Here is a 54,341-nt window from a genome sequence, read left to right as displayed (position 1 = left end):
GGCGCCTTCCTGGTGTTCTTCCTCGTCGTCGTGGCCGCCGCGGCGCAGCTGGTGCAGGAGGCGGCCAGCCGCTGGCTGCGGCGGCGGCCGGTGGCGCGGCACATCGACCGCTCGTTCTCCTACCGGGCCTGGCTGATGGGCGCGCTGGCCGCCGGTCTGGCCGGCGCACTGCTGTACTGGAGCACGCCCTTCAAGCCACCGCAGGCGCTGGCGCTGGGCTTCATCGCCGGTGGCGCCGGCACGCTGGGCGACCTGGTGATGCGGGCGCTGAAGAAGGACGCCGGCGTGCGCACCTGGGGCAACCGCGACTCGCTCACCGGCGCCGTGGGCCTGCTCGACCGGCTGGCGCCGCTGTGCTTCGCCGCGCCGGTGTTCTTCCATGCCGTGCGCTGGTACTTCCGTGTCTGAGCCCCGAAACCCGCCCCTGCGCATCCTCGGCATCGACCCGGGCCTGCAGCGCACGGGGTTCGGCGTCATCGAGGCCGACGGGCCGCGCCTGCGTTACGTGGCCAGCGGCACCATCGGCACGCTGGAGGCCCCACGTGGCGACCTGCCGGGCCGTCTGAAGCTGATCTTCGCCGGCGTTCGCGAGGTGGTGCAGGCCTACGCGCCGCACTGCGCGTCGGTGGAGATCGTGTTCGTCAACGTCAACCCGCAGAGCACGCTGCTGCTGGGCCAGGCGCGTGGCGCGGCGCTGGCCGCGCTGGTGGCCGGCGACCTGCCGGTGGCGGAGTACACCGCACTGCAGATGAAGAAGGCGGTGGTCGGCCAGGGCCTGGCGCAGAAGGCACAGGTGCAGGCCATGGTGCAGCGCCTGTTGGGGCTGACTGCGCCGCCAGGCAAGGATGCGGCCGATGCGCTGGGGCTGGCCATCACGCACGCCCATGCCGGCACCTCGCTGGCCGCGCTGGGTGCTGCCGCGACGCTCAGCCGCCGGCAGCACGCGCAGTACCGGAAGGGACGCGCGTACTGATCAGAAGGGTGCTTCGCCGGCTGGCGCGGCGGCCTCGGCGGCCGACACGGCACCGGCCTCCGCGGCTGCGGCCGGCTGGCGGTCGTTGAGGCCGCCCAGCGCGTCCACCAGGTCCGGCAGCAGCCGCCGCAGTTCGCCGGTGAACAGCGCCACGTCGGCGTCGAAGCCCTCGTCGCCGCCGGCGTCGGTCTCCAGGCCGTCCACGAACTGCAGCCGCTTGAGCGTGAGCCCCTCGGTGAGCACGAGCGACACACGACCGCCCCAGGTCAGCGCCAGCTGTGTCGGGCGCTTGCCTTCGCGGATGTGGGCCACCACTTCGTCGGTGTCGAGGTTGTGGCGCGCGAAGCGCACGGTGGCCTTCTCGCCCTCGGGTTGCTTGAGTTCGCAGTCGCGGTCGACCGTGAAGCCGCGCGGTGCCTCGCGCTCGGCCAGCCAGCCGGCCATCGCGGTGGCCGGGGCCAGCGCCGTGTCCAGCGGCTCCAGGCGCAGCCCGCCGCCCAGGGCCTCGAGCAGCGGCGTCACCACCGCGTCGGCCCGCTTGGTGCTGGCGGTGCCGATCCACACATAGCCGGCCTGCGGGTCCACCCACACCGTGGTGTCGGCGCGCTTGGGGAAGGCGCGCGGCAGCAGGGTGTGCACCAGCTCGTCCTTCAGCTCGCGCTTGGCCTTGCCCTTGGGCCGGCGGCCGGTCTGCTGCTCCAGCACGTCCAGCTTCGCCTCCAGCTCCTGGCGGATCACGCCGCCGGGCACGGCGCGCGTCTCGCGGCGCTGGCGCAGCACCATCTGGCCGCCCACGGCTTCGGCCAACGGGCCATGTTCCTCACCGCGCGGCGGCACCCAGCCGGCGCTGTCCACCGTCGTCGGCCCGCCTTCGACGAAGGGCGCGGCCTGCAGCCTGGCCTCGATCTCGGCCAGGCCGGGCACGGTCCAGTGGGCGATGCGGTAGACGAGCGCGTTCTTGAAGAGCATGCGGGCACAGGGTCGGGGGCGGTCGGGGCCGCGAGTGTAGGGCCCGTGGCGGGGCCGCCCCGGCTCAGCCCGCGCGTCGGGGCGGGCGCATGCTGGCGCAGGGGTCGGGGCGCTCGGCCGCCGGCACGTGCACGATGCGGTCGTAGGCCGTGGTGGTGTCGCCGGCTTCCAGCACGCCGATGGACTGGCAGCGGGCCCGCGTGGCGGGCGAGAGCCAGCGCGGTACGCCCACGTCGGTGCGCACGTGGCCGTTGCCGGCCAGCAGCAGCACGCCGCGGCCGATGTGCGCCCCCACGGCGCGCGCCATCTGCTGGTCGCGGGCGACCTGGATCAGCGCCATCCGGGCGGCCAGGTCGGCGCCCACGTGCCCGCAGTGGCTGGCCTCGATGCTGCGCGTGTGTGCGGCCAGCACGTCCGGCGGCACGTCGGCCTCGAAGCCGTGCGCGGCCAGGCCGTCGCGCATCAGCGCACGGCCCTCGGCACGGCCCACGTTGGCCGCCACCAGCGGCAGGCCCAGTTGCAGCGCACGCTCGATGAAAGGGCGGTAGAAGCGCCAGTCCCAGCCGCCGCGCGATGTACCGGCCGGGCGTGCGCCCAGCACGGCGTCGACGAAGGCCTGGCTGTCCGGGGTGGCACGGGCCGCCTGCAGCCCGTCGATGGCGGGTTGATCGCCGCGATCGAACATCTCCAGCGCGATGGCCGGGCGCGCGCCGCGCGCCAGCCAGGCGTCGACCGCGGCCAGGCGCAGGGCATGCCCGTCAGCGTTGTCGTGCACCTCGCCCAGCAGCACACCGGGCTGCCCGCCGATCAGCGATGCCGCCTCGTACCGGTGCGCGGAGGACGCACAGCCCCCCAGGCCGGCGGCGGCAGCCGCCAGCAGCCATCGGCGGCGGTCGGTGGGCATGAGGGTCAGTGCAGGTGCGGTGTGTCAGGCAGAGTATGGACCGTCTCGGCACCACCCAGCGCCGGCCCGCTCTGCGCCAGCACCCCCCAGCGGCCGTGCAGCCGCGCCGCCACCTGGCGCAGGGCCGGTGGCAGGGCCGGATGGCGCTGCAGGAAGAACAGGTTGGAGACGATCTTGCGCGCCGTCAGGCGCTGCAGCGTGCCGGGGTCGACCCGGGCCGCGGGTTCGGGTGCGGCGTGGCCGGTCATCAGCGCCAGGGTGCCCGCCAGCAGGCCGATGGCGCAGGGCAGTTCGTTGTCGTCGCGTGCGTCGTCACGGAAGGTCATGGCGGGGTCCTCTTGGGATCTGGGTCGTGGCGACCGGCCTTGTCGGGCCCGTCGTGATCGCCACGGGCAGGTGGCGCAGGGCGTCGCGCAGCACCTGCGCCTCGATGGCGCGGCGCAGGGCGGCGGTCCGCAGTCGGACGAACTGACGCCGCATCGACTCGATGGCGCGCGCATGGTCGGCCGCCTGCTGCGCCGCGCGGGCTTGGACATTGGCCAGGTGACGGCCCAGCACCGCGTTCTCGTGGGACAGCGCCGCCAGCTGGTCCAGCGCCGCCCGCAGGGCCGGGTCCTGCCATGCCCCCGACGGGACTGCTTGATCGCGCATGCGCATGGCGGACGGCCTACTTGGTGAGGATGAGCTTGCCCAGGGCCGTGACGCGCAGGCGATAGACGGCGTCACCATGCACGATCTCCAGCACCTGGCCCGGGCCCAGCAAGTCGCCGCTGCGAAGGCGCCGGGGCCGGGACTCGGCGCCCCCGACGGCGTCTTTGCCGGCTTGCAGCGTCCGGGTCGACGCGCTCGGCGCGGCATCCGAGGTCGTTGTCGGGTTGCCGGACGGCAAGGGATGAGTCGAACGCATGGTCCCACTGTATTGCGACTCGTTCGCATTTGCAATGGCGTTGCATGTCGACGGGTCTTTCGAGGCCGGTGCCGCCGGCCGTGCTGTTGATAGCATCCCCGCATGAGCACCTTGATCCACAGCCAATGGGTGCCGCTGGGTTCGAACGGCGGCGACGGCTTCGACGGTTTCCTGGTCCGGCCCCCGGCCGGCCGTGGCCCCGGCCTGCTGCTGTGGCAGGAGATCTTCGGCGTCAACGCCCACATCCGCCGCGTGGCCGAGCAGTACGCGCTGGCCGGCTTCACGGTGCTGGCGCCGGACGTCTTCTGGCGCGGCGAGCGCCGCGTGGAGCTGGGCTACGGCGAAGACGGCATGGCGCGCGGCCGTGCGCTGATGGGCGCGATCGCGCCCGACGCGCTGCGGGCCGACGTCGAGGCGGCAGCCTCGGCGCTGCGCGCGCTGCCGGAAGTGACGGGCGACCGGCTGGGCGCCGTGGGCTACTGCTTCGGCGGCCGGCTGGCCTACTTCTCGGCCGCCTGGGCGAACGTGGACGCGGCGGTGTGCTACTACGGCGGCGGCATCCACGACCAGCTGGCGCTGGCGCCGGCCATCCGCGGCGACCTGCTGTTCCACTACGCCGAGCACGACAACCACATCCCGCTGGCGGCGGTGGACCGTGTGCGCGGCGCCGCCTGCACGCCGGACCGGCCGGGCAACGCCTGCCACGTCTACCCCGGCACCCAGCACGGGTTCAACTGCTGGGAGCGCGGCAGCTACCACGCCGGGGCCTCGGCACTGGCGCTGGGCCGCAGCCTGCAGTTCCTGGCCGAGCGCCTGTTCTGAGCGCCCGCGTGGCCGCGGTCAGCCCGCGCCCAGCGCCACAGCCACGCGGTAGGTGACGAAGGCGGCCACGTAGGCCAGCCCGAACAGGTAGCCAGCCATCAGCGTCGGCACGCGCCAGCCGCCGGTCTCGCGCTTCACCGCCGCCAGCGTGGCCAGGCACTGGGGCGCGAACACGAACCACGCCAGCAGGGCCAGCCCGGTGGCCAGGCTCCACTGGCTGGCGATCAGCGGGGTCAGCACGCTGGCGGCCGCGTCGCCGGTGGCCGACAGCGCGTACACCGTGCCGAGCGCGCTGACGAGGACCTCCCGTGCCGCCAGCCCCGGCACCAGGGCGATGCTGATCTGCCAGTTGAAACCCAGGGGCGCGAACAGCAGCGACAGCGCATGGCCCAGGCGGCCGGCCACGCTGTAGGTGATGGGCGCGTCGGTGGCGCCCGGCGGCGGCGCCGGGAAGCTCGACAGCGCCCACAGAACCACCGTGAGCACCAGGATGATGCCGCCCACCCGGCGCAGGAAGATCGTGGCCCGCTGCCACAGCCCGATGGCCACGCTGCGCAGCGACGGCCAGTGGTAGGCCGGCAGTTCCATCATCAGCGGCCGCACCTGCCGGCCGGCGGTGGTGAAGCGCTTGAGCAGCCAGGCCACCCCCATCGCACCGACAACACCCGCCGCGTAGAGCCCGAACAGCACCAGTCCCTGCAGCGACACGCCCGGCCCCACCGACACCGCCGGCACGAAGGCGGCGATCAGCAGCGCGTACACCGGCAGCCGGGCCGAGCAGGTCATCATCGGCGCGATCAGGATCGTCACCAGGCGGTCGCGCGGATCGGCGATGGTGCGCGTGGCCATGATGCCGGGGATGGCGCAGGCGAAGCTGGACAGCAGCGGGATGAAGGACCGCCCGCTCAGGCCCACGCCGCCCATCAGCCGGTCGAGCAGGAAGGCCGCGCGTGGCAGGTAGCCCGACTCCTCCAGCACCAGGATGAAGGCGAACAGGATCAGGATCTGCGGCAGGAACACCAGCACGCCGCCCAGGCCCGCCACCAGGCCATCGACGAGGAAGCTGCGCAGCAGGCCCTCGGGCACCGCGCCGGCCACGGCCGTGCCCAGCGCCTCGGCGGCCGACTCGATCCAGCCCATCGGTGCCTCGGCCAGGCTGAACACGGCCTGGAACATCAGGAACAGCAGCAGCGTCAGCAGCAGCGGCCCGGCCACCGGGTGCAGCACCGCGCGGTCGATGCGCTCGCTGGCGTCGGGCGGCAGCAGATCGTCCAGCCCCAGGCGCTGCAGGATGGCGCGCACACGGTCGTGGTCCGCCTCGATCGATCCAGTGTGGCCATGCACACCGTCCATGCCCACAGGCCCGGCCGCGCCGCCCGCCGACGGCCAGTTCGCACGGTCGGCCAGACGCTCGCGCAGCGCCGCGTCACCGCCGGCCTGCACCGCCACCGTGGTCACCACCGGCACGCCCAGTTCGCGCGACAGCGCCTGCGCGTCGATCGACAGCCCGCGCCGGGCGGCGAGGTCGGTCATGTTCAGCACCACCAGGCAGGGCAGGCCCAGGCGCTGCACCGCCAGCACCAGCCGCAGGCCGCGGCGCAGGTTGGTGGCGTCGAGCACGCACACCGCCAGATCGGGCCGCTTCTCGCCGGCGGCGGTGCCCAGCAGCACGTCGTGCGTCACGCGTTCGTCGGGCGAACGCGGGTGCAGGCTGTAGGCGCCGGGCAGGTCGAGCACGCGCAGCTCGCGGCCACCGGGCAGCGGCAGCCGGCCCTCCTTGCGCTCCACCGTGACACCGGCGTAGTTGGCCACCTTCTGCCGGCTGCCGGTCAGGCGATTGAACAGCGCCGTCTTGCCGCAGTTGGGGTTGCCCACCAGCGCGACCAGCGGGCCGCCGCGGTGGACGTGGACGACGGCCTCGGCCACGCTCAGGCGACCTGGACCTGGATGCAGGCGGCCTCGGCGCGCCGCAGCGCGAAGGTCGACAGCCCCACGCGCACCACCAGCGGGTCGCCCCCCGGCTGCGCGCGCGACAGCAGGCGCACCGGCTCACCCGGCAGGAAACCGATCTCGGCCAGCCAGCGCGGCCAGTCGGGCGCCGCCGTGGCCGGCAGCACGGCATGCACGCGGGCCGCGGCACCGTCGGGCAGCTGGTCCAGCGTCGTCATCGGCACGGGGCAGGCCGACGGGCCGTCGGCACCCGCCAGATCGGCCTTCAGTGGGGGCAACGCAGCGTGCAAGGACGTCATGGCGATCGATGTGAATCAGGGCTGAGGGGTGCGGCAGGGGCGGCACAGGCCATACAGCGCCAGCCGGTGCTCGACCAGCGTGAAACCGCGGGCGTCGGCCACGGCCTGCTGGCGGGCCTCGATGACCTCGTCCACGAACTCGTCGACGCGGCCGCAGCGCACGCAGACCAGGTGGTCGTGGTGCGACCCGTCGTCGAACTCGAACACCGCCTTGCCGCCGTCGAAGCTGGTGCGGCGCACGATGCCGGCCTGCTCCAGCTGCGCCAGCACACGGTAGACGGTGGCCAGTCCGACATCGTCGCCGGCGGCCAGCAGGTCACGGTAGACCTCGTCGGCAGCCCAGTGGCGCCGTGCGCCTTGGCGCATCAGTTGCAGCACCTTGCGCCGCGGCGGCGTGGCGCGCAGGCCGAGCTGGCGCAGGTTGTCCGCGTCGGCCGGATCCGGCGCGTCGTGCGTCACGTCGTGCATCAGCGGCGCAGCGCCACCACGACGGGACCAGGCGTCGCAGGGCCCGCGACCCTGCACCCGCCGCGGGCGGCCAGCGCCTCGTCGAAGACCTCGCGCGCGCAGTCGTGGCAGGCGCCGCAGGACGACGCGACCCGCGTGTCGTCCTGCAACTGCTCGAAGCAGGCCGTGCCCGAACGCACCTCACGGTGGATGTGGCGATCCGAGATCCGGTGGCACAGGCAGACGATCATGGGGCGGTACAGGGGCGGGTGAACTCCTGGCGCAGATCGTACTTTAAATAAGAATCCGTCTCAATCAGATTCTTTGATGCAGATCAACCCGTCGATCCACGGCCCCAACCGGCCGTGATACCGGCCACGATGACGGACCCGGCCCCGGGCGCCCGGCGCCCGCCCTCAGCTGCCCTCGCCCATCTGCGACTGCAGCCAGTTGGGCTCGCCCACCTGGGCCACGAGGCCGATCTCGGTCTCGAGGTGGTCGATGTGTTCCTCGGTGTCGTCCAGCAGGTCGCTGAACAGGTCGCGCGAGACGTAGTCGCGCACGCTCTCGCAGTGCGCGATGGCCTCTTTCAGGTAGGCCTGGGCCGCCGTCTCGACCTTCAGGTCGCAGTGCAGGACCTCGACCGCCGACTCGCCGATCAGCAGCTTGCCCAGGTCCTGCAGGTTGGGCAGGCCACCCTGCATCAGGATGCGGTCCATCAGCCGGTCGGCGTGCTTCATCTCCTCGATGGATTCTTCGTACTCGTGCCTGGCCAGCTTGCCGAAGCCCCAGTTCTTCAGCATGCGGTAGTGCAGGAAGTACTGGTTGATGGCCGTGAGCTCGTTCTTCAGCTGGCCGTTGAGGAATTCGAGGACCTTGGGGTCGCCCTTCATGCTGGCTCCTTTGCAAGGGTGCGTGATGCTGACCCGGTGCATTGTGCGCACGCAGGCCCGCTCGCCCCACAAGGCCGCGCTGCACCGGCCTGAAGCGCAATCGTTCTCGTTGCCACTGCCCGGACGCCGCACAATCCGGCCATGACCCGCCCCCTGCCCGCCGACGACCTGCTACGCCAGGAACTGCACGACGAGGTCCATGCCCGACCCACGGCGCGCATCCACCTGCCGGCGCTGGTGGTCTACGTGGCGGTGCTCAACGAGGGCGTGAGCCGTGACGACGAGCGCCGTCACCTGCAGCGCCTGCCCGGGCACGACGGGCTCACCGCCGCCGACCTGGCCGGCAACTTCCTGCGCCTGCGCCTGGGCGAATCGGTGCTGAAGTGGGAGCGCCACAGCGAGTTCACGCGCTACACGCTGGTGCAGCCGCTGCCAGCGCAGGCCCGGCCCCCGGCCACCGACCCGGAACTGCTGTCCTCGCTGGTGCTGGACGTCACCTGGCTGGCCGACATCCCCGGGCGCACGGTGGCCGCGATCAAGCTGGTGATGCTGCACCACGACCTGGCCGACCCGCAGGCCGCGCTGGACGCGGCGCGCCACTGGTTCGGCGACCGCACCGTGGTGGCCTCGCTGACCGGCCGCGGGCACTCGCTGGCGGTGACCGACTTCCGCCTGCGCGACACCGGCTTCGAGCGCATGCTGCTGCTGGCGCCCGAAGGCACCAGCGAGACCCGCGCCGGCCGCGTGGCGGCGCGCCTGCTGGAGTTCGAGACCTACCGCCTGATGGCCTTGCGCGGCCTGCCGGTGGCCAAGGGCCTCGGCGCGCTGCTGGCGCAGGCCGAGGCCGACCTCGCCGGCATCACCGCACGCATGGAGACCGGCGCCAGCGACACCGACGACCAGGCACTGCTGGACACGCTGGTGGACCTGGCCGCGCGCGTGGAACGCGCCACCGCCGAGACTCAGTACCGCTTCGCCGCTACCCAGGCCTACGCCGGCATCGTGGACCAGCGCATCGCCGAACTGCGCGAGGTGCCCATCCCGGGCACGCAGACCATCGGCGAGTTCATGCGCCGGCGGCTGTCGCCGGCGATCGCCACCGTGGTGGCGACGGAACGCCGCCTGCAGTCCCTGGCCCAGCGCATCGAACGCGCCGGCTCGCTGCTGCGCACGCGCGTGGACATCGCCACCGAGACGCAGAACCGCGAACTGCTGGCCAAGCTCACGCGCGGCCAGGAACTGCAGCTCAAGCTGCAGAGCACGGTGGAAGGCCTGTCGATCGCGGCGATCTCGTACTACGTGGTCAGCCTGATCCTCTACGCCGCCAAGGCCGCGAAGGCGGCGGGCGTGCCGCTGCATCCGGAACTGGCCGCCGGGGCATCGATCCCGCTGGTGCTGTGGGCGGTGGCCGCGCTCACGCGCCGCATCCACCGCAAGCTGGTGAACTGAGCCGGCTGCCGGCGCCGCTACAGCATCACCGCCAGCCGCTCCAGCACCAGCACGGCGAAGAAGCCCAGGCCGGCCACCACCGTCCACTTGACGATGACGATGCCGCGCCGGCGCCAGACCACCTGGCCCGTGCCCACGTACATCGCGAAGCACAGCAGCCCGGCCACGAGCAGGCCGCCGAAGACGACGCGGAACATCAGCATCATGGTGCGGCCTCGGCGGTCACCAGGCCGGGGCCAGCTCGGCCATGCCCCGTGGCGCCTGGCGTTCGTCCTCGAAGGTGACGATGTCGTAGGCCGTCTCGTCGGCCAGCAGCGCGCGCAGCAACTGGTTGTTCAGCGCGTGGCCGCTCTTGTAGGCCACGTAGCTGGCCAGCAGCGGCTTGCCTGCGATGTGGAGGTCGCCGATCGCGTCCAGGATCTTGTGCTTGGCGAACTCGTCGCCATAGCGCAGGCCGTCGGCGTTGAGCACGCGGTAGTCGTCGATGACGATCACGTTGTCCAGGCTGCCGCCGCGGCCCAGGCCGCGGGCGCGCATCATCTCCACGTCCTTCGTGAAGCCGAAGGTGCGGGCGCGCGCGATCTCCTGCTTGTAGGTGCCCGAGCCCATGTCGAAGCTCACGCGCTGGCCGGTGGCGTTGACGGCCGGGTGGTCGAACTCGATCTCGAAGCTCAGCGTGTAGCCGTGGTGCGGGTCCAGCCGCGCCCATTTCAGGCTCTTTCCCTCGCCCTCGCGCACCTCCACCGCCTTCTTCACGCGGATGAAGCGCTTGGGCGCGTCCTGCAGCGCAATGCCCGCACTCTGCAGCAGGAAGACGAAGCTGGCGGCCGAACCGTCGAGGATGGGCACCTCCTCGCCGGTGATGTCCACGTACAGGTTGTCCAGCCCCAGGCCGGCGCAGGCCGACATCAGATGCTCGATGGTCTGCACCTTGGGCGCACCCGGGTCGCCACCGGCGCTGATGGTGCTGGCCATGCGCGTGTCGCTCACCGCCCAGGCATTCACCGGGATGTCCACTGGGCTGGGCAGGTCGGTGCGGCGGAAGATCACGCCGGTGTCCGGCGGCGCCGGGCGCAGCGTGAGCTCCACCTTGTGCCCGCTGTGCACCCCCACGCCCACGGCGCGGGTCAGGGATTTCAGAGTGCGTTGGCGCAACATGTCGTCGATTGTCCCGCAAAGGCTGCAGTCCGTCGCATGCCGCTGGCATGGCCTTCGCTATCGCGACGATACTGCCCGCCCCATTGCCCCCGCTTGTCCCGCCCGTGAAGATGCACCGCCTGACCCCCTTGCTCCTGACCGCCGTGACCACTGCCCTGCTCACCACGCCCCTCCACGCCCAGCGCCCCGAGACGCGCGACCGCGCCCAGATCCCGGCCGAATACCGCTGGGACTTCAGCCCCATCTACAAGAGCTGGGACGCCTGGGAGGCGGGCCTGAAGGACATGGAGGCCAAGATGGACGCCTTCGCCGCCCGCAAGGGCACGCTGGCCTCCGGTCCACAGGCAGTGCTGGCCGCGTACCAGGCCTTCGACGAGATCGGCAAGCTGCAGTACCTGACCTACCGCTACCCGCAGCTGCAGCGCGACGTCGACACGCGCGACCAGGCCGTGGCCGGCCGCTTCCAGCGCGTGGGCGCGATGTTCGCGAAGTTCGACGCGTCCACCGCGTGGTTCACGCCCGAACTGCTGACCATCCCCGAGGCCACGATGCGCGGCTGGCTGGACAGCACGCCGGCACTGGCGCCCTACCGCTTCACGATCCTGGACACCTACCGCAAGCAGCAGCACGTGCTCGACGAGCAGGGCGAACGCCTGCTCGCCCTGGCCGGCCGCCTGAACCAGGCGCCGCGCAACGTGTACTCTGAGCTGTCCACGTCCGACATCCAGTGGCCCAAGATCACCACCAGCGATGGCAAGGAGGTGACGCTGTCCCCGGGCAACTACCGCCGCCTGCTGGAGGACAGCCCGGTGCAGGCCGACCGCGCCAAGGCCGCGGCCGCCCACGTGGGCGCGTATGGCGCCAACGCCAACACCTACGCGGCCATCTACAACGGCGTGCTGCAGCGCGACTGGTTCCTGACCCAGGCGCGCAAGTTCCCGACCACGCTGGACGCCGCGCTGGACGACGACGCGGTGCCGCGCAACGTGGTCGAGACCCTGATCGAGACCACGCGCGCCGGCACCGGCCCGCTGCAGCGCTACATGCAGCTGCGCAAGAAGCTGCTCAAGCTCGACAGCCATCACCTCTACGACGGTTCGGTGCCCATCTTCCGCACCGACACCACGTACCCCTACGCCACCGCCACGGCCAACGCGCTGGCCTCGGTGGCGCCGCTGGGCAGCGACTACGTGGAGCGCTACAAGCGCTTCGTCGGCGGCGGCCGCATCGACGTCTACGAGAACGACGGCAAGCGCAGCGGCGCCTACAGCGCCAACGTCTACGGCGTCGGCCCCTACCTGCTGCTGAACTACAACGACACGCTGGACTCGATGTTCACTTTCGCCCACGAGGCGGGGCACGCGATGCACAGCGTGCTGTCCAACGAGCACCAGCCCTTCGTGACCAGCAGCTACACCATCTTCGTCGCCGAGGTGGCCTCGACGATGAACGAGCGGCTTCTGATGGAGCACCTGCTGAAGCAGACCACCGACCCGAAGGAACGCTTCCTGCTGCTGCAGCACGCGGTGGACCAGATCGTCGGCACCTTCTACACGCAGGTGATGTTCGCCGACTACGAACTGCAGGCGCACCGGCGCGTGGAGCAGGGCCAGCCGGTCACCACCGAGGTGCTCAACCAGATCTACGCCGGCCTGCTGAAGTCCTACTACGGCGAGTCGATCACGGTCGACGACTTCTACAAGTGGACCTGGGCGCGCATCCCGCACTTCTTCAACACGCCCTACTACGTCTATCAGTACGCCACCTGCTTCGCGTCGTCGGCCGAGCTCTACAAGCAGATGACCACCGGCGACGGCAAGGCCCGCGAGGCTGCGCGGCAGCGCTACCTGACGCTGCTGTCCTCCGGCGGCAACGACCACCCGATGGCGCAGCTGAAGAAGGCCGGCGTGGACCTGACCCAGCGCGCCACCGTGCAGGCGGTCGTGGACCAGCTCGACGAATTGGTCACGCGGATGGAGGCCGAGGCGGCGAAGATCCGGTGAAGGCCGCAGCGCCGCGTGGCCGCCGTTGCGCTATGCTGCGCAGCGTGAACGCCACCCGCGCCCTGCGACGATCCTCCCGACGACACCGTCGAGAGGTTTCGTAGCGCCCGGCCGGCTGCCGGATCCCCTGGCAGCGGTTCACTCCCCCGAAGGCCACGAGACGCTCCTCGTGGCCTTTTGTGTTTCTGCCGGCGCGTCCGGCGTGGCCCTCGGCCCGTGGTGCCCTCGTGGCCTTCGTGATCCACCCTCACGAAGGACCCCACGATGACGCTCGCCCCGCCCGTTGCCGCGTGCCACGAGACCCCTGACACCACTGCGCTGATGCACGTGGCCGACCGCCCCGACGCCGTGTTCACCCGCGGCCGCGGCAGCTGGCTGTTCGACAGCGCCGGCCGCAGCTGGCTGGACCTGGTGCAGGGCTGGGCCGTCAACACCCTGGGTCACGCGCCGCAGGAGATCGCCGACGCGCTGGCCGTGCAGTCGCGCCGACTGCTGCAGCCCGGCCCCGGCCTGCACAACGACCGGGCCGCCGCACTGGCGCAGCGCCTGGCCGATCTCAGCGGGCTGGCGCGCGCCTTCTTCACCAGCAGCGGCGCCGAGGCCAACGAAGGTGCGATCAAGCTCGCCCGCAAGTTCGGCCAGGTGCACCGGGGCGGCGCGCACGAGATCATCACCTTCGAAGGCGCCTTCCACGGCCGCACGCTGGCCACGATGAGCGCCAGTGGCAAGCCCGGTTTCGAGCGGCTGTTCGAACCCAAGGTGCCGGGGTTCCCGAAGGCGCGGCTGAACGACCTGGCCAGCGTCCAGGCGCTGATCGGCCCGCGGACCGTGGCCGTGATGCTGGAACCCATCCAGGGCGAGGCCGGCGTGATCGAGGCCACGCCCGGCTTCCTGCAGGCACTGCGCGCGCTGTGCGACGCCCAAGGCCTGCTGCTGATCCTCGACGAGGTGCAGACCGGCATCGGCCGCACCGGCACGCTGTTCGCCTTCGAACATGCCGGCGTGCGGCCCGACATCCTGACCCTGGGCAAGGGCCTGGGCGGCGGCGTGCCCATCGGTGCGCTGCTGGCGCGCGAGGCCGTGTGCTGTTTCGCGCCCGGCGACCAGGGTGGCACCTACAGCGGCAACCCGCTGATGTGCGCGGTGGCGCTGGCGGTGCTGGACGCGGTGACGGCGCCTGGTTTCCTGGCCGGCGTGACCGCCCGCGGTGCTCAGCTGCGGACGGGGCTGGACACGTTGGCCCACCGACTCGGTGCGCCGCCGCCCGAGGGACGGGGCCTCATGCTGGCCTTGAGCCTGCCTTCGCCCGACGGTGCCACACGGGCGGCCACCGCGGGTCTGGCACGGGCCAGTGCATCGAGGCCCGGGCTGCTGGTCAACGCCGTGCGCCCGCATCGGCTCCGCTTCGTACCGGCCCTGAACGTCAGCGCCGACGAACTGAACCTGGCGCTGTCCCTGCTGGACAGGGTGGTCTAGAGAACGTGCGGGGCACGCCTGTCTTGGCAGGCGTGCACCGCACCTGGCTCGCTCGTCGCGGGCATGCGCCCGCGGGAGGCGTCAGTCCGCCTGCTTGCGCAGGAACGCCGGGATCTCGATCTCGTCCATGCCGTGGTTGGCCAGCGCGTCCACCTTGGCCGCCGCGGTGCGGCCGCTGCGCCAGACGCTGGGCGTGTTCAGCGCGTCGTAGCCTTGGGCCTGCGGAATGGCCGGCGCCGCGGTGGGTGCGGCACCTTGCATCACCGGCGCACCGCCCACCGGCGTGTTGAGCACCGGCAGGTTGTCGGTGCCGGTGCGCAGCACCGGGGTCTGCACCACGGAGAGCGGCGCGGTCTGGCGCTTGCCCTGGGCCGACAGGCCGGTGGCAATGACCGTCACGCGCAGCTGGTCGCCCAGGCCCTCGTCCATCGCCGCACCGTAGATGATGTGCGCATCGTCGCTGGCGTAGCGGCGGATGCAGTTCATCGCGGCCTGGCTTTCCTTGAGCTTGAAGGTGCCCTTGCTGGCCGCGATCAGCACCAGCACGCCGCGCGCACCGCTGAGGTCGATGCCCTCCAGCAGCGGGCAGGCCACGGCAGCCTCGGCGGCCTTGGTGGCGCGATCCGGGCCGGTAGCCGTGGCCGTGCCCATCATCGCCTTGCCCGGCTCGCTCATCACGGTCTTGACGTCCTCGAAGTCGACGTTGACCAGCGCGTCCATGTGGATGATGTCGCTGATGCCACCCACGGCGTTCTTCAGCACGTCGTTGGCGTGCGCGAAGGCCTGCTCCTGGGTGACGTCGTCGCCCAGCACCTCGAGCAGCTTCTCGTTGAGCACCACGATCAGGCTGTCGACGTTGGCCTCCAGTTCGCTGGCGCCGGCATCGGCCTGCTTCATGCGGCGGTTGCCCTCGAACTCGAAGGGCTTGGTGACCACGCCCACGGTCAGGATGCCCATCTCCTTGGCCACACGGGCCACGATGGGTGCCGCACCGGTGCCGGTGCCGCCGCCCATGCCAGCGGTGATGAAGACCATGTGCGCACCGTCCAGCGCCTCGCGGATCTGCGCCTCGGCCTCCTGCGCCGCGGCCTTGCCCTTATCCGGCTTGCCGCCAGCGCCCAGCCCGTTGGCGCCCAGCTGCACCAGCTGGCTGGCGCGGCTGCGGTTGAGCGCCTGCGCGTCGGTGTTCGCGCAGACGAACTCCACGCCCTGCACCCCTTGCGCGATCATGTGTTCGACGGCGTTACCGCCGCCGCCGCCGACGCCGATCACCTTGATCTTGGTGCCTTCGTCGAATGCTTCGATCATTTCGATGGCCATGTGGACCTCCTTGCCTTCAGTGCAGTTGCTGCAGTTGCCCGTTGAATGAAATGCCGCCGTGGCGGCGTGAATCTGGAGCCTTTGTCATGTGTGCCCGACCCCTTAGAAATTGCCCAGGAACCAGTCCTTCGCGCGGCCGACCAGGGTCTTGACCGACCCCGCCTGCGCCGCCGCCTTGTGCCCGCGCGTGCGCGCCAGGCGCGCCTCCTCCAGCAGCCCCATCACGGTGGCCGCGCGCGGGCTGGCCACCATGTCGAACAGCGGCCCGCTGTAGGTGGGCACGCCCTTGCGCACGGGCTTGAGGAAGATGTCCTCGCCCAGTTCCACCATGCCCGGCATCACCGCCGAGCCGCCGGTGAGCACGATGCCGCTGGACAGCAGCTCCTCGTAGCCACTGTCGCGGATGACCTGGTGCACCAGCGAGAAGATCTCCTCCACCCGCGGTTCGATCACGCCGGCCAGCGCCTGGCGCGACAGGAAGCGCGGCGCGCGGTCGCCCAGGCCCGGCACTTCCAGCTGTTCACCCGGGTCGGCCAGCATCTGCTTGGCCACGCCGTGCTCGACCTTGATCTCCTCGGCGTCCTTGGTCGGTGTGCGCAGCGCCATCGCGATGTCGCTGGTGATCAGGTCGCCGGCGATCGGGATCACCGCGGTGTGGCGCACGCTGCCGTCGGTGTAGATCTGCACGTCGGTGGTGCCGGCGCCAACGTCGACCACGGCCACGCCGAGGTCCTTCTCGTCGTCGGTCAGCGTGGCCGCGGCGCTGGCGCTGGGGTTGAGCACCAGGCCCTGCACCTCCAGGCCGCAGCGGCGCACGCACTTGAGGATGTTCTCCGCCGCGCTCATGGCCCCGGTGACGATGTGCACCTTGACCTCGAGCCGGCTGCCGCTCATGCCGATCGGCTCCTTGACCTCGTGCCCGTCGATCACGAACTCCTGCGGCTCCACCAGCAGCACGCGCTGGTCGTTGGGGATGTTGATGGCCTTGGCCGTCTCCACCACGCGGCTCACGTCCACCGGCGTGACCTCGCGGTTGTCGCGCACGATGACCATCCCGGTGCTGTTCTGGCCGCGGATGTGGCTGCCGGTGATGCCGGTCCAGACGCTGCCGATCTTGCAGGCGGCCATCATCTCGGCCTCCTTCAGCGCCTGCTGGATGCTCTGCACCGTGGCGTCGATGTTGACCACCACGCCGCGCTTGAGCCCGTGCGTGGGCGCGACGCCCAGGCCAGCCACGCGCAACTCGCCGCCGGGCACGACCTCGGCCACCACCACCATCACCTTGGCGGTGCCGATGTCCAGGCCGACGATCAGATCCTTGTATTCCTTCGCCATCTTCAACGGGCCTCAGTGGTGGCTGGCGTCACGGTGGCCACGCCGTCCAGGCGCAGCGCATAACCATCGGTGTGTCGCAGGTCGGCGCTCAGCAGCGGCCGGCGGTAGCGGCCGGTGACCTGGCTGAGCGTGCGCACGAACTGTTCACTGCGCGCGACCACCTCGTCCTCGCTGCCGCGGCCGAATTCGATGACCTGGCCTTCCTCGGTCTCGCCACGCCAGGAACCGCGTGCACTCAGCGACAGGCGGCGCAACTGCAGGTCCTGCGCCGCCAGCAGCGGCTGCAGGCGCCGAAGCAGCGACCACATGGCCGCGGCGTTCTCGCGCGCCTTGTCCGACGGGCCGGCCAGCACCGGCAGGCGGTCGTCCTCGACGTCGCCGACGTTGGCCTCGAAGATCTCGCCGAAGCTGTTGACCAGCAGCGGGTTGCGCTCGTCCTCCGGCTGCCACAGCGCCACCGGGCGGTGCTCCTCCAGTTGCACGGCCAGCCGGTCGGGCCAGACGCGGCGCACCACCGCGCGGCGCACCCAGGGCACGCTCTCGAAGGCCGCGCGGGTGCGTGCCAGGTCCAGGCTGAAGAACTGGCCACGCAGCTTGGGCATGGCGTTGGCGCGGATGGTGGGCACGCTGTTGCGTGCCAGGTCGCCGTCGATCTGCACGGCGCGGATCGCGAAGAAGGGCGCCCGCGTCAGCCACAGCACGCCGGCGGCCAGCAGCGTCAGCGCGGCGATCACGAAGACGCCGGCGGCCACGCCGTTCATCAGGCGCACGTCCAGCGGCAGCGGCAGCGCCGCGGCGGCCGTGGGTGTGGGGCGGCGGGTGACCCTCATGCAGCGTCCCGGTCCAGGGTGGCGGCCTGCAGCAGCTGCAGGCACAGCTGCGGATAGTCGATGCCGACCGCCTTCGCGGACATCGGCACCAGCGAATGCCCCGTCATGCCGGGACTGGTGTTCATCTCCAGCAGGAAGGGCTTGCGGTCCGAGGCCCGCAGCATCAGGTCGGCCCGGCCCCAGCCGCGGCAGCCGAGCACGCGGTAGGCGGCCAGCGTCAGGCGCTGCACCTCGGCCTCTTCCTCCGGCGCCAGACCGCTGGGGATGTGGTAGCCGGTGTCGTCGCTGAAGTACTTGTGCTCGTAGTCGTAGTTGCCGTCGGGTGCGGCGATGCGGATCACCGGCAGCGCCCGCGCGGCGTCGCCGCTCCCCAGCACCGGGCAGGTCAGCTCGGTGCCTTCGATGAACTCCTCGCACAGCACGTCGTGGTCGTAGCGGGCGGCCAGCTGCACCGCGTCCTGCATCTCGGAGTAGCCCTGCACCTTGCTGATGCCGATGGACGAACCTTCGCGCGGCGGCTTGACGATCAGCGGCAGGCCGAGCTCGTCCGGCACGGCGATCACGCGCTCGCGCTGCAACTCGCCGGCGCCCAGTCGCACCCAGCGCGGCGTCGGCAGGCCCTCGGCCAGCCACACGCGCTTGGTCATCACCTTGTCCATGCAGATGGCGCTGGCCATCACGCCCGAGCCGGTGTATGGGATGCCCAGCAGTTCCAGCGTGCCCTGCACCGTGCCGTCCTCGCCGTGGCGGCCGTGCAGCGCGATGAAGGCCCGTGCGAAGCCGTCGGCCTTCAGCTCGTGCAGGCTGCGCTCGGCCGGGTCGAAGGCATGGGCGTCCACGCCCAGCGACCGCAGCGCCTGCAGCACGCCGGTGCCCGACATCAGCGACACCTCGCGCTCCGCGCTGGTGCCGCCCAGGAGTACCGCGACCTTGCCGAGGTTCATGCGCCCTCCTTCACCCGGTCCACCACCTGCTGCGGCACGGCGCCGATGCTGCCGGCCCCCATCACGATGACCACGTCACCGTCGCGCGCGAAGTCTGTGATGGCCTGCGGCAGCGCCTTCACGTCGTCCACGAACACCGGCTCGGTGTGGCCGGCCACGCGCATCGCGCGCGCCAGTGCCCGGCCGTCGGCGGCCACGATGGGCGGCTCGCCGGCGGCGTAGACCTCGGTCAGCAGCAGCGCGTCGGCACCGCCCATGACCTTGACGAAGTCCTCGAAGCAGTCGCGCGTGCGCGTGTAGCGGTGCGGCTGGAAGGCCAGCACCAGGCGCCGGCCCGGGAAGGCGCCACGCGCGGCGGCGATCACCGCGGCCATCTCCACCGGGTGGTGGCCGTAGTCGTCCACCAACGTGAAGCGGCCGCCGTCGCTCGTCGGCAGTTCACCGTAGCGCTGGAAGCGGCGGCCCACGCCGGCGAAGCCGCGCAACGCGTCGACGATGGGCGCATCCGGCAGCTCCAGCTCGGTGGCCACGGCGATGGCCGCCAGCGCGTTGCGCACGTTGTGCTCGCCGGGCAGGTTCAGCGTGATGGCCAGGTCGGGCATGGCCACGCCGTTGCGGCGCTGGCAGGTGAAGCGCATCTGGCCGCCGGGCAGGGCCTGCACGTCCACCGCGCGCACCTGCACGTCGGGGCCGAAACCGTAGGTGACCAGCGGGCGCGAGACCATCGGCAGGATGGCGCGCACGCCCGGGTCGTCGCCGCAGAGGATGGCGGCACCGTAGAACGGCATGCGGTGCAGGAAGTCGACGAAGGCGCTGCGCAGCTTCGTCAGGTCGTGCCCGTAGGTGTCCATGTGGTCGGCGTCGATGTTGGTGATCACCGACAGGACGGGAGTCAGGTTCAGGAACGAGGCGTCGCTCTCGTCGGCCTCCACGACGATGTAGTCGCCGGCACCCAGGCGGCTGTTGGCCCCGGCGCTCTCGAGCTTGCCGCCGATGACGAAGGTGGGGTCCAGCCCCGCCTCGGCCAGCACGCTGGTGACCAGCGAGGTGGTCGTCGTCTTGCCGTGCGTGCCGGCGATGGCGATGCCCTGCTTCAGGCGCATCAGCTCGGCCAGCATCACGGCGCGTGGCACCACGGGCACGCGGCGCGCGCGTGCGGCGATGACCTCGGGGTTGTCGCCCTTCACTGCGGTGGAGGTGACCACCGCCTCGGCCGTACCGATGTGGCTGGCGTCGTGCCCCAGCGCCACGCGGATGCCCAGGCCGGCCAGACGGCGTGTGACTGCGCTGTCGCCCTGGTCGCTGCCGGAGACGGTGTAGCCCAGGTTGTGCAAGATCTCGGCGATGCCGCTCATGCCGGCGCCACCGATGCCCACGAAGTGGATGTGCTTGACGGCGTGTTTCATGCCACCAGCCTTTCGATCTCGTCGGCCACGCGGGCGGCCGCCTGTGGGCGGGCCATGGCGCGGGCCCGTTCGGCCATCGCCAGCAGCGCCGGGCGATCGAGGCCCTGCAGCAGCTCGGCCAGGCGCTGAGGCGTCAACTCGGTCTGCGGCGTGTGGATCGCCGCGCCCGCATCGGCCATGTGAGCGGCGTTGTCGCGCTGGTGCGCGGTGGTGCTGACGATCAGCGGCACCAGGATCGCCGGCACACCGGCGGCGCAGAGTTCGCTGACGGTGCCGGCGCCGGCGCGGCAGATCATCAGGTCGCAATCGGCCAGCGCCGCGGCCATGTCGTCGATGAAGGGGCGCACGGTCGCCTTCACGCCGGCCGCGTCGTAGGCCGCGGCCACGGCCGCATGGTGGGCGTTGCCGGTCTGGTGCGTGACCTGCGGGCGTTGCGACGGATCGATCAACGCCAGCGCCGCCGGCACGGTCTGGTTGAGCACCTGCGCGCCCAGGCTGCCACCGACGACCAGCAGGCGCAGCGGGCCGGTGCGGCCGGCAAAGCGGGTTTCCGGTGCCGGCAGCGCCTCGATCTCCGCGCGCACCGGGTTGCCGGTGACCACCGCCTGCTTCGTCTTCCTGGCATCGGCGCCGTCGAAGCCGAAGGCAACGCGGTCGGCCACCGGCAACAGGGCGCGGTTGCTCATCAGCAGCGCGGCGTCGGCGTTCACCAGCACCAGCGGCCGACCGAGCAAGGCCGCCATCATGCCGCCGGGGAAGCACACGTAGCCGCCCATGCCCAGCACGGCGCTGGCGCCACGGCGACGCAGGATCTGCAGGCAGTCCCAGAAGGCCTTGAGCAGGCGCAGCCCGCCGGTCATCGTGTGCAGCAGGCCCTTGCCGCGCAGGCCGGTGAAGCCGATGCGGTCCAGCGGAATCCCGCTCGGCGGCACCAGGGTGTTCTCCATGCCCGTGGTCGTGCCCAGCCAGCTGACGCTCCAGCCGCGCCGTTGCATCTCGCGCGCGACGGCCAGCCCGGGGATCACGTGGCCCCCGGTGCCTGCGGCCATGACGACGAGGTGGCTCACGACCTCCCCCCTCGCATCAGCGCCCGGTTCTCCATGTCCACCCGGACCACGAGGGCCAGGGCCACGAGGTTCATCAGCAGCGCCGAACCGCCGAAGCTCACCAGCGGCAGCGTCAGCCCCTTGGTGGGCAGCACGCCCAGGTTCACGCCCATGTTGATGAAGGCCTGGCCGCCGAACCAGATGCCGATGCCCTGCACCATCAGGCCAGCGAAAACACGGTCGAGCGCGATGGCCTGGCGGCCGATGAGGAAGATGCGGCGGGTCAGCCAGAAGAAGACGCCGATGACGGCCAGCACGCCCACGAGGCCGAGTTCCTCGCCGATCACGGCGAGCAGGAAATCGGTGTGGGCCTCGGGCAGGTAGTGCAGTTTTTCCACGCTGGCTCCCAGGCCCTGGCCGAACCATTCGCCGCGGCCGAAGGCGATCAGCGAGTGCGTCAGCTGGTAGGCCTTGCCCTGGGCGTACTGGGGGTCCCAGGGGTCCAGGTACGCGAAGATGCGCTCGCGGCGCAGGTCGTCGAAGGCGATGATGGTGGCGAACGTGGCCACCAGCACCGCGGCGATCAGCAGCGCCATGCGCGCGTTGACGCCGCCGAGGAAGAGGATGCCCATCGCGATGGTGGCGATGACGATGAAGGCGCCCATGTCCGGCTGGCGCAGCAGCAGCGCACCGGTGAAGGCCACGGCCACGGCCATCGGCCAGACGGCGCGGAAGAAGTTCTCCCGCGTGTCCATGCGCCGCACCATGTAGTTGGCCGCGTACATCGCGATCGCGAGCTTGGCCAGCTCCGACGGCTGGAAGTTCATGAAGCCCAGCGGGATCCAGCGGCGCGAGAAGTTGACCACCTTGCCGACGAAGGGCAGCAGCACGATCACCAGCAGCACCAGGGCCAGCACGAACACCAGCGGCGCGTGCTTCTCCCAGAACGCGATGGGCACCTGCACCGCGGCAAAGGCCACCACCAGCCCGATGGCCATGGCCATGGCATGGCGCAGCACGAAGTGCGTGGGCGCGTAGGCAGCGAACTTGCGGCTGTCGGGCAGCGCGATGGAGGCTGAATAGACCATCACGAGGCTGAAGGCCAGCAGCGCCAGCACCACCACCACCAGTGTGCGGTCGAAGGCCTGCAGCGACGGCGCGGCGCTGGCGCGCAGGCCGTCGCGCACCGGCAGGCGTGCGGACGCGGCGGCCTCGCGCCGGGCCGCCCAGGCGTCACGCCAGCGCTGCCAGAGCGGCGGACGCAGCGCGGTGGCGTTGGAGGCGGTGGACGCCGTGGCAGCGTTCGTGCGCGCCATCAGATCGCCTCCCCCCGGTCCACCGCCAGCGCACGCACGGCCTCGACGAAGACCTCGGCGCGGTGCGCGTAGTTGCGGAACATGTCCAGGCTGGCGCAGGCCGGCGACAGCAGCACCGCGTCACCCGGCTGCGCCTGGTCGTAGGCCCACTGCACCGCCTCGGGCAGCGTCGCCAGCGTGGCCATGCGCACGCCGCAGCCTTGCAGGGCGTTTTCGATGGCGGCGGCGTCGCGGCCGATCAGCGCCACCGCGCGGGCATGGCGCGCCACCGGCGCGGCCAGTGGCGCGAAGTCCTGGCCCTTGCCGTCACCCCCCAGGATCACCACCAGGCGGCCCGGCATGACGTCGGCCCCCAGGCCGACCAGCGCGGCCACCGTGGCGCCGACGTTGGTGCCCTTGCTGTCGTCGTAGGCCTCGATGCCGCCGACGCTGCCCACCGGCTCCACCCGGTGCGGCTCGCCGCGGTACTCGCGCAGGCCGTGCAGCATCGGCGCCAGCGGGCAGCCGATGGCGGTGGCCAGCGCCAGCGCGGCCAGCGCATTGGCGGCGTTGTGGCGGCCGCGCACGCGCAGCGCGTCGGCCGGCATCAGGCGCTGCAGGTGGATCTCGAGGTCTTCGCCCTTCCTGGGCTTGACCGTCTCGTCGGCCGGCAGCGCGCGCACCAGCCAGGCCATGCCGTTCTCGACCACGAGACCGAAGTCGCCCGGATGCCGCGGCGCCTCCAGCCCGAAGCGCAGCACACTGCGGCCGGGCTCGGCCGGTGTCTTGCGGCCCTTCGGGATGACCAGCGCCGGCACCATCGCCGCCACCGTCTCGTCGTCGCGGTTGATCACCATCACCGCCTGGCTGCCGAAGATGCGGGCCTTCGCCGCCGTGTAGGCCGCCATGGAGCCATGCCAGTCCAGGTGGTCCTGCGTCACGTTGAGCACGGTGGCCGCGGCCGGCTCGAAGCCCTGCACGCCGTCGAGCTGGAACGACGAGAGTTCCAGCACCCAGACCTCGGGCCATTCTTCGCGCGGCTGATCCAGCTGCGCGGCCAGCGTGTCGAGCATCGTCGGGCCGACGTTGCCGGCGGCTACCACGCGCTTGCCGGCGCGCTCGACCAGCAGCGCGGTCATGGACGTGACCGTGGTCTTGCCGTTGGTGCCGGTGATGGCGAGCAGCTGCGGGGAGTATTCGAGGTCGGCGAGCGCGCGCACGAACAGGCCCAGCTCGCCCATCAGCGCCGTGCCGCGCTCGGTGGCCGCCGCCAGCAGCGGCGCGATGCGCGGGTCGTGCGGCGCCAGGCCGGGGCTCTTGAGCACCAGGCCGACGTCGGCGAGCAGCGCCGGGTCGAGGTCGCCGCGCAGGCGGGTCGCGATGCCGTCGATCGCGCCATCGTGCGGCGCCGCATCGCGCGAATCCCAGACCTGCACGCGTGCGCCATGGCGCGCACACCAGCGCACCATGGCCAGGCCGGAGTCACCCAGGCCGAGCACGAGGACGGGGAGGTCTTGAAGCCAGGTCATCGTCGTCGCGACCTCACCGCAGCTTCAGGCTCGCCAGCCCGACCAGGCACAGCAGCATGGTGACGATCCAGAAGCGCACCACCACCTGGGTCTCCGCCCAGCCCTTCTTCTCGAAGTGGTGGTGCAGCGGCGCCATCAGCAGGATGCGCTGGCCGACGCCGGTGCGCTTCTTGGTCCACTTGAACCAGGCCACCTGCGCCATCACCGACAGCGCCTCGAGCACGAAGACGCCGCCCATGATGCCGAGCACGATCTCCTGCCGCGTGATGACGGCGATGGTGCCCAGCGCGCCGCCCAGCGCCAGCGCGCCGACGTCGCCCATGAACACCTGCGCCGGGTGCGCGTTGAACCACAGGAAGGCCAGGCCGGCGCCGGCCATCGCGGCGCAGAAGATCAGCAATTCGCCGGCTCCGGGGATGTAGGGGAACAGCAGGTAGCGGCTGAAGTTGGCGTTGCCGACGATGTAGGCGAACACGCCCAGCGCCGAACCCACCAGCACCACCGGCATGATGGCCAGGCCGTCCAGGCCGTCGGTGAGGTTGACGGCATTGCTGGCGCCGACGATGACGAAGTAGGTCAGCCCGATGAAGCCGAACACCCCCAGCGGGTAGCTGATGGTCTTGAAGAACGGCACCATCAGGTCGGCATTCGGCGGCAGGTCGGTGGAGAAGCCGCTGCTGACCCAGCGCAGGAACAGCTCCAGCACGCGCAGGTTGGAGGTCTCCGACACGCTGAAGGCGAGGTACAGCGCGGCAATCAGGCCGATCACGCTCTGCCAGAAGTACTTCTCGGCCGAGCGCATGCCCTCGGGGTTCTTCTGCACCACCTTGCGCCAGTCGTCGACCCAGCCGATGGCGCCGAAGCCGAAGGTCACCAGCATCACGATCCAGACGAAGCGGTTGCCCCAGTCGAACCACAGCAGCGTGGACACGCCGATGCCGATGAGGATCAGCACGCCGCCCATCGTCGGCGTGCCGCGCTTGGCCAGGTGCGCCTGCACGCCGTACTCGCGGATCGGCTGGCCGATCTTCAGTTCGGTGAGCTTGCGGATCACCCAGGGGCCGAAGGCCAGGCCGATGAGCAGCGCCGTCATCGCCGCCAGCACGGCACGGAAGGTGAGGTACTGGAAGACGCGCAGGAAGCTCAGGTCCTCCGGGTACAGCGCGAGCAGCCACTGCGACAGGCTCAGGAGCACGACGCACCCTCCTCGGCCGCGGCCAGGGCCTGCACCACCCGCTCCATGCGCATGAAACGCGAGCCCTTGACGAGGACCGACGCCGCATCGGGCGCCATGTCCGCGTCATCCACCAGCGCGGCCAGCAGCGCCGACGTGTCGTCGAAGTGCCGCGCACCCGTGCCGAAGGCCTGCGCCGCACCCGCGCTCTGCGGCCCGGCGCACCAAAGCGCCGGCAGGCCGCGTTCGCGCGCGTAGGTGCCCACCTCGGCGTGGAAGGCCGGCCCCTGGTCACCGACCTCGCCCATGTCGCCCAGCACCAGCCACTGCGGGCCGGGCAGGCCGGCCAGCACGTCGATGGCGGCGCGCACGGAATCGGGGTTCGCGTTGTAGCTGTCGTCCACCAGCGTGGCCGCGTGGCCGTGCCAGGTGATGGCGCGCGCGGCCGAGCGGCCCGCCACCGGGCGGAAGGTCGCCAGGCCGGCCTGCACCGCGGCCAGCGGCGCGCCGGCGGCCAGCGCGGCGGCCGCGGCCGCCGCCGCATTGCGCAGGTTGTGGGCGCCGGCGATGTGCAGCGCGAAGGCGGTGTCGCCCACGGGCGCATGCAGCGTGGCCCGCCAGTGGTCGCCGTCCCAGGTGCCCTCGACCTGCACCTCGCCACCATCACCGAAGCGCAGCACGCGCCGTTCGCCGGCCAACTGCCGCCACAGGCCGCTGTAGGCGTCATCGGCCGGGAAGACCGCGCAACCGGTGGGCGGCAGCGCGCTGATCACGGCGCCGTTCTCGCGCGCCACGGCCTCCACCGACTGCATGAACTCCTGGTGCTCGCGCTGCGCGTTGTTCACCAGGGCCACCGTGGGTGCGGCCAAGGCTGCCAGTTCGGCGATTTCACCCGGGTGGTTCATGCCCAGTTCCACCACCGCGGCACGGGTCTGCGCGCTCAGCCGTAGCAGCGTCAGCGGCGCACCGATGTGGTTGTTCAGGTTGCCGGCCGTGGCCAGGGCCGCGTCGCCCACCCAGGCGCGCAGGATGGCGGCGATCATCTGCGTGACGGTGGTCTTGCCGTTGCTGCCGGTGACCGCGACCAGCGGCAGCATCAGGCCGGCGCGCCAGCCCTGGGCCAGGCTCTGCAGCGCGCGCAGGCTGTCGGCCACCTCCAGGCCCGGCAGGCCGCAGGCCGCCACGCCGCGCTCGGCCAACACGGCGGCGGCGCCGGCATCGCGCGCCTGCGGCAGGAAGTCGTGGGCGTCGAAGCGCTCCCCCTTGAGCGCGACGAACAGGTCGCCGGGCTGCAGCGTGCGCGTGTCGGTGTGCACGCGCGCGATGCGGGTGCCGGCATCGCCATGCAGGCGTGCGGCCGGCAGCAGCGCATGCAGCGTGGCCAGCGTCCTCATCGCGCGGCCTCCTGCACCGCCGCCAGGGCGGCCTGCGCCTCGGCGGCGTCGGAGAACGGGTGGCGAACGCCGCGCACCTCCTGGTAGTCCTCGTGGCCCTTGCCGGCGATCAGCACGACGTCGGCGTCGGCTGCATCCCGCACCGCCGTGGCGATGGCGACACGCCGGTCGACCACGATGCGCGCCGCGTTCGGCGCCTGCAGCCCGGCCACGATCTGGTCGACGATGGCCTCCGGCGCCTCGTCGCGCGGGTTGTCGCTGGTGACCACGACGGTGTCCGCACCGCGCTCGGCGATCGCGCCCATCAGCGGCCGCTTGCTGGCGTCGCGGTTGCCACCGCAGCCGAACACGCACCACAGGCGGCCGCCGCGCGCGGCGGCCAGCGGGCGCAACGAGGCCAGCACCTTCTCCAGTGCATCGGGGGTGTGGGCGTAGTCGACGACGACCTCCACACCCGCACCCGGGCCCACGCGCTGCATGCGCCCGGGCACCGGCGTCAGGCCGGGCACCACGGCCGCGGCATCCGCCAGCGGCACGCCCAGCGCGCGCAGGCCGCCCAGCACCACCAGCAGGTTGTGCACGTTGTAGTCGCCGATGAGCGTGCTGCGCACCGGCACCGTGGTGTCGTCCTCGCACAGGCCGAACGCCAGGCCGCCGTCGACGTAGCGCACGTCGGCCGCGCGCAGCCGCGCCGGGGCATCGACCGCCACGGTCCACAGGTCGAGCGCACCGCCTTCGAGTTCGCCGGCCAGCAGCGCCCCCTGCGGATCGTCGATGTTGAGCGCTGCGGCGCGCAGCCCCGGCCAGGCGAACAGCTGGCGCTTGGCGGCCCAGTAGGCGTCCATGCTGCCGTGGTAGTCCAGGTGGTCGCGCGTGAAGTTGGTGAACAGCGCAACATCGATCGGCGCGGCGTCGAGCCGGTGCTCGTCCAGGCCGATCGACGACGCCTCGAGCGCACATGCGGCGAAGCCGGTGTCGGCGAAGCGCTTGAATGCAGCGTGCAGCGTCACCGGGTCGGGCGTGGTCAGACCGGTGGCGTCGACCGCACCGGGCTCGCCGACCCCCAGCGTGCCGATCACGCCGCAGCGCCGGCCCAGCGCCGACAGCGCCTGCGCCGTCCACCACGCGGTGGAGGTCTTGCCGTTGGTGCCGGTGGTGGCCACGATGTCCAGGCGCGCGCCGGGTTCGCCGAAGTAGGCGTGTGCGATGGCACCGGTGGCCGCCTTCAGGCGCGGCAGCGCGGCCACACGGGCATCGTCGAAGCCGAAGGCTTCGATGCCTTCGGCCTCGACCAGGCAGGTGGTGGCGCCGGCGTCGAGCGCCGCGCGCACGAAGCGCCGGCCGTCGGTGGCATAGCCGGGCCAGGCAATGAAGGCGTCACCCGGCTGCACGCGGCGGCTGTCGGTGCGCAGCGTGCCGGTGACCCAGGACGACAGCCAGCGTGCGGCCGCGTCGGGGGAGCGGAGCATCGTCAGCGGCATCACGTGCTTTCCAGGGCTGCCGGCCCGGGTTCGGCCACGATGCCTGGTTGGAAGTCGATGTCCGGCGCCACGCCCAGCGTGCGCAGGCTCTGCTGCACCACGCTGCTGAACACCGGAGCGGCGACCTCACCGCCGTAGAAGACGCCTCCCTTGCGCGGCTCGTCGATCATCACCGCCACCACCAGCTTCGGCGCGCTCACCGGCGCCAGGCCGACGAACCACGAGCGGTACTTTTCAGTGCTGTAGCCACGGCCTTCCTGCTTGCGCGCGGTGCCGGTCTTGCCACCCACCGAATAGCCCACGGTCTGCGCCTTCGGCGCGGTGCCACCCGGGCCGGCGGCCAGGCGCAGCATGTCGCGCATCGCGCGTGCCGTCTCGGCGCTCATCACGCGGCGGCCGGGCACGGGGCCGGCGTCGCGCTTGAGCAGGGTGACGGGTGCGATCTCTCCGTCGCGCGCGAACACGGTGTAGGCGCGCGCCATCTGCAGCAGGCTGGCCGACAGGCCGTAGCCGTAGCTCATCGTGGCCTGCTCGATCGGCCGCCAGGTCTTGTAGGGCCGCACGCGGCCGGTGGCAGCGCCGGGAAACTCGATCTCCGGCTTGCTGCCCAGGCCGAGGTCGGTGAACTGCTGCCACATCTCGCGCGGCTGCAGCTGCATGGCCATCTTCACCGTGCCGACGTTGCTGGACTTCTGCACGATCTCCGCCACGCTGAGCACGCCGTGCGGGTGCGAGTCACGGATCGTCGAGCCGGTGATGGTGATCCAGCCCGGCGCCGTCTCGTAGCGGGTAGTGGGCCGGGCGATGCCCTTGTCCAGCGCAAGCGCGATGGCGAAGGGCTTCATCGTCGAGCCGGGCTCGAAGATGTCGGTCAGCGCGCGGTTGCGCAGCTGCGCCGGCTTGAGGTTGCGCCGGTCGTCGGGGTCGTAGCTGGGGTAGTTGGTCAGCGCCAGCACCTCGCCGGTCTGCGCGTCCAGCGCCACCAGGCTGCCGCTGTTGGCCCCGTGGGCCTTCACCGCGTCGCGCAGGCGCTGGTAGGCCAGGGCCTGCAGGCGCGCGTCGATGGACAGCACCACGTCGCGGCCGGGCTCCGGTGCGTCGGGCTCGCCGATGTGCTCGACGACGCGGCCCAGCCGGTCGCGCACCACGGTGCGCTGGCCGTCGCTGCCGCGCAGCGCGTCCTGGAACACGCGCTCGATGCCCTCGAGGCCGTTCTGCTCCAGGTCGGTGAAGCCGACGACCTGCGCCGCCGCCTCGCCCTCGGGGTAGGCACGGCGCCAGCTGTCGCTGAGCTCGACGCCGACCACGCCCTGCTGCAGCAGGGCCTGCAGTTCGGCACGCGCGCCGGCATCCACGCCGCGCTTGAGCCAGACGAAGCGCGGGTGGCTGTTCAACCGCGCCTCCAGCGCCTTGGGCGTCATGCCGGCCAGGCGTGCAAGCGCGCGCTTCTGCTCCGGCGTGGCCTGCAACTCCGGCGGGCGCACGGCGATGTCGATGGCCGGCACGCTGGCGGCCAGGATGCGGCCGTTGCGGTCGAGCACGTTGCCGCGGCCGGCCGGCACGTCCTCGGCGTGCAGGAAGCGCTTCTCGCCTTCGCGCTGGTAGAAGTCGCTGTGCAGCACCTGCACCCACACGGCCCGTCCGGCCAGCACGACGAAGGCCAGCGCCACGCAGGCCACGATGAAGCGCGAGCGCCACGGCGGCGTCTTGGAGGCCAGCAGCGGGCTGCTGGCGTAATTGACGCTGCGCAGACTCACTTGGTGACCCCCGGCAGCTCGACGTACAGCGTCACGTCCGCACCGGCGGTGCGCATCGCCAGACGCTCACGGGCCACGCGCTCCACGCGCAGCGGCGTGGCCTGGGCCTGGCGCTCGGACTCCAGCCGCTGGCGCTCCGACTCCAGCGCCTGCTGCTCGGCCTGGGCCCGGTCCAGCGCGGCGACCAGGCGGCGCGACTCGTACGAGGTCTTCACCAGCAGCAGCGCACTGACCAGCAGCGCGGCGGCCAGCAGCAGGTTCAGGCGCAGCGTGGCGGGGCCCGTCATGCCGGCACCTCGGTGCGTTCGGCCACGCGCATCACGGCCGAGCGGGCACGCGGGTTGGCCGCGACCTCGGCCGCCGACGGCTTGACGCGACCCAGCGCCTGCAGCCGCATGGCCTTGGGCGGCGCCATGGGGGCGCGCCGGTCGGGCACGTCGCGGCTCTCGCGCACGATGAAGGTCTTGACGATGCGGTCCTCACCCGAGTGGAAGCTGATGACCACCAGCCGGCCATGCGGCGCCAGGAGTTCGAGCGCCGCGTTCAGTCCTTGTTCGAGTGCTTCAAGCTCGGCATTGACGAAAATCCGAAGAGCCTGAAACGTGCGCGTTGCAGGGTCCTGGCCCGGCTCGCGGGTCTTGACTGCACGAGCCACGAGCGCGGCCAGTTCCCCGGTGGTTCGAACGGGAGACCCGCCCTCGCGCCGAGCAACAATCGCCTTTGCAATCTGTAGAGCAAACCGTTCTTCCCCATGGTCGCGGATCACCTGTGTGAGGGTGCGCTCGTCGGCGCGGGCCAGGAAGTCCGCGGCGGTCTCGCCACGGGTCGTGTCCATGCGCATGTCCAGCGGGGCGTCGTGCCGGAAGCTGAACCCGCGCTGCGGATCGTCGATCTGCGGGCTGCTGACGCCCAGGTCCAGCAGCACGCCATGCACATGGGTGATGCCGCGCGCCACCAGTTCGTCGCGCATCTCACCGAAGTTGGCATGCACGACCTCGAAGCGCGGGTCGGCCAGGCTAGCGCGCGCGCTGGCCACGGCCTGCGGGTCGCGGTCGAAGGCGATCAGCCGGCCGGCCGGCGACAGACGCTCCAGCAGCGCGCGGCTGTGGCCGCCGCGGCCGAAGGTGCCGTCGACGTAGATGCCGTCGGGCGTGGTGACCAGGGCCTCCACCGCCTCGCGCAGCAGCACCGTGGTGTGCTGGAAGGCGGTAGTCATCGGAGCACAAAGCTCCGGATTTCCGCCGGCATCGGCTGCGCCAGCAGCTGCGCCTCGTGGGCGTCGTGGCGCGCCGCGTCCCACAGCTCCAGCACGCGGCCGTTGCCGATCAGGCGCACGTCCTTGCCCAGGGCCGCGGCGCTGCGCAACTCGGGCGGGATCAGGATGCGCGCCGCGCCATCGATGTCGACGTCCACCGCACTGCCCAGGAAGACGCGGCGCCACGGATCGGCGTCCATGCTCATCGACATCAGCTGTTCGCGCACCTGCTCCCAGCGCTGGCGCGGCAGCACCCACAGGTAGCCGTCGGGGTGCTTGGTCAGTGTCAACCGCCCCTCACAGGCCTGCATCAGCAGGTCACGCTGACGCACGGGCACGGTGATCCGCCCCTTCGCGTCCAGCGCTATCGCCGATGTGCCTTGAAAAACGATCTCCGCCACCCGAAACCGCCACTGTCAGACAGAAAATCCCACAGATCGACACTGTACTTGAAGGCCGCATGACGGTCAATCGACACTGTCGAAAAAATCAATGAAATCAAGAACTTACAAATGGTTTGAGAGGTAGTGCCGAGAAAATAGTGACGCAAAAACAAGAACCTGCAGGCGGCATTGAAAGTTTTGCTTGATCATGAGCAAGTGGGCTTGCAGCCCACTGGCCCCACCAGCATCGCCCACGTGGTGCCGGCGTGATGGCCGTCGATTGATCAAGAGCAAGGGGGTCTCACGCCGCACCGGCCCCACGTCGGCGCCGCTTGCATTACGCTGGGGCGGTGGCGCAGATCGTGAACTGCGTCACAGGGAGGCCTCCAGGTGAACCGTCTGTCGCTGTCGCAGTGCCCGGCCTGCGCGCAGGTCAATCCGCCGCGGGCGCTGGCCTGTTCGGCCTGCGGCACGCCGCTGATCACCCGCTGCCCGGCCTGCGACACGATCAACGTCCGCAGCCGCGTGCGCTGCCACCATTGCGCCGCGCTGCTGGACCCGACGACCTCGCCGCAGTCGGTGCCGGCGGAGCCGCCGGCGCCGGTGGAGGCCGACGTGGTGCCGCTGCTCGACGCGGTGGACGACACCGTGCCGGAAGACTGGGTCCTGGCCTTGCGGGCCGTGCCGGAGCCGCCGCGGTCACCGGGCGCGGCTTCGCCGATGTCGCCGTTGCCGACGCTGCAGTTGCCGGACGACTGGCTGGCCGATCCGGACGCGCCCGACGTGGCACGCCTGGCGCCGCCGGCACCTCACCCTTCGGCGGCTGCGGCGACCACGGCCGCCTTGCCAGCAGCTCCCGCGCCGACAACCGCACCCCACACGTCCACCGAGGGCCTGGCCGAGCGCAAGGCCCGGCGCCGCGCGGCCGTGCGCGATGCGCAACGCCGGAACCCCGCCCAGCGCACGAGCGCCCTGGCGACCCGCGACGTGCTCGTGCTGGAGGCCGACCCGCGCGCGCGCGCCGACCTCTGCCAGACCCTGCTGCGCTTCGGCTTCGTGCCGCACGTGGCCGTCAGCGCGGCCGAGGCCGCCGGGCTCAGCCGGCGCCAGGCACATGCCGTGGCCTTCCTCGGTCTGGGCAGCAGCGGAGAAGCGGCCGACACCGAGGCGCTGTGTCGCAGCCTGCACGACCTGCCACGCGGCCGCCCGCTGGCGCTGATCGCCATGGCCGACCGGCAGCGCCACACCGACCGCATCCGCATGCAGCTGGCCGGGGCTGACCAGGTGCTGTTCCGACCGGTCGGGCGCGGCGACATCGCCCGTGCCCTCGACGACTGCGGGCTGCAGCTGCCGGAGGATCCGCGCGGGCACGGCGCCGCGCCGGAACCCAAGGCCGGCCGGCCCGGCGCCCGCTGAGGCGATGCAGGACGACCCGCTGTGGCGGCTGCGCCATGCCCTGGCCGGCATGGCGCTGGCGCTGCTGCTGTCGGTGCTGCTGGCGGCGCTGCTGGGGCGCGTGCTGGGCGACCTGGTCGCCGACAGCTACGGCCTGCGGGTAGCGCTGTACAGCGCCCTGCTGGTCTACGTGATCGTCGGCGCCGGGCTGCTGTTCGTGCGCGTGGCGCAGCACGAGACGCGGCCGCTCAGCGCGGGCCGCGTGCTGCTGTGGCTGGCCAGCCTGTGGCTGTGGCCGGCGCTGCTGCTGCGCCGGCGTTGAGCCACCCTGGGCTCACTGCGACTGCTTGATCAGGCGGCCGGCGGCCTGCTGCACCGGCCGCGCGTTCATCGGGTACAGGCGCGAGAAGATGTGGATCTGGTCCGGCGACGCCTGCACCGGCTGCTGCATCACCATCCACAGCACGCCTTCGCTGCACGGCGGCGTGGTCAGCGAGCCCATGTAGGTGAAGTAGCCACGGTCGGTCGGCAGCAGCGCACTGGGGTCGATGGCCTCTGGTGCCGGCAGCGGCGCGTGCTTCTCCAGCGGCAGGTTGTTCCACACCTGCTGCACCACCGGCTGCGCCGCACCGCGCTCGAGCACCACGCCGATGACGGCCAGCCGCCCGTCCGGGTCCTTGTGCACCAGATGCACCGACATCTCGAACTGGCGGCCGTTGATGCGCTCCTCCGACGGCCGGTGGAAATGGAACTGCTGCAGCTCGTAACGGCGGCCCATCACCTCCAGCCAGTTGCCGGGCGACAGGTTCACCTGCACGGTGTGGCCGTTGTCCACCACCGAGAAGCCGCTGGGCCGGTAGTCGAAGTTCAGCGGCGCCAGGTCCACCGCGATGCCGTCGCGGATGTCGATCGGGCTCTGCCGGCTGCCACTGGCGCAGGTGGCGAACTCCGGCTTCAGGCTGGCCCAGTGGTCGGGGCCGCCTTCGCCGTGGTAGCTCCAGTGCACCTCGGCCTTGGCCGCGCGGTGGGCCTCCACCAGGGCTTCCAGCTCGCCGGCCTGCGGCTTGGCCTTGGCCACGCGCGTGTGCGTCGGGGCGGCTGCGCGAGCCGGCACCTGGAGTTCGTGCGTGCCGGCCTTGGCCTCCTGGATGCGGGCGGCGCCCAGCTTCTCCTGCAGGCGCGCCTTCAGGTGCGCCATCGGGTCCACCGAGGCCACCTTGTCGCTGCCCCGGCCACCGGCATGGGGATCATTGGCCAGCACAGGCAGGGCCAGCAGCAGCGCGGGCAGCAACCACCAGCGGTGCGCGGTGACCGGACGGCGGGAGGAACGGGACGCAGGGGACGGCATGGCAATGGCACTCCTTCTTCGGAGTCCCATCGGCAGCCGGCGCGTCAACTTGAGGCTGGCGTGGCCGATTCCGCCGGCGGCACCAGCCGCGGCTTGACCCAGATCCAGGCCAGCACGCCCACGCCCATCATCGTCAGCGAGGTCAGCGCCAGCGCCAGCGTGGAGTGCATCACCAGCGGCGCGACGACGCCCGCGACCACACCGTTGGCCACGGCGCCGATGCAGGCCTGCATCGACGAGGCCATGCCGCGGCGCTCGGGCACCTGGTCCAGCACCATCAGCGTGACCACCGGCACCATCAGCGACCAGCCGAAGGCGAAGATGGCGATCGGCGGCAGCGCCCACCAGGCCTGGGGCTCGAAAAAGGCGTTCAGCGCCACGTTGACCAGCGAGACCGCCAGCATGATGACGAAGCCGTGGCGGATCTGGTGGCGCGGCTTGATGCGCCCGGCCAGCCGGCCCGACAGCCACGCGCCACCCATGATGCCGCCGATGGTGCAGACGAAGAACCAGAAGAACTGCGTCGGTGCCAGCTGCAGGTGCTCGCCCAGGAACACCGGCGCGGCCAGCACGTAGAGGAACATGCCGTTGAACGGGATCCCGCTGGCCAGCACCAGGGTCATGAACACCGGGCTGGCCGCCATCTGCTTGTAGCCGGCCAGCAGCGGCCGCGGCGCGAAGCGCTGCACCTGCGAGATGTGCAGCGTCTCCGGCAGGAAGCGGAAGACGCCCGCCCACAGCAGGGTACCCACACCGGCCAGGAACCAGAAGATCGCGTGCCAGTCCAGGTGCACGAACAGCCAGCCGCCGATCAGTGGCGCGATCGCCGGCGCCACGCCGAAGAAGATCGTCACCTGCGACATCACCCGCTGCGCCTCGGCGGGCGGGAACAGGTCGCGGATGATGGCGCGCGAGACCACCGTGCCGGCCCCCGACGCCAGGCCCTGCAACGTGCGGAAGAACACCAGCGCGCCGATCGACGGCGCCACGGCGCAGCCCACCGACGCCAGCGTGAACAGGCCCACGCCCCAGAGCACCACGCGGCGGCGGCCGAAGCTGTCGGCCAGCGCGCCGTGGAACAGGTTCATCGCCGCGAAGCCGAACAGGTAGCTCGACAGCGTCTGCTGCATCTGCACCGGCGTGGCCTGCAGCGACCCGGCGATGCCGGTGAAGGCCGGCAGGTAGGTGTCGATCGCGAAGGGCCCGAGCATGCCCAGGCAGGCGAGCAGCACGGCCAGCGTCCAGCGCGGTCCGCGCCAGAGAGAGGCGGCGTCAGGGTGCATCGGGGAAACCCGAGTGTAGTCGGGGGTGTTGTGGCGGTGCTTCAATGGGGCCATGGCAAACCTCCGTCGAGTCCTGCTGACTGCAGGCGCCGCGATGCTGGCCGCGCCCGTCCTCGCGCAGAGCGCCCGCGTGCTGCCCGGGATGACCGAAGGCCCGTTCTACCCACCGCGCCGCTGGCGTGACAGCTTCGCCGGCGGCGGGGACTGGGACGCCGACCTCACGCGCACCAGCGGCAGCGGGCCGGCGCGCGGGGAACACCTGGCGCTGTGGCTGCAGGTGGCGGACGCGCGCGGGCGCGCGGTGGACGACGCCGACGTCGAGATCTGGCAGTGCGACGCGCTGGCCGCGTACCGGCACCCGTCGGTGCCACTGGAGCCCGGACGTCACGATCCGGCGTTCCAGGGTTTCGGCGCCGTGCGCAGTGCGCGCGACGGCAGCCTGAAGCTGCGTACGATCCGCCCGGTGCCTTACCCGGGGCGCACGCCGCACATCCACGTCACGGTGCGGCACCCCAGCTTCGGCGAACTGACGTCGCAGCTGTTCGTCGCCGGCGACCCCGGCAATGCGCGCGACTTCCTGTGGCGGCGGCTGGATGCCGAGGCGCAAGGCGCGCTGGCCATGACGCTCATGTCCGCTGAAGGCGACGGGCTGCGCTGGCAGGCGCGGCACACGTTGATCGTGCCCGCCTGAACACCAGCGCGGAAAGAAAAGTGTGAAGTCGGCCGATAGGCCGGATTCTGTGCAGCGGACACCTCTTGCGAGACGCCGCCGTGACCGCCATTCCTCTGGGCCGGGGGTCGCCCACCCGGCTCGGTGCCACCTACCCGCACACTCCCCGGGCCGGATCGTCGTGTGCCTATTTGGTGTTGCTGCGCGTAGAGATTGCCCGTTTCACCCGAGCCGGGGCTTCGCCCCGGCTCGACTCGTCTCTGTTGCTCTGATCCTCACCTCGCGGTGGACAGCCGTTGGCTGCTACGCTGCCCTGTGCAGTCCGGACCTTCCTCCAGCGCGCCCTTTCGGGTGGTTGCGCCAGCGGCGGTCTGGCCGACTTCACGCATGAATTATCCCAGGAGAAGCCCATGAAGGCCGACAACGTCCTCGCCACCATTGGCCGCACGCCGCACATCCGCATGCAGCGCCTGTTCGGTGGCGCCGAAGTCTGGATCAAGTCCGAGCGCGCCAACCCGGGCGGCTCGATCAAGGACCGCATCGCGCTGGCGATGGTGGAAGACGCCGAGTCCCGCGGCCTGCTCAAGCCGGGGGGCACCATCGTCGAGCCGACCTCGGGCAACACCGGCATCGGGCTGGCGATGGTGGCTGCGGTGAAAGGCTACACGCTGGTGCTGGTGATGCCCGACAGCATGAGCATCGAGCGCCGCCGGCTGATGCTGGCCTATGGCGCACGATTCGAGCTGACGCCGCGCGAGAAGGGCATGAAGGGCGCCATCGCCAAGGCGCAGGAACTGGTGGAGACCACGCCCGGCGCCTGGATGCCGCAGCAGTTCGAGAACCCGGCCAACATCGACGTGCACATGCGCACGACGGCGCAGGAGATCCTGGCCGACTTCCCGGAAGGCCTGGACGCGCTGATTACCGGTGTGGGCACCGGTGGCCACCTGACCGGCTGCGCGCGGGTGCTCAAGGCGGCGTGGCCGGCGCTGAAGGTGTTTGCCGTCGAGCCGGCCGCCTCCCCCGTGATCAGCGGCGGCGCACCGTCACCGCACCCGATCCAGGGCATCGGCGCCGGCTTCGTGCCGGCCAACCTGGACACCACGCTGCTCGACGGCGTGATCACCGTCGACGCCGAGCATGCCCGCGAGATGGCGCGCCGCAGCGCGCGCGAGGAAGGCCTGCTGGTGGGCATCTCCAGCGGAGCCACGCTGGCGGCCATCGCGCAGAAGCTGCCCGACCTGCCTGCCGGCGCGCGCGTGCTGGGTTTCCACTACGACACCGGAGAGCGCTACCTGTCGGTGGAGGGGTTCCTGCCGGCGGCCTGACCCCGCAGCGGGCTCAGCCGATCACCTTCAGCAGCAGCTTCACCAGCCGCATGAACGGGCTCAGCGGCTGCGTGAAGTCGGCGTTGTTCTGCCCTTCCACCAGCTGCACCTGCGGCCCGCGCGCCATCGCGTTTTCGGCGAAGGTGCCGAACGAGTCGACCCCGGCCCACTCGATGGCGGTGCCGGAGAAGTCGATGATGGTCAGGCAGTGCGACTGGTTGAAGTTGCGGAAGTACGGCACGTACAGGTCCACGTTGGGCTGCGTGGCCAGGTCGGCGGCCCAGCGGTCCAGATCCGGCCACCAGCGCGAGAACAGCGCTTCGCGATACGCCACCGGGTTGGGAGCGTCGCTGATGTCGGTATAGAACTTCTCGTAGCTGAAGGCCGAGAAGTTGGTGTCGCGCGTGAAGACCATGAAACCGAAGCGGTCCTGCGGATAGGTGCGCGCCAGGGCGACGTTGACGCTGCCCAGGTTGTCGGGGTCGAAGCCGTCGATCAGCCCGGCGTACTGCGTGATCAGGCCACCGGGCTCGTCCAGGCCCCAGACGACACGGATGGTGTCGTGCAGCTTGATCGCCGGGAAGTCCTCGGGTGCCGAGCCGCGCGGCGCCGGCACCAGCGGGCCGGAATCGGCCAGCAGCGTGCTGCGCCCGGTGGGCTGCAGGGTTTCGCGCACCATCGCGTAGGTGGTGGTGGAGCCCACGCCGCCGGCGGAGTAGCCGGTCAGCAGCAGCTCGCCCGGCTGGCCCAGGTTGTCGCGCAGCCACTGGGCGGCGGCACGCACGTTGGCCTGGCCGGCATGGTGCTGCACGCGCGGGTTGTCGGGGTAGGCGTCGTCGTAGACGGTGACCTTGCTGCCGCTGTGCACGTCACCGGTGCAGTAGGGCAGGAAGACCATGTTCCACGACTGCGTGGACACGGCCTGCGGGCTGTTGCGGGCGTTGAACGGCGTCACCAGGCCGAAGGCAACGTTGACCGACTGCATGTAGTCAGGCGGCACGCCGTTCGGGTTGGTGGCGCCCAGCCGCCCCTCGCCCAAGCATGCCTTCTGGTCCCAGCAGGCGCCGCCGCCTTCGTAGACGATGGCCAGATGGTTGTTCAGCGGCGTGCGGTTGACGAAGAAGCGGTAGGGCGAACCGTCGCCGCAGGAGGCGCCGGACTCCGGCGGCAGTTCGACCATGTCCCACTGGAAGTACCCGGCCCAGGCCAGCGGCGTGGCACACAGGGCGAGCGCAGCCAGGCTGCGGCGGAACCAGACGTTCATCGGGAAGCCTCCTCGGGTGGGGTGTCGGGCGACGCCGACGTGGCGCCATGGTGGGCAAAGTGCTGCACACGCAGCTGGTCCAGCCGGGCCTGCAGCACGGCCGGGTCGCGTGAAGCGGCCGGCGCGGCGCGCCACGCGGCCACTTCGGCCGCCTGCGCGCGCAGGTAGGCCTGCTGGCGCGGATCGGCCGCTGACGGGCCGGGCAGCATGCGCTCGAAGGCCTGCAAGGCCTGCTGCTGCCGCTGGGCATCGGCTTCCAAGGTCTGCAGCAGGGCGGCCGCGAGCACGCGGGCCTCGGGCACCGAAACCTCGCGCTGGGCCAGCCGCGCCGGCAGGCCGTCGTAGACCGTCTGTGCCAGCGCCGGATCTCCCGGGGCCGCACGCCAGCGCGCAACGGCATCGGACCAGCCCAGGTAGGCCCGGAGCCGGGCCAGTTCGGCCGGGCCGTCGGGCTGCGTCGCGTGTTCGGCCACCACCGCGGCCCACTGCGCCGGCGTCACGCCTGGCGGCGGGGCGTCTGCCGTGGCGCCAGGCACCGTGGCCGCGGAGCGTGGCGCGGCGGAGCCCGGTTCGGCCCGCAGCTTCTGGTTGCTCTGGTCGTCAGGGACTCGCGACGCTGTTTGGGCCAGCGCAGCGCGAGACGTGTCAGCGCCCGGTGGCAGCGCCGAGGTCACCCACCACAGCAGCCCTGCCCCCACGGCAAAGGCCGCCGTCACCAGGATGGTCCGCTGGGCGCTCGACGTCACACGTCGAGTATTCCGCCTGGCACCGCTGGTGCCAACCGGGCACCCCCTAGTCCGGGCGTCCCCGCCGGCCGCAATCAGGCCGACTGCTGCAGCGCGCGGATGCGGTCCTCGATCGGCGGGTGCGTGGACAGCAGCGCCATCACCCCACCCTTGCCGCTGATGCCCATGGCCTCCACGGCCCGCGGCAGTTCACCCGGGTTCAGCCCGCCCAGGCGCGCCAGGGCGTTGATCATCGGCTGCTTGCGGCCCATCAGCTGCGCGGCGCCGGCGTCGGCACGGTATTCACGCTGGCGAGAGAACCAGGCCACGATGACCGCGGCCAGCACGCCCAGCAGCAGGTCCAGCACGATGGTGCTGACGTAGTAGCCGATGCCCGGGCCTTCGTTCTGGTTGCGCAGCACGACGCGGTCGATGAAGTAGCCGATCACGCGCGACAGGAAAACCACGAAGGTGTTCATCACGCCCTGGATCAGCGTCATCGTGACCATGTCGCCATTGGCCACGTGCGCCACCTCGTGGCCGATCACGGCCTCGACCTCTTCCTTGGTCATGCTCTGCAGCAGGCCGGTGGAGACGGCCACGAGCGCGCTGTTCTTGAAGGCACCCGTGGCGAAGGCGTTCGGCGCGCCGTCGTAGATGGCCACCTCGGGCATGCCGATGCCGGCCTTCTGCGCGAAGCGCTCGACGGTGCCGACGATCCAGCGATGGGTGGGGTCGGTGGAGCCGTTGATGATGGCCGCCTTGGTGCTCCACTTGGCCATCGGCTTGCTCATCAGCAGCGAGATGATGGCACCGCCAAAGCCCATGACCAGGGCGAAGCCGAGCAGCATGCCCAGGTTCAGCCCGTTGGCCGTGAGGTAGCGGTTCACGCCGAGCAGGCTGGCCACGACACCCAGCACCAGCATGACGGCCAGGTTGGTGACGATGAACAGGGCGACGCGTTTCATGGACGAGACTCTCCGAAGGTGCCACGACGCGGGCACCCATGGCGCGGGATGTTAGGGCGCGCACGCCGGTTTCAAGCGGCGCAGGGCTATTCCGCTCAACTGCGCAGGCGCACCCGGTTCGGGTTGCTTGCCGGCAGCAGTTCGAACCGGTCGGTGTGGGCCTTGAACACGCGCGTGGAGGCACCGCTCTTGCCCAGCAGCCCCGCACTGCGCAGGCGTTCGGCCGCGAGCCGCAGTTCCACCGTGTCGCCACGCACCAGCTCCGGCAAGGCCATCAGGATCTGGCGCAGCTTGTCGGGCGATGTCGCCGTCGAGGCTGAAGGCGCCGGGGGCGGCGAAGGTTGCGGCGGCGGCGTCGCACGCCCCCGTGGTGCAGGGGCCTCGGTGGACCGGGCGGTCTTGCGCGCCGGGGTCTTGCGTGCGGCGGTCTTGCGCGCCGGAGGTGACGCCGGGGCTGGCGCCGGGGTCGATGTCGCTGCCGGGGCCGGCGCAGCAGCCTTCTTCGCCGCCGGCGGCGCGCGGTGGCCGAAGACCGTGAACGCGTCGTAGACCGTCTGTGTCTCGTCGCCCGTCTTGCCGTCCTGACCGATGCCGACCACACGGCAGCCCTTCTCGCGCAGGCGCAGCACCAGCGGCGCGAAGTCGGAATCCGACGACGCGATGGCCACCACGTCCGGTCGCTCGGCGAGGGCCAGGTCCAGCGCGTCGATGGCCATCGCGATATCGGTCGAATTCTTGCCGGTGGCAAGGTTCACCACCGGCCGGATGCCCAGACGCTTGAACACCGCCTGGTGCTTGGCTGCCGATTCGGCCGTGCAGTAGGCGCGGCGCACGTGCAGCGCGCCGTGTTCTTTCAGCAGCGTGGCCACCGCCTGCTCCATCACGCCGACGCTGACGTTGTCGGCGTCGATCAGCAGCATGGTCTTCATGACAGCGTCCAGTTCAGGGTTTCGCCGGCGCGCAGCGGCTTGATCACCGTGTCGCCGAAGGGCAGCGACTCCGGCAGCGTGCGTGGCTGGCGCCGCAGCGTCACCGTGCCGGTGTTGCGCGGCAGGCCGTAGAAGTCCGCGCCATGGTGGCTGGCGAAACCTTCCAGGCGGTCCAGCGCGCCGGCGGCCTCGAAGGCCTCGGCGTACAGCTCCAGCGCCGCCGGTGCGGTGTAGCAGCCGGCGCCGCAGACGCTGGCCTCCTTCAGCGCCGCCGCATGTGGGGCACTGTCGGTGCCCAGGAAGAACTTCGGGCTGCCCGAGGTGGCCGCATCCACCAGCGCCTGGCGGTGAAGCTCGCGCTTGAGCACCGGCAGGCAGTACCAGTGCGGGCGCAGGCCACCCATGAACAGCGCGTTGCGGTTGTAGAGCAGGTGGTGGGCGGTGACGGTAGCGGCGGTGAAGCGGTCGGCCTGCGCCACGTACTGGGCGGCGTCACGCGTGGTGATGTGCTCGAACACCACCTTGAGCTCCGGGAAGTCGCGCCGCAGAGGTGTCATCACGCGCTCGATGAACACCGCCTCGCGGTCGAAGACATCGACCGCCGGATCCGTGACCTCGCCGTGCACCAGCAGCAGCAGGCCCTCGCGCTGCATGGCCTCGAGCGTGGGGTAGGTGCGGCGGATGTCGGTGACGCCGGCATCGCTGTTGGTGGTGGCGCCGGCCGGGTAGAGCTTGAGCGCCACCACGCCAGCGGCCTTGGCGCGCACGATCTCTTCCGGCGGCGTGTTGTCGGTCAGGTACAGCGTCATCAGCGGCGTGAAGTCGCTGCCGGCACCGGTGGCCGGGCGCGCGGCCAGGATGCGCTCGCGGTAGGCCACCGCCTGCTCGGCCATGGTGACCGGCGGACGCAGATTGGGCATCACGATGGCGCGTGCGAACTGCGCCGCGGTGGCCGGCAGCACGGCCTGCAGCGCCGTGCCGTCACGCAGGTGCAGGTGCCAGTCGTCAGGGCGCGTGAGGGTGATCGAAACGGGCGCGGTGGTCATGCACCGATTGTCTCACCCACCCCCCGGCGGCTGTTGGTCAACGCGTCGCGATACAACGCCTGGGATGGCCCACGAAGGCCCCCTGCCCCGTGCCGACGCCGCGCGGCCGGATCACGCCTGGGCCGCGGTCGTCGTAGCCGCCTGCGCCTGCAGGTGGGCCCACAACTTCTGCGCGCCCGGCTTGACATGGCGCGCCGTGCCGGGGCGCTCGCGGTAGATGCGCACGTCCATGGACAACTCGAAACCTGGCTCCGTGGCGGCCACGGCCAGGCGCCGCGCCGCCAGGTCCTTGCGCACCGCGCTCGCCGGCAGGAAGGCCACGCCGTGGCCTTCCAGCGCCATGGCCTTCAGGCCCTCCGCCATGTCGGTCTCGTACACCGTGTCCAGCGTGGCTGCCGGCGCCTTCTGCTTGAGCAGCATCTCCACCAGGCGCGCCATGTAGGCCGCCGAGCCGTAGGCCAGGAAGGGCACGCGTTCGCCGGGCCGGCCGGGCAGCGTGTGGCGCGGCCGGCCGTCCTCGGCGCGGGCATAGGGTGCCAGCGTTTCGGTGCCCAGACTCATCATCTCGTAGCGCTCCGGCGGCAGCTGCAGCGGCTGCGCCGGGTGGTGGTAGGCGATCAGCAGGTCGCAGCCGCCTTCGGTCAGGCGCAGCACGGCGTCGTGCACATTCAGCGCGATCAGCCGGCTGCGCATGGGGCCGAACGTGGTGCGCAGGTCCACCAGCCACTGCGGGAAGAAGGCGAAGGCCAGGGTGTGCGGCACGGCGAACTCGATCGTGTCCTGCCCCGCCACCTGGTGGCTGCGCATCATGTTGCGCGCGGCCTGCAGCTGGCCCAGGATCTCCAGCGCCTGGTCGCGCAGCGTCTCGCCGGCCTTGGTCAGCCGCGTGGGGTAGGACGAGCGGTCGACGAGGTCGATGCCGGCCCAGGCCTCGAGCGCCTGGATGCGGCGCGAGAACGCCGGCTGCGTGACGTGGCGCAGCTGCGCCGAGCGGCTGAAGCTGCGCGTCTCGGCGAGGCTCACGAAGTCCTCCAGCCACTTGGTTTCCACGGGGCGCGAGTCTAAGCGGGCGGCCCGAGGGCCTGGGGTGGAACAATCCCGGGATGACGATGCGACGTGTGCTGCCCTGGGCCCTGCTGCTGTTGGCCGTGGCCGCTGTGACGTGGTGGGCCAGCCGGCCGCCGGCCGTGCCCGCCGTGCAGGTGCAGACCGGGCCCCTGGTGCGCAGCCTGCAGTTCAGTGCGCGGGTGGCGGCGCAGTCCCGCGTGGACGTCGGCGCCACGCTCACCGGCCGCGTGGCCACGGTCGCCGTGCGCGAGGGTGACGAAGTGGCCGCCGGCGCGCCCCTGCTGCGACTGGAGGACGACGAGGCCCGCGCCGCCCTCGCCCAGGCCGAGGCCCAGCTGGCCCAGGCCCGCGCCGCGCGCGAGGGCGCCGGCGGCTCACGCCTGCGTGCCGCGGAGGCGCAATTGGCTCAGGCCGAGGCCCAGCGCGTGGCCGCCCTGGCCGACCGTCAGCGCACGGCCGACCTGGTGGCGCGCGGCTTCCTGAGCCCGGCGCGCGACGACGAGGCCGCCCGCGCCCTGGCCGTGGCAGACGCCCAGGCCGCGGCGGCCCGTGCCCAGCGCGATGCCCTGGCCACCCGGGGCAGCGAGCGTGTGCAGGCCGACGCCGCCGTGGCCGCCGCGGAGGCCGCCGTGGCTGCCGCCCGCGCACGGCTGATGCAGACCGTCGTGCGTGCGCCCACCGCCGCGCGCGTGCTGCAGCGCGCGGTCGAGCCCGGCCAGATCGTGCAGCCGGGCCGCGCGCTGCTGACGCTGGCCCTGGCAGGCCCAGTCGAGCTGGTGGCCCAGGTGGACGAGCGCTTCCTGGACGAGCTGCGCGTGGGCCAGACAGCCACCGTGGTGGCCGACGCCTTCCCGCGCGAGCCATTCGGCGCGACGCTGCAGCGCATCGCCCCGCGCGTGGACGCGCAGCGCGGCGCGGTGGACCTGCACCTGCGGCCCGAAGCCGCCCCGCCCTTCCTGCGCGAGGACATGACGCTGGCGGTGGCCGTGGTCACCGCGCGCCGGGACCGTGCCCTGGTGATGCCGCTGGCCGCGCTGCGCGCCGGCGACGAGGCCTGGGTGGTGCACGACGGGCGTGTGAACGCTCGCCGGCTGAAGCTGGGCCTGCGGTCGGACGCCGGTGTCGAGGTGCTCGAGGGTCTGGTCGAAGGCGACTGGGTGATGCTGGGCGACCAGCCGGCGCCCGGCCAGCGGGCCCAGGCGGTGGCGGCCGCGCTGCCCACCCCGGGCAGCACCGGCGGCATGGGCGCCGCCGGCGCCGCCATGACCCAGGCCATCGGCCGCTAGGGTCGGGCACGCCGGATGCTGGCCTTCGAACGCCGCGTGGCCCTGCGCTTCCTGCGCGAAGGGCGCATGCAGTCGCTGCTCATCGTCGTCGGTGTCGCCGCCGGGGTGGCGGTGGTGACCTACATCTCGGCGCTCATCGGCGGCCTGCAGGCCAGCACGCTGGAGAAGACGCTCGGCGCGCAGGCCCACGTGACGATCCGCCTGCGCGACGACACGCCGCGGCTGGACGTGGCGCCCGGCGCCATCGCGCTGGACCGCGTGCAGCCTCGCGAACAGCGGCTGCGCTCGCTGGCCGGCTGGCCGGCGCTGATGGCGGACCTGGAGCGCCGCCCCGGCGTGGCCGCTGTCTCGCCCATGGTGTCCACCGCCGGGCTGGGCCTGCGCGGCACGGCCTCGGCCTCCGTGGCCCTGGTGGGGGTGGAGCTGGACCGCTACGACCGCATCGTCCGCCTGCGCGACAAGGTGGTGGCCGGCACGGCACGCCTGGCCCCGGGCGAGGCCATCCTCGGCCGCGATCTGGCCGCCGACCTGGCCCTGGGTGTGGGCGACCGCTTCACGGTGCGCACCGGCGACGTGGACACCACGCTGCGCGTGACGGCGCTGGTGGACCTGGGCGTGCGCGAGCTCAACCGGCGCACCGTCTACCTGCCGCTGCGCAGCGCGCAGAGCCTGGCCGGCCTGCCCGGCGGCGCCACCAGCCTGGACCTGCGGCTGGACGATGTCTGGACCGCCGGCACGCTGGCGGCCCGGCTGTCGGCGCAGCTGCCCTACGAGGTGGAAGGCTGGCAGCAGGCCAACGCGCAGCTGGTGTCGGCGCTGAACGCGCAGTCGGTGAGCACCGGCATCATCCGCGGCGTGGTGGGCATCGTCGTGGTGCTCGGCATCGCCAGCGTGCTGGTGGTGTCGGTGGTGCAGAAGCAGCGCGAGATCGGCATCCTGCGCGCGATGGGCGCCACGCGTGCGCAGGTGCAGCGGGTGTTCCTGCTGCAGGGCGCCGTGGTGGGGGCGCTGGGTTCCGTGCTCGGCGTGGCCCTGGCCTGGGCGCTGATCTGGGCCTTCACCCGCTACGTCAGGGGCAGCGACGGGCTGCCGCTGTTCAGCATCTCGCTGCCGCCGGCGCTGGCGCTGCAGGTGGCCGTGGCGGCCACGGTGGCCGGCGTGCTGGCCGCGGTGGCCCCGGCACGCCGCGCCGCGGCACTGGACCCGGCGCGGGCCATCCGCCTGTGAGCATGGACCACGACACGCCGCTGGTGCAGTTGGACGGGCTGCGCAAGTCCTACAACCTGGGCCGCCCGAACGAGGTGGAGGTGCTGCACGGCCTGGCCCTGCAGGTGCGGCGCGGCGAGTTCGTCGCGCTCATCGGCCCGTCGGGCTCGGGCAAGAGCACGCTGCTGAACGTGCTGGGGCTGCTGGAGCCGCCCACCGCGGGCAGCTATCGGCTGTTGGGCGAAGAAACGGCGGGGCTGGACGACACCACGCTGACGCGGCTGCGCGGGCAGGCGCTGGGCTTCGTCTTCCAGTTCCACCACCTGCTGCCGGCCTTCACCGCGCTGGAGAACGTGACGCTGCCGATGCTGATGCGCGACGGTCGCATCGCCCCGGCCGCCGAGGCCCGTGCCCGCGAGTTGCTGGGCGCCATCGGCCTGGGCGAGGCGCTGCACAAGAAGCCCGGGGAGTTGTCCGGCGGCATGCAGCAGCGCGTGGCCATGGCGCGCGCGCTGGCGTCGCGGCCGCCGCTGGTGCTGGCCGACGAACCCACCGGCAACCTCGACCGCCACAGCGCCGACGAGGTCTTCGCGCTGATGCGCCGCCTGCACGAGGAACTCGGCACCGCCTTCCTGGTGGTCACGCACGACCCGTCGATCGCGGCGCGCTGCGACCGCGTGATCGAGCTGGTGGATGGACGGATCGTGAGCGACCGGCCTCAGGCGAAAACCTGATCGACGCGCCTTCAGGCGCCGGTCACTCCGGCTCGGCGCCGGCCTGCTGCAGCCGCCACATCTGCGCGTAGCGGCCGCCAGCGGCCAGCAGTTGATCGTGCGTGCCCGATTCGGCCACCCGGCCCTGGTGCAGCACCACGATGCGGTGCGCGTCCACCACGGTGCTGAGCCGGTGCGCGATGATCAGCGTCGAGCGCCCGCGCGCGACCTGCCGCAGTTCGGCCTGGATGGCGCGCTCGTTGGCCGAGTCCAGCGCCGAAGTCGCCTCGTCGAAGACCATGATCGGCGGGTTCTTCAGCAGCGTGCGCGCGATGGCCACCCGCTGCTTCTCGCCACCGCTGAGCTTCAGCCCGCGTTCGCCCACCATGGTCTCGTAGCCCTGCGGCGTGGCGGCGATGAAGTCGTGGATGTGGGCCGACCGTGCCGCGGCCACGACCTCGTCGGTCGTGGCGCCGGGGCGGCCGTAGGCGATGTTGTAGCCCACGGTGTCGTTGAAGAGCACCGTGTCCTGCGGCACGATGCCGATGGCACGGCGCAGGCTGTCCTGCTGCACCGCGCGGATGTCCTGGCCGTCGATGGTGATGCGCCCGCCGCTGACGTCGTAGAAGCGGTAGAGCAGCCGCGCCAGCGTGGACTTGCCGGCGCCGGAAGCACCCACCACCGCCACCGTGCGGCCGGCCGGGATCTCGAAGCTCACGTCGTGCAGGATGGGGCGGCCGTTCGGCCCGCTGTCGTAGGCGAAGTGCACGCCCTCGAAGCGCACCGTGCCATCCCGCACCTGCAGTGCCGGCGCGCCAGGCGCATCGGCCACCTCGCGCTCGCGGTCAAGCAGGCCGAACATCTTGTCCAGGTCGGTCAGGCTCTGCTTGATCTCGCGGTACAGCACGCCCAGGAAGTTCAGCGGGATGTACAGCTGGATCATGAAGGCGTTGACCATCACCAGGTCGCCCAGCGACATCGTGCCTGCCACCACGCCCTGCGTGGCCTGCCAGAGCATGGCCACCAGCGCCACCGCGATGATCAGCTGCTGCCCGGTGTTCAATGCGCTCAGCGAGGCCTGGCTCTTCAGCGCGGCACGGCGCAGGCGCTCCAGGCTCTCGTCGTAGCGCCTGGTCTCGAAGTCCTCGTTGCCGAAGTACTTCACCGTCTCGTAGTTCAGCAGCGCGTCGATGGACTTCTGGTGCGCCACCGCGTCGTACTCGTTCATCTGCCGGCGGAACTTGGTGCGCCACTCGGTGACGCTGACGGTGAACGTGATGTAGACAACCAGCGCCACGCCGGTGATGGCCGCGAACGCGGCCCCGAACTGCCAGGCCAGGATGCCCAGCACCAGCGCCACCTCCACCAGCGTGGGCAGGATGCTGTAGAGCGAGTACGAGATCAGCGAGTGCACGGCGCGCGTGCCGCGCTCGATGTCGCGCGACATGCCGCCGGTCTGGCGCTCGAGATGGAAGCGCAGGCTCAGCGCGTGCAGGTGGCGGAAGACCTGCAGGCTGATCTGCCGCGCGGCCCCTTCGGTGGCCTTGGCGAAGATCAGCTCGCGCAGCTCGGTGAACAAGGTGGTCGACAGGCGCAGCGCCCCGTAGGCGAGCAGCAGGCCCACCGGCACCACCAGCAGCGCCGCCGGTTCGCCCGGCTTGATCGACAGGCCGTCCACCAGCTGCTTGAGCAGCACCGGCACGCCGACATTGGCGCCCTTGGCCGCGAGCATGAAGGCCAGCGCGATGCCCACACGCCAGCGGTACTGCCACAGGTAGGGCAGCAGGCGCCGCAGCGTGGCGGCGTCGGAGCGCGGCGCGGCAGGCGCGTCCGCAGGCAGGGCTGGCAGGGCCGCTGAACGTCTCATGGGGTCTCGTGGAAAATCGAAGCGCGACTGCTGAACCGAGGACGACGCGCCGATGACCACCGACCCCCGCCCTGCCGCCACCGAGCGCGTGCACCTGCAGCGGCCCGACAGTGTGCACGACGACGCCGAACTGGTGATGCGCGTGATGCCGATGCCCGCCGACAGCAATGCCAACGGTGACATCTTCGGCGGCTGGATCATGGCGCAGGTGGACATCGCCGGCGCCGTGCTGCCCTACCGCGTGGCACGCGGGCGCATCGCCACCGTGGCCGTCAACGAGTTCCTGTTCAAGCAGCCGGTGTCGGTGGGCGATTTGCTGAGCTTCTATGCCCGCGTGACGCGCGTGGGGCGAACCTCCGTCACCGTGAACGTCGAGGTCTGGGCCGAACGCAACCCGAACGCCTGGCAGGTGGTGAAGGTGACGGAGGCGACGCTGACCTACGTGGCGATCGACGAGCGCGGGCAGCCGCGGGCATTGCCGACCTGAAGCCCCGCGGCGGCAACGCTCCCCCGGTCCGGCCTGCATGCCGGGCCGCTTCGCCTGGGCTCAGCGCTCCTCTGGCAACGGCACCGCGCCCCCTGCAGCTTCGGCCGCCTGCTGACGGGCGCGTTCTGCTGCTCCTTCGCGCCGTGCCTGGAAGCGCTTCCAGCTCTTGCGCGCGAGGTGCGGCAGGATCTGGTACCAGGGCATGCGCAGCCAGTGTGAGCGCACGTAGAGCAGGAAGGCTGCGGCACCGTAACCCGGCACCGTGCAGCTGGGGTGGTCCGGGCGCAGGGCCAGTGTCAGCAGCGTGTTCATCGCCCAGCGGGCCATGCCCTGCGGTTGCAGTGCGTCCAGCGCCGGCTGCACGTCGGCCGGTGGCCGGGTGCCGAACAGGCGCTCGATGTGGAACAGCACATGCGACAGCGGCACGCCCAGGCCCAGCTCGCGTGCACGAGCCGCCACCGCCGGCCAGAAGCCCGGCTCGGTGGCACCGAAATGCTCCAGCAGGTCGTCGATGTCCAGCAGGTCGCGCAGGCCGCCATCGAAGCTGCCTTCCTGCATCAGGTGCACGGCGCTGTGCAGCACCATGTCTTCCGGGGCCAGCACCTTCAGCGGTGCCAGCCCGGCCAGTGGCCGCGCACGCGCCAGCAGCACGGCACCGTCGATCGGGAACCGCGACGTCGGCGGCGTGATCGTGTGGTGCACGTCCAGCTGTGTGTGGCGCTGGACGTGCTGCATCGGGGGCAGTTCGTGCATCCAGTCGCGGTAGTAGCGCTCGTCGTAGGCGTCGAGCTTCTCGGCGATCCAGCCGCCGGCCATCAGCGCCGATTCCACCTGCCTCAACCGCCCGCGTTCGACCATGATGTCCACGTCGGCGAACAGCCGGCCGCGGCGCGGCGGCAGTTCGGCGGCCACGTAGGCCGCGCCCTTGAGCAGCACGACGGCGCCTTCGTGGCGTGCCAGCGCGGCGCGCAGGCGGTCGATCTCCCAGCGCGCCTCGTCGTGCTGGCGCTGCATCACGCGCAGGGCGCCCTGCAGATGCAGGCGCGGGCCGGCCGGCACGTGGCCCATCCAGCCCCGGTCGGCCACACGCGCAGCCAGACGCGCAAGCAGGCGCGAGCGGCGCGCCTGGCTGAGCAGGTCCTCCCATTGCCGCGGCGTGAGTGCGGGCAGTGCGGGTGCGCTGAGCGCAGCGGCGATCAGGTTGCCGTCTGGCATGGCTTCACCCCGCCGCCAGTTGATCGAACACGCGCATGGCGTCGTCGAGCAGGCCGTAGCGGAAGTCGTAGCAGCCGCAACGGTTCACCAGCGCCGTGAGGGTTTCGAAACCGGCGCGACCCAGCACCGACAGGTTGAAGCTGTTGCGCCCCAGTTCCAGCACGGTGTCGGGCCGCGGCCGTTCGCTCAGCGTGGCCGGTGCGTCGGCCTCCCAGCGCGGGAAGACCACCCAGGCCGGCAGCGCTGGTTCGTGCATGCGGTGCACATGCGCCGCGGGTGCGCGCATGTGGGCGACCGTGCCCTTGAGGGTGTCGTGCGTGGGATCGCAGAACTCGGACTCCGGCGCGAAGGCCGAGATGATCTCGATGGACCGGTTCTTCAGGCTCACCGGCCGCACCACCGGGCTCACGCGGCCGTCGGCCAGTGCGACCAGCGTGAGTTCGTCGGACAGCAGGCGCCAGCCGCGGTGCACCAGCGCCGCGCAGAGCGTGCTTTTGCCCGACCCGGGCGGGGCCGGCAGGATCACGGCACGACCGCCGCGCTCGACGACGGCCGCGTGCAGGCTCAGGTGCTCGAAGGCGTGGGTGGTGACGCAGTAGTTCAGCGCCCACTCCATCAGCGGGAAGGCATGGCCGGCCGGCAACGGCTCGAAGACGGGTTCTCCGTCGTAGCGGGCCACCACCTGGGGTCGCAGCCACTGCCGCAGTCCGCCCGGGCGCACGACGTCGAGCGCGAAGTCGCAGAAGTCGGTGTCGGCCAGGCAGGGGTAGTCGGCGTACAGGCGGTCGATCGCCTGCGCCACCTGGGGCAGATCGCTGCGCAGTCGAAAGGCGAACAGGCCGCTGCGGATGGCCAGGCCGGCGCCGCGCAGACGACGCCGCCGCTCGGTGGCGTCCAGTGCGCCGACCGTCAGCTCGGCAGGGCCTCCGGCTCGATCCAGCCGAGCCTGTTCAAGCGTTCCAGGACTGTGCAAAGCGAGTCGACCAAGGGGCCGTCTGCCACGGTGCCCAGGTCGTCGGCCAGAAGGCGACTGAGCATGGGCAGGTCCGTGACGCCGGTTTCGATGCAGGCCATCACCGCGGCGCTCAACGGGTCGAACTGCAGGGTCTGACCGGAGAGTTCCTCGAAGACGACGGAATCGCCACCCCAGTCCCGCCAGTGCAGGCGGATCACCGGGTTCAGGCGCCAAGACGCGATGCTAGGGCCTGCGTCCGTCATGTGCACCGTACCGATCGCTCAGGAACGCACGGAATGTGCGCTCCCGCAGCGGTCAGTAGTAGTTTTCCTGGTAGTAGCGGAAGAAGGTCTGCGCGTCCAGGTTGCGCGAGGAATCGTTGTGCAGCACACAGACCTCGTGCGGCGAGTAGCTGAACGGCACGCTGCTGTACTCGTACTTGGTAGCGTTCAGGCAGGCGGTGAGCCAGTGGCGCTGCGGACAGTTGTACTGGTTGTCCATGATCTCGCCGATGGTCTTGTCGTTGTAGCCACCACCGCCGCAGTTGAACACCTGCTTGTACAGCGCGTTGCGCCGGAACTTCGTGCCGTTGACGCCCTTGCAATACTCGCCGCCACCGTCCTTGGGCCAGTTGTACCGGTTCTGGTAATGCGAGCAATGCTTGCCCGGCGATTCCGGCCAGTCGTTGACCTGGTTGGACGCAATCACGGAGTGCATGCCGGACACAGTCGCCTTGCACTTCTTGTGCGGCGTGTCCTTGTGGAAACAGCTTTTGCGGCCGCCGGTGGCCAGCGCGGCCATCGGCAACGCGGCGCCGGAGATGGCGGCGCCGGCCGACAGCCCGCGCAGCAGGCCGCGGCGACGCGACGCGGACGCCAGGCCGTCGGCCGGCGCCGGCTGCTCGGCCGGGGTGGACTCGGGAATGGGGTCGTGCTGGGAATGATTCATGGCTGCCTCGGATGATGCACGGCCCACCGCACTGGCGCGCGATGGCCTTCTCGAACAAGGTAAAGCATAAAGCTTGCCGGGTACCCCGGATAGCCCTGAGGGCGCGCCTATCTGCCTGTCGTGACTGAATCCTCGGCCTTTCCCCCGCACCTGCGGGGGCTGCTGGCGCCGGCTGTCGGGTCGCTGACTGGCAACTGTTTCGACAGTCCCGTGACGGACTCAATCTACAAAAAAGTCCAACATCAGATCACTCGTTCCCGGCACCACGGCATAGCCGTCGAAGTCGGTGACCCCATGCTCGGCCAACAGGCTGTCGTCGATCAGGAACTGACCCGTCGGCGCCGGCGCCATCGTCAGGAGCACGTGCGCCGCATCGGCCATGATCTCCGGGGTGCGGCACTTGGCGGTGTCCACCCCCGGGATCATCTGCAACGCGGCGGTGGCGATGGCCGTGCGCGGCCACAGGCTGTTGACGGCGATACCCAGCGGCGCGAACTCCGCCGCATGGCCCAGCGTGCACATGCTCATGCCGTACTTGGCCATCGTGTAGGCCGTGTGGTCCTTGAACCAGTGCGCCCGCATGGACAACGGCGGCGACAGGTTCAGCACCTGCGGCGCCCGCCCGGCCTGGGCGCTGGCCGTCAGCGCCGGCAGGCAGGCCTGCGTGCAGCAGTAGGTGCCGCGCACGTTGACGCCGAACATCAGGTCGAACCGCTTCATCGGCGTGGCTGGCGTCGGCGTCAGGCTGATGGCGCTGGCGTTGTTGACCAGGATGTCGATGCCGCCGAAGCGCTCGACGGCCGCGGTCACTGCGGCCGCCACGGCGGTCTCGTCGCGGATGTCGCAGGGGATGGGTAGGGCCTGGCCGCCGGCGGCTTCCACCGCCTCGGCAGCGCTGTAGAGCGTGCCCGGCAGCTTGGGGTTGGGCTCGGTGGTCTTGGCCACGAGCACGACGTTGGCGCCATCGGCCGCCGCACGCACGGCGATCGCCTGGCCGATGCCCCGGCTGCCGCCGGTGATGAACAGGGTCTTGCCGTGCAGGGTGCGGGTCATGACGTGCGTGTGCCTCCGAGTCGCGGCCAGACCACCTCGGCCACGTGCCGCGCCAGCATGGTCGCACACTGGCGGTAGGCCGGTGCACCCGGGTGGAACCCGTCCTCGGCCATTACGCCGCGGTTGAGCTGCAGGCCCCAGTCGGCATGCGAGACGTCGCTGCGGCGGGTGACCCACTCGGCCAGCGCACGATCGTGCCGGCGGGCGTCGGCACCGGCAATCCAGCGCAGGGGCCGCGGCAGACCGGGGAACTGGTGCACGGGTGGCAGCGGCGCGAAGACCACGTGGCGCACACCGCAGCGGTTGCGCAACTCGTCGGTCAGGGCTTCGCGCGCGCGCACCGCGCGGTGCGACGGCACCTGCTCCACCACGTCATTGACACCGGTGACGACGATGGCCAGGTCGGCCTGCACCGGACCTTCGCCGCGCAGCAGGTCCATCGCCTGCGCGCTGGTGACGCCACTTCGCGCCAGCAGCCGCCAGTGCACGCGGGTCCCGGTGGCTTCAGCCACACGACGGGCCAGCGGCCCGGCCAGCGCCTGGGACTGGCGCTGCACGCCCACGCCGGCCGCCGACGAATCGCCGATCACCAGCAGGCGCAGCGGTGGACCGCTGCCGACCGCGCCACTGCGCGGCCCGGGCGGCTCCGGCAGCACCGGCACCGAACGCCGCGCGTGCAGCGCCTGCGCCGCCAGCAGCGGCGACAGGGCCAGTTTCAGCGCGAGCGACATCGGCGCCGGCGATTCAGGAGAACTTGGAGAAGTCCGGCGCGCGCTTCTGGAAGAAGGCCTGGAAGGCCTCCATCGCCTCCGGGCTGCGCAGTCGCGCGCTGAACAGCGCGCCTTCCTCGGCGATGACCTTCAGCACCTGCTCGCGCTGCGGCCCGCGCATCAGGCGCTTGGCCTCGCGCACCGCGCCCGGCGGCAGCGCGTTGAAGCGCTCGGCCACGCGGCGGGCGTGCAGCGCCACTTCGCCAGCCGGCAGCACGGCGTTGGCGATGCCGCACTCCACCGCCTGCTCGCCGGTGAAGGGGTCGCCCAGCAGCAGCTTCTCCGCCGCACGGCGCGGGCCCATCAGCTGCGGCACCAGCAGGCTGGAGGCGTACTCCGGCACCAGGCCCAGGCCGACGAAGGGCATCGCCAGGCGGGCGTCGTCGGCCACGTAGACGAAATCGCAGTGCAGCAGCAT

Annotated in this window: 57 protein-coding genes and 1 other RNA gene (2 of these 58 cut by a window edge); 14 read left to right on the top strand and 44 right to left on the bottom strand. The window is 71.5% G+C overall.

The features are described 5' to 3' along the window. Both ENE75_RS01545 and ruvC read left to right on the top strand, forming a co-directional pair. Window positions 1-408 carry the 3' end of a phosphatidate cytidylyltransferase gene (locus ENE75_RS01545; protein WP_128194933.1) on the top strand. It extends 552 nt beyond the left edge of the window, so only the last 408 of its 960 coding nucleotides appear in the window; the start codon falls outside the window, past its left edge; the stop codon is at window positions 406-408. A 16-nt stretch (window positions 409-424) separates the two neighbouring features. Further along, the gene (gene ruvC, locus ENE75_RS01540) at window positions 425-973 is read left to right on the top strand and encodes a crossover junction endodeoxyribonuclease RuvC (protein ID WP_128196691.1); all 549 of its coding nucleotides are present in this window, start codon (window positions 425-427) and stop codon (window positions 971-973) included. Here ruvC and ENE75_RS01535 read toward each other — a convergent pair whose 3' ends face one another. The 5 genes from ENE75_RS01535 to hemP form a co-directional block, all read right to left on the bottom strand. Next, on the bottom strand, window positions 974-1,942 hold the full coding sequence (locus ENE75_RS01535; protein ID WP_128194931.1) for a recombination-associated protein RdgC: 969 nt from the start codon (window positions 1,940-1,942) through the stop codon (window positions 974-976). It lies immediately after the preceding gene. Between the two features lie 64 nt (window positions 1,943-2,006). Further along, complete coding sequence (locus tag ENE75_RS01530) at window positions 2,007-2,846, bottom strand: ChaN family lipoprotein (RefSeq protein ID WP_128194928.1); 840 nt, start codon at window positions 2,844-2,846, stop codon at window positions 2,007-2,009. A 5-nt stretch (window positions 2,847-2,851) separates the two neighbouring features. Further along, window positions 2,852-3,172, bottom strand: coding sequence for a hypothetical protein (locus ENE75_RS01525; RefSeq protein WP_128194926.1), 321 nt, complete (start codon window positions 3,170-3,172; stop codon window positions 2,852-2,854). Beyond that, a complete protein-coding gene (locus ENE75_RS01520; protein WP_158288825.1) occupies window positions 3,159-3,503 on the bottom strand; it encodes a hypothetical protein in 345 nt (114 codons plus the stop codon). Before ENE75_RS01520 ends, ENE75_RS01525 begins: the two co-directional genes overlap by 14 nt. Window positions 3,504-3,513: 10 nt before the next feature. After that, complete coding sequence (gene hemP, locus ENE75_RS25210) at window positions 3,514-3,609, bottom strand: hemin uptake protein HemP (protein WP_233258874.1); 96 nt, start codon at window positions 3,607-3,609, stop codon at window positions 3,514-3,516. 258 nt (window positions 3,610-3,867) lie between these two features. On the opposite strand from hemP, the gene ENE75_RS01510 reads away from it, so the two are divergent. Then, on the top strand, window positions 3,868-4,575 hold the full coding sequence (locus ENE75_RS01510; RefSeq protein ID WP_128196689.1) for a dienelactone hydrolase family protein: 708 nt from the start codon (window positions 3,868-3,870) through the stop codon (window positions 4,573-4,575). Window positions 4,576-4,593: 18 nt separating this feature from the next. Here ENE75_RS01510 and feoB read toward each other — a convergent pair whose 3' ends face one another. The 5 genes from feoB to bfr all read right to left on the bottom strand — a co-directional run bounded on the left by feoB (window position 4,594) and on the right by bfr (window position 8,164). After that, window positions 4,594-6,501: a ferrous iron transporter B gene (feoB, locus tag ENE75_RS01505; RefSeq protein WP_128194920.1), complete on the bottom strand. Its 1,908-nt coding sequence runs from the start codon at window positions 6,499-6,501 to the stop codon at window positions 4,594-4,596. A 2-nt stretch (window positions 6,502-6,503) separates the two neighbouring features. Next, a complete protein-coding gene (locus tag ENE75_RS01500) occupies window positions 6,504-6,824 on the bottom strand; it encodes a FeoA family protein (protein ID WP_128194918.1) in 321 nt (106 codons plus the stop codon). 15 nt (window positions 6,825-6,839) lie between these two features. After that, entirely contained in the window at window positions 6,840-7,292 is a 453-nt protein-coding gene (gene fur / locus ENE75_RS01495) for a ferric iron uptake transcriptional regulator (RefSeq protein ID WP_128194916.1), read from the bottom strand. Next, complete coding sequence (locus ENE75_RS01490; protein WP_128194914.1) at window positions 7,292-7,522, bottom strand: (2Fe-2S)-binding protein; 231 nt, start codon at window positions 7,520-7,522, stop codon at window positions 7,292-7,294. Before ENE75_RS01490 ends, fur begins: the two co-directional genes overlap by 1 nt. A gap of 165 nt (window positions 7,523-7,687) precedes the next feature. After that, the gene (gene bfr / locus ENE75_RS01485) at window positions 7,688-8,164 is read right to left on the bottom strand and encodes a bacterioferritin (RefSeq protein ID WP_128194912.1); all 477 of its coding nucleotides are present in this window, start codon (window positions 8,162-8,164) and stop codon (window positions 7,688-7,690) included. 141 nt (window positions 8,165-8,305) lie between these two features. Here bfr and ENE75_RS01480 point away from each other — a divergent pair, with 141 nt between their 5' ends. Continuing rightward, window positions 8,306-9,613, top strand: coding sequence for a DUF3422 family protein (locus tag ENE75_RS01480; protein WP_128194910.1), 1,308 nt, complete (start codon window positions 8,306-8,308; stop codon window positions 9,611-9,613). Window positions 9,614-9,630: 17 nt separating this feature from the next. On the opposite strand, the gene ENE75_RS01475 is transcribed toward ENE75_RS01480, so the two are convergent. Next, the gene (locus ENE75_RS01475) at window positions 9,631-9,819 is read right to left on the bottom strand and encodes a hypothetical protein (protein ID WP_375138459.1); all 189 of its coding nucleotides are present in this window, start codon (window positions 9,817-9,819) and stop codon (window positions 9,631-9,633) included. 16 nt (window positions 9,820-9,835) lie between these two features. Further along, window positions 9,836-10,771 carry a UDP-3-O-acyl-N-acetylglucosamine deacetylase gene (gene lpxC / locus ENE75_RS01470; RefSeq protein ID WP_128194908.1) on the bottom strand — a complete coding sequence of 312 codons (936 nt, stop codon included), beginning with the start codon at window positions 10,769-10,771 and terminating at the stop codon, window positions 9,836-9,838. A 143-nt stretch (window positions 10,772-10,914) separates the two neighbouring features. Between lpxC and pepF the strand changes: the two genes are divergently transcribed. Next, window positions 10,915-12,774, top strand: a complete 1,860-nt coding sequence (gene pepF, locus ENE75_RS01465) for an oligoendopeptidase F (RefSeq protein WP_233258873.1) — start codon at window positions 10,915-10,917, stop codon at window positions 12,772-12,774. Window positions 12,775-13,038: 264 nt separating this feature from the next. Beyond that, window positions 13,039-14,250: an aminotransferase class III-fold pyridoxal phosphate-dependent enzyme gene (locus ENE75_RS01460; protein ID WP_128194905.1), complete on the top strand. Its 1,212-nt coding sequence runs from the start codon at window positions 13,039-13,041 to the stop codon at window positions 14,248-14,250. An 81-nt stretch (window positions 14,251-14,331) separates the two neighbouring features. Here ENE75_RS01460 and ftsZ read toward each other — a convergent pair whose 3' ends face one another. The 15 genes from ftsZ to ENE75_RS01385 form a co-directional block, all read right to left on the bottom strand. Next, a complete protein-coding gene (ftsZ, locus tag ENE75_RS01455; RefSeq protein WP_128194903.1) occupies window positions 14,332-15,570 on the bottom strand; it encodes a cell division protein FtsZ in 1,239 nt (412 codons plus the stop codon). A gap of 102 nt (window positions 15,571-15,672) precedes the next feature. Next, on the bottom strand, window positions 15,673-16,905 hold the full coding sequence (gene ftsA / locus ENE75_RS01450) for a cell division protein FtsA (protein ID WP_128196683.1): 1,233 nt from the start codon (window positions 16,903-16,905) through the stop codon (window positions 15,673-15,675). 2 nt (window positions 16,906-16,907) lie between these two features. Then, the gene (locus ENE75_RS01445; protein ID WP_128194901.1) at window positions 16,908-17,735 is read right to left on the bottom strand and encodes a cell division protein FtsQ/DivIB; all 828 of its coding nucleotides are present in this window, start codon (window positions 17,733-17,735) and stop codon (window positions 16,908-16,910) included. Continuing rightward, the gene (locus ENE75_RS01440; RefSeq protein WP_128194899.1) at window positions 17,732-18,679 is read right to left on the bottom strand and encodes a D-alanine--D-alanine ligase; all 948 of its coding nucleotides are present in this window, start codon (window positions 18,677-18,679) and stop codon (window positions 17,732-17,734) included. The genes ENE75_RS01445 and ENE75_RS01440 overlap by 4 nt, the downstream gene beginning before the upstream one ends. Beyond that, complete coding sequence (gene murC, locus ENE75_RS01435) at window positions 18,676-20,085, bottom strand: UDP-N-acetylmuramate--L-alanine ligase (protein WP_128194896.1); 1,410 nt, start codon at window positions 20,083-20,085, stop codon at window positions 18,676-18,678. Before murC ends, ENE75_RS01440 begins: the two co-directional genes overlap by 4 nt. After that, complete coding sequence (gene murG, locus ENE75_RS01430) at window positions 20,082-21,134, bottom strand: undecaprenyldiphospho-muramoylpentapeptide beta-N-acetylglucosaminyltransferase (protein WP_199232224.1); 1,053 nt, start codon at window positions 21,132-21,134, stop codon at window positions 20,082-20,084. Before murG ends, murC begins: the two co-directional genes overlap by 4 nt. A gap of 14 nt (window positions 21,135-21,148) precedes the next feature. Then, entirely contained in the window at window positions 21,149-22,447 is a 1,299-nt protein-coding gene (gene ftsW / locus ENE75_RS01425) for a putative lipid II flippase FtsW (RefSeq protein WP_128194892.1), read from the bottom strand. Then, window positions 22,447-23,955, bottom strand: a complete 1,509-nt coding sequence (gene murD / locus ENE75_RS01420; RefSeq protein WP_128194890.1) for a UDP-N-acetylmuramoyl-L-alanine--D-glutamate ligase — start codon at window positions 23,953-23,955, stop codon at window positions 22,447-22,449. Before murD ends, ftsW begins: the two co-directional genes overlap by 1 nt. Window positions 23,956-23,968: 13 nt before the next feature. After that, entirely contained in the window at window positions 23,969-25,150 is a 1,182-nt protein-coding gene (gene mraY / locus ENE75_RS01415; protein ID WP_128194888.1) for a phospho-N-acetylmuramoyl-pentapeptide-transferase, read from the bottom strand. Further along, window positions 25,141-26,523, bottom strand: a complete 1,383-nt coding sequence (locus ENE75_RS01410; protein ID WP_128194886.1) for a UDP-N-acetylmuramoyl-tripeptide--D-alanyl-D-alanine ligase — start codon at window positions 26,521-26,523, stop codon at window positions 25,141-25,143. The genes mraY and ENE75_RS01410 overlap by 10 nt, the downstream gene beginning before the upstream one ends. Then, window positions 26,520-28,004 carry a UDP-N-acetylmuramoyl-L-alanyl-D-glutamate--2,6-diaminopimelate ligase gene (locus ENE75_RS01405; protein ID WP_128194884.1) on the bottom strand — a complete coding sequence of 495 codons (1,485 nt, stop codon included), beginning with the start codon at window positions 28,002-28,004 and terminating at the stop codon, window positions 26,520-26,522. The genes ENE75_RS01410 and ENE75_RS01405 overlap by 4 nt, the downstream gene beginning before the upstream one ends. After that, on the bottom strand, window positions 28,004-29,761 hold the full coding sequence (locus tag ENE75_RS01400; protein WP_128194882.1) for a peptidoglycan D,D-transpeptidase FtsI family protein: 1,758 nt from the start codon (window positions 29,759-29,761) through the stop codon (window positions 28,004-28,006). Before ENE75_RS01400 ends, ENE75_RS01405 begins: the two co-directional genes overlap by 1 nt. Beyond that, window positions 29,758-30,048, bottom strand: coding sequence for a cell division protein FtsL (ftsL, locus tag ENE75_RS01395; RefSeq protein ID WP_128194880.1), 291 nt, complete (start codon window positions 30,046-30,048; stop codon window positions 29,758-29,760). The genes ENE75_RS01400 and ftsL overlap by 4 nt, the downstream gene beginning before the upstream one ends. Further along, window positions 30,045-30,977, bottom strand: coding sequence for a 16S rRNA (cytosine(1402)-N(4))-methyltransferase RsmH (gene rsmH, locus ENE75_RS01390; RefSeq protein ID WP_128194878.1), 933 nt, complete (start codon window positions 30,975-30,977; stop codon window positions 30,045-30,047). Before rsmH ends, ftsL begins: the two co-directional genes overlap by 4 nt. Continuing rightward, a complete protein-coding gene (locus ENE75_RS01385; RefSeq protein ID WP_199232187.1) occupies window positions 30,974-31,417 on the bottom strand; it encodes a division/cell wall cluster transcriptional repressor MraZ in 444 nt (147 codons plus the stop codon). Before ENE75_RS01385 ends, rsmH begins: the two co-directional genes overlap by 4 nt. A 372-nt stretch (window positions 31,418-31,789) precedes the next feature. Here ENE75_RS01385 and ENE75_RS01380 point away from each other — a divergent pair, with 372 nt between their 5' ends. Together ENE75_RS01380 and ENE75_RS01375 are read left to right on the top strand one after the other, a co-directional pair. Beyond that, entirely contained in the window at window positions 31,790-32,815 is a 1,026-nt protein-coding gene (locus ENE75_RS01380) for a zinc ribbon domain-containing protein (protein WP_128194876.1), read from the top strand. A gap of 4 nt (window positions 32,816-32,819) precedes the next feature. Next, window positions 32,820-33,116 (top strand): hypothetical protein, encoded by a 297-nt coding sequence (locus ENE75_RS01375; protein ID WP_128194874.1) that lies wholly within the window; start codon window positions 32,820-32,822, stop codon window positions 33,114-33,116. Between the two features lie 12 nt (window positions 33,117-33,128). On the opposite strand, the gene ENE75_RS01370 is transcribed toward ENE75_RS01375, so the two are convergent. Both ENE75_RS01370 and ENE75_RS01365 read right to left on the bottom strand, forming a co-directional pair. Continuing rightward, on the bottom strand, window positions 33,129-34,142 hold the full coding sequence (locus tag ENE75_RS01370) for a carbonic anhydrase (RefSeq protein ID WP_128194871.1): 1,014 nt from the start codon (window positions 34,140-34,142) through the stop codon (window positions 33,129-33,131). A 44-nt stretch (window positions 34,143-34,186) separates the two neighbouring features. Continuing rightward, entirely contained in the window at window positions 34,187-35,425 is a 1,239-nt protein-coding gene (locus tag ENE75_RS01365; protein WP_128194869.1) for a multidrug effflux MFS transporter, read from the bottom strand. 52 nt (window positions 35,426-35,477) lie between these two features. On the opposite strand from ENE75_RS01365, the gene ENE75_RS01360 reads away from it, so the two are divergent. After that, window positions 35,478-36,116, top strand: a complete 639-nt coding sequence (locus ENE75_RS01360) for a dioxygenase family protein (RefSeq protein ID WP_128194867.1) — start codon at window positions 35,478-35,480, stop codon at window positions 36,114-36,116. Window positions 36,117-36,136: 20 nt separating this feature from the next. Here ENE75_RS01360 and rnpB read toward each other — a convergent pair. After that, window positions 36,137-36,478, bottom strand: an RNA gene (gene rnpB, locus ENE75_RS01355) — RNase P RNA component class A. 27 nt (window positions 36,479-36,505) lie between these two features. On the opposite strand from rnpB, the gene cysK reads away from it, so the two are divergent. Next, window positions 36,506-37,423, top strand: coding sequence for a cysteine synthase A (cysK, locus tag ENE75_RS01350; RefSeq protein WP_128194865.1), 918 nt, complete (start codon window positions 36,506-36,508; stop codon window positions 37,421-37,423). Between the two features lie 13 nt (window positions 37,424-37,436). On the opposite strand, the gene ENE75_RS01345 is transcribed toward cysK, so the two are convergent. The 6 genes from ENE75_RS01345 to ENE75_RS01320 form a co-directional block, all read right to left on the bottom strand. After that, entirely contained in the window at window positions 37,437-38,687 is a 1,251-nt protein-coding gene (locus ENE75_RS01345) for a pectin acetylesterase-family hydrolase (RefSeq protein WP_128194863.1), read from the bottom strand. Then, window positions 38,684-39,433 carry a hypothetical protein gene (locus ENE75_RS01340; RefSeq protein ID WP_128194861.1) on the bottom strand — a complete coding sequence of 250 codons (750 nt, stop codon included), beginning with the start codon at window positions 39,431-39,433 and terminating at the stop codon, window positions 38,684-38,686. The genes ENE75_RS01345 and ENE75_RS01340 overlap by 4 nt, the downstream gene beginning before the upstream one ends. 74 nt (window positions 39,434-39,507) lie before the next feature. Next, the gene (htpX, locus tag ENE75_RS01335) at window positions 39,508-40,380 is read right to left on the bottom strand and encodes a protease HtpX (protein ID WP_128194859.1); all 873 of its coding nucleotides are present in this window, start codon (window positions 40,378-40,380) and stop codon (window positions 39,508-39,510) included. 95 nt (window positions 40,381-40,475) lie between these two features. After that, a complete protein-coding gene (locus ENE75_RS01330) occupies window positions 40,476-41,309 on the bottom strand; it encodes an NYN domain-containing protein (RefSeq protein ID WP_199232186.1) in 834 nt (277 codons plus the stop codon). Further along, a complete protein-coding gene (gene pyrC, locus ENE75_RS01325; RefSeq protein ID WP_128194855.1) occupies window positions 41,306-42,355 on the bottom strand; it encodes a dihydroorotase in 1,050 nt (349 codons plus the stop codon). The genes ENE75_RS01330 and pyrC overlap by 4 nt, the downstream gene beginning before the upstream one ends. Window positions 42,356-42,466: 111 nt before the next feature. Beyond that, the gene (locus ENE75_RS01320; RefSeq protein ID WP_128194853.1) at window positions 42,467-43,405 is read right to left on the bottom strand and encodes a LysR substrate-binding domain-containing protein; all 939 of its coding nucleotides are present in this window, start codon (window positions 43,403-43,405) and stop codon (window positions 42,467-42,469) included. Between the two features lie 53 nt (window positions 43,406-43,458). On the opposite strand from ENE75_RS01320, the gene ENE75_RS25670 reads away from it, so the two are divergent. Genes ENE75_RS25670 through ENE75_RS01305 form a run of 3 tightly spaced genes read left to right on the top strand, consistent with a single transcriptional unit; the run spans window position 43,459 to window position 46,649 of the window. Beyond that, complete coding sequence (locus tag ENE75_RS25670) at window positions 43,459-44,709, top strand: efflux RND transporter periplasmic adaptor subunit (protein WP_128194851.1); 1,251 nt, start codon at window positions 43,459-43,461, stop codon at window positions 44,707-44,709. A 15-nt stretch (window positions 44,710-44,724) separates the two neighbouring features. Continuing rightward, entirely contained in the window at window positions 44,725-45,936 is a 1,212-nt protein-coding gene (locus ENE75_RS01310) for an ABC transporter permease (RefSeq protein WP_128194849.1), read from the top strand. Between the two features lie 2 nt (window positions 45,937-45,938). Beyond that, window positions 45,939-46,649 carry an ABC transporter ATP-binding protein gene (locus tag ENE75_RS01305; protein ID WP_128194847.1) on the top strand — a complete coding sequence of 237 codons (711 nt, stop codon included), beginning with the start codon at window positions 45,939-45,941 and terminating at the stop codon, window positions 46,647-46,649. A gap of 22 nt (window positions 46,650-46,671) precedes the next feature. On the opposite strand, the gene ENE75_RS01300 is transcribed toward ENE75_RS01305, so the two are convergent. Continuing rightward, complete coding sequence (locus ENE75_RS01300; RefSeq protein ID WP_128194845.1) at window positions 46,672-48,495, bottom strand: ABCB family ABC transporter ATP-binding protein/permease; 1,824 nt, start codon at window positions 48,493-48,495, stop codon at window positions 46,672-46,674. A 136-nt stretch (window positions 48,496-48,631) separates the two neighbouring features. On the opposite strand from ENE75_RS01300, the gene ENE75_RS01295 reads away from it, so the two are divergent. Further along, complete coding sequence (locus ENE75_RS01295) at window positions 48,632-48,982, top strand: acyl-CoA thioesterase (protein WP_233258942.1); 351 nt, start codon at window positions 48,632-48,634, stop codon at window positions 48,980-48,982. A 60-nt stretch (window positions 48,983-49,042) separates the two neighbouring features. Here ENE75_RS01295 and ENE75_RS01290 read toward each other — a convergent pair whose 3' ends face one another. The 7 genes from ENE75_RS01290 to ENE75_RS01260 form a co-directional block, all read right to left on the bottom strand. Continuing rightward, window positions 49,043-50,197: a nucleotidyltransferase domain-containing protein gene (locus ENE75_RS01290; RefSeq protein ID WP_128194841.1), complete on the bottom strand. Its 1,155-nt coding sequence runs from the start codon at window positions 50,195-50,197 to the stop codon at window positions 49,043-49,045. Between the two features lie 4 nt (window positions 50,198-50,201). Beyond that, window positions 50,202-51,170 carry an HprK-related kinase A gene (locus ENE75_RS01285; RefSeq protein WP_233258871.1) on the bottom strand — a complete coding sequence of 323 codons (969 nt, stop codon included), beginning with the start codon at window positions 51,168-51,170 and terminating at the stop codon, window positions 50,202-50,204. After that, window positions 51,107-51,370: an HPr-rel-A system PqqD family peptide chaperone gene (locus ENE75_RS01280; protein ID WP_128194839.1), complete on the bottom strand. Its 264-nt coding sequence runs from the start codon at window positions 51,368-51,370 to the stop codon at window positions 51,107-51,109. The genes ENE75_RS01285 and ENE75_RS01280 overlap by 64 nt, the downstream gene beginning before the upstream one ends. Window positions 51,371-51,467: 97 nt before the next feature. After that, on the bottom strand, window positions 51,468-52,100 hold the full coding sequence (locus tag ENE75_RS01275) for a hypothetical protein (protein ID WP_128194837.1): 633 nt from the start codon (window positions 52,098-52,100) through the stop codon (window positions 51,468-51,470). A 219-nt stretch (window positions 52,101-52,319) separates the two neighbouring features. Further along, complete coding sequence (locus tag ENE75_RS01270) at window positions 52,320-53,153, bottom strand: SDR family oxidoreductase (protein ID WP_128194834.1); 834 nt, start codon at window positions 53,151-53,153, stop codon at window positions 52,320-52,322. Further along, a complete protein-coding gene (locus ENE75_RS01265) occupies window positions 53,150-53,884 on the bottom strand; it encodes an SGNH/GDSL hydrolase family protein (protein ID WP_128194832.1) in 735 nt (244 codons plus the stop codon). The genes ENE75_RS01270 and ENE75_RS01265 overlap by 4 nt, the downstream gene beginning before the upstream one ends. A gap of 13 nt (window positions 53,885-53,897) precedes the next feature. After that, on the bottom strand, window positions 53,898-54,341 hold the 3' portion of the coding sequence (locus tag ENE75_RS01260; RefSeq protein WP_128194830.1) for an enoyl-CoA hydratase. Its footprint extends 342 nt past the window's final position; the window shows 444 of its 786 coding nt (coding positions 343-786); the start codon falls outside the window, past its right edge; its stop codon occupies window positions 53,898-53,900.

Origin of the sequence: Rubrivivax albus, assembly GCF_004016515.1 — a bacterium.
Taxonomy (GTDB): domain Bacteria; phylum Pseudomonadota; class Gammaproteobacteria; order Burkholderiales; family Burkholderiaceae_C; genus Rubrivivax; species Rubrivivax albus.
This window is presented reverse-complemented; position numbering and strand designations above follow the sequence as displayed.

Coding starts and splice junctions, on each gene's coding strand:
- ENE75_RS01535 (WP_128194931.1), bottom strand. CDS start 1,942: ATGCTCTTCAAGAACGCGCTCGTCTACCGCATCGCCCACTGGACCGTG.
- ENE75_RS01530 (WP_128194928.1), bottom strand. CDS start 2,846: ATGCCCACCGACCGCCGCCGATGGCTGCTGGCGGCTGCCGCCGCCGGC.
- ENE75_RS01525 (WP_128194926.1), bottom strand. CDS start 3,172: ATGACCTTCCGTGACGACGCACGCGACGACAACGAACTGCCCTGCGCC.
- ENE75_RS01520 (WP_158288825.1), bottom strand. CDS start 3,503: ATGCGCATGCGCGATCAAGCAGTCCCGTCGGGGGCATGGCAGGACCCG.
- ENE75_RS01500 (WP_128194918.1), bottom strand. CDS start 6,824: ATGACGTCCTTGCACGCTGCGTTGCCCCCACTGAAGGCCGATCTGGCG.
- fur (WP_128194916.1), bottom strand. CDS start 7,292: ATGCACGACGTGACGCACGACGCGCCGGATCCGGCCGACGCGGACAAC.
- ENE75_RS01490 (WP_128194914.1), bottom strand. CDS start 7,522: ATGATCGTCTGCCTGTGCCACCGGATCTCGGATCGCCACATCCACCGT.
- bfr (WP_128194912.1), bottom strand. CDS start 8,164: ATGAAGGGCGACCCCAAGGTCCTCGAATTCCTCAACGGCCAGCTGAAG.
- ENE75_RS01480 (WP_128194910.1), top strand. CDS start 8,306: ATGACCCGCCCCCTGCCCGCCGACGACCTGCTACGCCAGGAACTGCAC.
- ENE75_RS01475 (WP_375138459.1), bottom strand. CDS start 9,819: ATGATGCTGATGTTCCGCGTCGTCTTCGGCGGCCTGCTCGTGGCCGGG.
- lpxC (WP_128194908.1), bottom strand. CDS start 10,771: ATGTTGCGCCAACGCACTCTGAAATCCCTGACCCGCGCCGTGGGCGTG.
- ENE75_RS01460 (WP_128194905.1), top strand. CDS start 13,039: ATGACGCTCGCCCCGCCCGTTGCCGCGTGCCACGAGACCCCTGACACC.
- ftsZ (WP_128194903.1), bottom strand. CDS start 15,570: ATGGCCATCGAAATGATCGAAGCATTCGACGAAGGCACCAAGATCAAG.
- ftsA (WP_128196683.1), bottom strand. CDS start 16,905: ATGGCGAAGGAATACAAGGATCTGATCGTCGGCCTGGACATCGGCACC.
- ENE75_RS01445 (WP_128194901.1), bottom strand. CDS start 17,735: ATGAGGGTCACCCGCCGCCCCACACCCACGGCCGCCGCGGCGCTGCCG.
- ENE75_RS01440 (WP_128194899.1), bottom strand. CDS start 18,679: ATGAACCTCGGCAAGGTCGCGGTACTCCTGGGCGGCACCAGCGCGGAG.
- murC (WP_128194896.1), bottom strand. CDS start 20,085: ATGAAACACGCCGTCAAGCACATCCACTTCGTGGGCATCGGTGGCGCC.
- murG (WP_199232224.1), bottom strand. CDS start 21,134: ATGGCCGCAGGCACCGGGGGCCACGTGATCCCCGGGCTGGCCGTCGCG.
- ftsW (WP_128194892.1), bottom strand. CDS start 22,447: ATGGCGCGCACGAACGCTGCCACGGCGTCCACCGCCTCCAACGCCACC.
- murD (WP_128194890.1), bottom strand. CDS start 23,955: ATGACCTGGCTTCAAGACCTCCCCGTCCTCGTGCTCGGCCTGGGTGAC.
- ENE75_RS01410 (WP_128194886.1), bottom strand. CDS start 26,523: ATGAGGACGCTGGCCACGCTGCATGCGCTGCTGCCGGCCGCACGCCTG.
- ENE75_RS01405 (WP_128194884.1), bottom strand. CDS start 28,004: ATGCCGCTGACGATGCTCCGCTCCCCCGACGCGGCCGCACGCTGGCTG.
- ftsL (WP_128194880.1), bottom strand. CDS start 30,048: ATGACGGGCCCCGCCACGCTGCGCCTGAACCTGCTGCTGGCCGCCGCG.
- rsmH (WP_128194878.1), bottom strand. CDS start 30,977: ATGACTACCGCCTTCCAGCACACCACGGTGCTGCTGCGCGAGGCGGTG.
- ENE75_RS01375 (WP_128194874.1), top strand. CDS start 32,820: ATGCAGGACGACCCGCTGTGGCGGCTGCGCCATGCCCTGGCCGGCATG.
- ENE75_RS01370 (WP_128194871.1), bottom strand. CDS start 34,142: ATGCCGTCCCCTGCGTCCCGTTCCTCCCGCCGTCCGGTCACCGCGCAC.
- ENE75_RS01365 (WP_128194869.1), bottom strand. CDS start 35,425: ATGCACCCTGACGCCGCCTCTCTCTGGCGCGGACCGCGCTGGACGCTG.
- ENE75_RS01360 (WP_128194867.1), top strand. CDS start 35,478: ATGGCAAACCTCCGTCGAGTCCTGCTGACTGCAGGCGCCGCGATGCTG.
- cysK (WP_128194865.1), top strand. CDS start 36,506: ATGAAGGCCGACAACGTCCTCGCCACCATTGGCCGCACGCCGCACATC.
- ENE75_RS01345 (WP_128194863.1), bottom strand. CDS start 38,687: ATGAACGTCTGGTTCCGCCGCAGCCTGGCTGCGCTCGCCCTGTGTGCC.
- htpX (WP_128194859.1), bottom strand. CDS start 40,380: ATGAAACGCGTCGCCCTGTTCATCGTCACCAACCTGGCCGTCATGCTG.
- ENE75_RS01330 (WP_199232186.1), bottom strand. CDS start 41,309: ATGAAGACCATGCTGCTGATCGACGCCGACAACGTCAGCGTCGGCGTG.
- pyrC (WP_128194855.1), bottom strand. CDS start 42,355: ATGACCACCGCGCCCGTTTCGATCACCCTCACGCGCCCTGACGACTGG.
- ENE75_RS25670 (WP_128194851.1), top strand. CDS start 43,459: ATGACGATGCGACGTGTGCTGCCCTGGGCCCTGCTGCTGTTGGCCGTG.
- ENE75_RS01310 (WP_128194849.1), top strand. CDS start 44,725: ATGCTGGCCTTCGAACGCCGCGTGGCCCTGCGCTTCCTGCGCGAAGGG.
- ENE75_RS01305 (WP_128194847.1), top strand. CDS start 45,939: ATGGACCACGACACGCCGCTGGTGCAGTTGGACGGGCTGCGCAAGTCC.
- ENE75_RS01300 (WP_128194845.1), bottom strand. CDS start 48,495: ATGAGACGTTCAGCGGCCCTGCCAGCCCTGCCTGCGGACGCGCCTGCC.
- ENE75_RS01295 (WP_233258942.1), top strand. CDS start 48,632: ATGCGCGTGATGCCGATGCCCGCCGACAGCAATGCCAACGGTGACATC.
- ENE75_RS01290 (WP_128194841.1), bottom strand. CDS start 50,197: ATGCCAGACGGCAACCTGATCGCCGCTGCGCTCAGCGCACCCGCACTG.
- ENE75_RS01275 (WP_128194837.1), bottom strand. CDS start 52,100: ATGAATCATTCCCAGCACGACCCCATTCCCGAGTCCACCCCGGCCGAG.
- ENE75_RS01270 (WP_128194834.1), bottom strand. CDS start 53,153: ATGACCCGCACCCTGCACGGCAAGACCCTGTTCATCACCGGCGGCAGC.
- ENE75_RS01265 (WP_128194832.1), bottom strand. CDS start 53,884: ATGTCGCTCGCGCTGAAACTGGCCCTGTCGCCGCTGCTGGCGGCGCAG.